This window comes from Paucihalobacter ruber, assembly GCF_006494535.1.
Lineage (GTDB): Bacteria > Bacteroidota > Bacteroidia > Flavobacteriales > Flavobacteriaceae > Paucihalobacter > Paucihalobacter ruber.
Genome location: NZ_VHIQ01000007.1, coordinates 115343 through 173013, shown reverse-complemented (window position 1 = coordinate 173013; position 57671 = coordinate 115343). Strand labels below are relative to the sequence as shown.

The following is a 57671-nucleotide window of genomic DNA, read 5'->3' as shown; positions in this document are numbered from 1 at the left end:
TGCGCTTTTCGGCCATATCGCGATAGGTATCGCCATTAATAAACTGAATGCTTAGTAACTTTAACAATACCGCGATGGCAAAGACAAAGAACATGCCCGAGACAAAATACAACCTGTTTAATATGTGCTTTTCTTTTACAGCCACTTAATTATCTTGCTTTTTAACTTTAATTTTTTGAGGTGGATTAACAGACGGATGAATATCTTTTTCGGCCATTACCTTCACCACATGCGATTCCATTTTTAACTGCATTAATTTTGATCTTTCTTCAACAAAAGCCGAGCGTAATTCTTTAATTTCATTGTTTATTTTGGCAATTTCATACACTTTTTGATCCACACTATGTGAGCTTGCAATCATGATAATGGCCAAAACCGAAATAAAAATGATGGCACGCCAGTTTTTAAAAGCGTCATCACTCACCAAAAATGTTCCTCTTAAGATGCTGTAGATGTTCTTTTTCATAAGCGTTCAGCAATTCTAAGTTTTGCACTTCTGGCTCTGTTGTTCGATTCAATTTCTTCGGCCGAAGGGATGATGAAATTGCCAACCTTTTTAAATGGCACTTCAAAATTCCCAAACATATCCTTTTCCGGTTCGCCCTCGAACATACCACTTCTTATAAATCGTTTAACCAGCCTGTCTTCGAGAGAATGGTACGATATCATGCTTAGTCTGCCGCCTTTGTTAATCAAATCGGGGGTTTGCAGAAGCAATTCCTTTAAAGCTTCAATTTCTTGATTCACTTCTATTCGGATGGCCTGATAGATTTGCGCCAATATTTTGTTTTCCTTTTTAGGAATTAAAAAGCGTTTTAATACCTGTTTTAACTCGCTGCCGGTATTAATTGGACTATTACTTCGGGCTGATACAATGTCTCTTGCCATGGCCGGAGCCTGACGCAGCTCGCCATATTGCCAAAGTACTTGTCTTATTTGTTGCTCCTCGTACTGGTTAATAACCTGATAGGCGCTTAGTTGATCATTTTGATTCATGCGCATATCTAATTTGGCATCGAAGCGTGTTGAAAAACCGCGCTCAGCTATATCAAATTGATGCGACGACACGCCAAAATCGGCCAAAATGCCGTCTACTTTTTTAACGCCATAAAACCTTAAAAACCGCTTTATATGCCTAAAGTTTTGGTGAATAAGCTGAAATCTATCATCGTCGATGGCATTTTCAAGAGCATCCTGATCTTGATCGAAAGCATAAAGCCTGCCATCGGGACCCAATCTTGACAATATTTCGTGACTGTGGCTGCCACCACCGAAGGTAACATCTACATACACACCGTTTGGTTTAATGTTTAAACCATCTACAGTTTCTGTAAGTAGTACAGCTTTATGATAGTCCATCGTTGTCGTCATCTTGTCCCATTACTTCTTCGGCCAAATCAGCAAAATCTTGAGTGGCACTGGTTATAGCATCTTCATAACGGTCTTTATCCCAAATTTCCAAAATGTTCACTGCAGAAGCCATGACCACCTCTTTGGTGATACCTGCAAAGCCTTGCAAATCTTTTGGTATGAGAAGTCGACCATTGTTATCAACTTCAATAATTTTTACACCTGCAGTAAACAGCCTGATAAAATCATTGTTCTTTTTTTTGAAGCGATTGAGCTTGTTTACCTTATCCATCAATCTATTCCACTCGGTCATTGGGTAAAGCTCTAAACAGGGTTGAAACACAGCACGTTTAAGCACAAAACCTTCCTGCAATGAGGAAGTTAATTGCTTTTTAAGAGCAGCGGGTAACATAAGTCTGCCCTTGGTATCTGCTTTACATTCGTATGTACCTATTAAACTATTCAAGTTCGGCCGATTAGTATTTCAACGATGACAAGCCAAATATATTGAAAAAAAATCCACTTTTTACCACTTTTTACCACTTTTGTTCATAAGTTTTCAATTAAATGACATTTCATTAATCTTAAATATGGTTTTATGGCTATGAAAAGACTTCTAAAATTCAATTTAATAAGTTGATGATTTGGTAATGCAAGAATCGCTCTATAAAGGATTTTTAAGGTGTTAATAAGATAATCTATTCTGAAAGAAACAAGAAATGCGCATCTTGAGAATTGTTTTGTTTATTCTGAAAAACTAAACAAAAAAAATTATGTAGATTTGTCAATAATCGTATTGGTTAATATATGGCACACACGCTTAAGAAGGAGAAGCAATTTAGATATATTGAGGTTGGCGAAGGCACACCAATCATTGTACTTCACGGATTGATGGGTGGACTCAGTAATTTTAATTCAGTTACCAAATACTTCAGTTCAAACGGTTACAAGGTTGTTATTCCTGAATTGCCAATTTACACAATGACACTTCTTAAAACCAATGTTAAAAGTTTCGCTACTTACTTACGAGATTTTATAGAATTTAAGGGGTTTGATCAGGTAATATTACTTGGCAACTCTCTTGGTGGCCACATTGGTTTATATCACACAAAAATGTATCCCGACAAAGTGAAAGCTTTAGTGATTACAGGAAGTTCTGGTCTCTATGAAAGTGCCATGGGCGGTGGTTACACCAAGCGAAGCGATTATGAGGTAATTAAAAAGAAAGCCCAGGATGTATTTTACAATCCCGAAGTAGCCACCAAAGAAATAGTAGACGAAGTTTACGAAACCGTAAACGACCGCAATAAGCTGGTAAAAACACTGGCCATTGCCAAAAGCGCCATTAGACACAATATGTCTAAGGATTTACCCAAGATGACCACACCTACTTGTATTATTTGGGGTAAAAATGACACTGTTACACCACCAGATGTCGCTAAAGAATTTAACGATTTATTGCCAGACTCAGATTTGTTCTGGATAGATAAGTGCGGTCATGCAGCCATGATGGAACATCCAGATGAGTTTAACAACATTCTGCATGCATGGCTAAAGAGTCGTCAATTTTAAACAAAATCCATGCAAATTAAAACCGCTGAATTTGTAGTAAGTAATTCAGACGTCTCGAAATGTCCAAATAACACCATACCCGAATACGCGTTTATTGGTCGGAGTAATGTAGGGAAGTCGTCTTTAATCAACATGATTACCGGTAGAAAAAGTCTGGCCAAAACATCAGGCCGACCAGGGAAAACCCAACTTATAAACCACTTTATTATCAACAATAACTGGCATCTGGTTGATTTACCCGGTTACGGATATGCCAAGGTTTCAAAAACTGCTAAGAAAAAGTTTCAGCAATTTATAACCGACTACTTTTTAAGACGAGAACAGATGGTCTGGGCATTTGTGTTAATTGATATCAGGCATGAGCCACAAAAAATAGATTTAGAATTTATGCAATGGATGGGCGAAAACGCCATTCCGTTTTCAATAGTGTTTACCAAAGCCGATAAGCTAAAACCAAAAGCGATTGAGCGTAACGTAAATAGTTATATTACAACACTTTTAGAAACATGGGAAACTGCTCCGAAACATTTTGTAACCTCATCCAGCTCAGGCACAGGACGAGAAGAATTATTGGAATATATTGATAAGATGAATCAAAAAGTCTTTACTAACTAGCCTTTACATCAAACGCATCCCTAAGCGCATTACCTACCAACATAAAACTCATTACTAGCAACATAATACAAAAAGCCGGAATGAGCGCCAGATAAGGTTTTCCTAAAATAATATAATTGTAATGATCTTTAATCATAGCACCCCAACTGGCCATTGGCGGTTGTGCTCCCAACCCTAAGAAGCTTAAGCCGCTTTCTATTAAAATGGCAGCAGCAAAATTAGCAGCAGCAATAACAATAACCGGTGCCATGATGTTGGGCAAAATATGTTTGGTAATGATTCTAAAATCATTATAACCTAAAGCTCTTGCCGCGGTAACATATTGCATTTCCTTTAAGCTCATGATTTGTCCGCGCACCACTCTTGCCACTTCAACCCACATGGTAAGTCCAACGGCTATAAACACTTGCCAAAAACCCTTACCCAAAGCTAAAGTAATGGCTATGACTAAAAGTAAAGTTGGTATGGACCAGGTTACATTAATAATCCACATCACCAATGCATCTACTTTCCCACCATAAAATCCGGCAATACTACCCAAAAAAATACCAATCACCAAAGAAATAAATACGGCGATAAAACCAATAAAAAAAGAAATTCTGGCACCTATCATTATGCGACTTAACAAATCTCTTCCATATTTATCGGTGCCAAAAACAAATTTGGTTACTTTAATATGTTTAGAAATATCTTGCCCTTGAAAAACCCCAAGCGGAATTTCCTTCTCTACTTTAATTGAACTGTTCGGCGTAAATTCAGTATATATAATTTGGTCATTTTCTATACGATAATCTGAAATTGGTATTTGGGTATCGGGATTTTTGTTACCAAAAAACCATTTGGACAACTTTGATTGTTGTTGATTAGTATTGTTGTTTGGCACCGATAGTAAGGTGGTCTCAAAACCCGGTGGCATGGAATGCAAAGACAATTGCATTTGATTGGCATACTGAGAATTATCGGGAGCAAAAACATAGGCGAATATGGCCACAAAACCAATAACAAGAATAATAGCCAAACTAAAAACGCCCCAAAGATTTTTTTTAAATCTTTGAAGCGCCAAATATGAAAGTGAGCCACTTTTAATGCTCATATATTAATCCTTTCCGGCCGAAGCGAGTTTAGTTTTAACAGGATTGGCCATTTTTAAATCGAACAAAACATTAATAGCTTCTTCAACATAAACATCCTTGCTCAAACTTTGGTGCCAGCGTTCTCTTTTTTCTTTTAAGATAGAATCTTGGCTCATTAATTCAAATTCATATGGTAAAGATGTAAAAACCAAATCATTTTTATATTCTGTTATTTGCTCAAATCGCTTGGCTTCAAGTTCGTTTTGTTTCAATTCTTCTTTGTATTTCTGATAATTGAGTGAAAAATCGTTTTTATCTCGTATAGTCTTCACCCATTGCGCGTTGGCATCTATTAGCTTTAACTGTTCGTTTCTTGCCATCCGTGCGGCGCTTTTTTCTATGGTATTCTCAAAATCTAGATAACCATCCCAAATATCATAACTTACCGGGCTAATTTTATCCCATGGTAATGGATTATTTTGATCCTTTTCACCTATATCAATATAACTATATCTGTCAGGAACAATAACATCGCTTTTAACACCTTCGAGCTGCGTTGAACCTCCGTTAATGCGATAAAATTTTTGCGTAGTAAATTTGAGCGCGCCCATATCGTCTTCTCCGCTGCGTCTCACCATTCGGTTTAAATCCAAGACATTTTGAACGGTTCCTTTACCGTAGGTTTGTTTACTGCCAATAACAATGGCACGTTTGTAATCCTGCATAGCTGCTGCTAAAATTTCGGAAGCAGATGCCGAAAGCTCGTTTACTAAAATCACCAGTGGGCCGTCCCAAATGATAGAGCGGTCTTTATCGCGCAAAACTTCTTTTGGCTCACCTGCGGTCTTTACCTGAACCACCGGACCTTCTTTTATAAACAATCCGGCAATATCTACTACTGTTTGCAAAGATCCACCGCCATTATTGCGCAAATCTAAAACCAAACCACCAACACCTTGCTCTTTAAGACGAAGTATTTCTTGCTTAACATCAGATGCTGCATTTCGTTTTTTGTAGTCAGTGAAATCTACATAAAATTTAGGTAAATTAATTACGCCGAATTTTTTGTTATCTTTTTCTAAAAATGCCGACTTGGCGTAAGTTTCTTCCAATTCAACAATATCTCTTGTAATCGTGATATCTTTAACTGTACCATCAACCTTTTTGACGGTTAAAGTTACTCTTGTGCCTTTTGGTCCTTTAATAAATTTAATGGCATCCTCTAATCTCATACCGGCAATACTAACGGCTTCGTCTTCTTTTTCTTGACGAACACGAATAATATTGTCACCAACTTCCAGCTCATTTTGTCTCCAGGCCGGTCCACCACTAATAATTTCATTAACAATTACGGCATCTAATTTCTTTTGAAGTCTTGCTCCAATACCTTCAAAATTACCTGACATGGCCACATCAAAACGGTCTTTATCTTCAGGTGCAAAATAAAATGTATGTGGATCAAATTCTTCAACAATTGCATTGACATAAACAGAAAACCAATCTTTGCGCTGACGCTCATTAATAAATTCGTAAAGCTCATTAAGGTTTTCGAGTGTAGAATTTCTGCTTTCGACTTCAAGTTGGCTTGGCGATTTTACATCTTCGGTAATTTTATCATTTTCTTGCTGGCTGATCAAATCTTCATAATTGGCTATAGTTGAAAACTTGAGTTGCTGGCGCCATCTGTCGCGCATTTGTTTTTTATTCTTGACGTATTCAAGATTTTCATAATCTGTGTTAAAGACTTCATCTAAATCATAATTAAACGGCTCAGACAAAACTTCTTCGTAGATTACTTTTGATTCTGCAATACGTTGCAATAAACGATCGTGAGTAAGACTAAAGAAACTTAAATCATAGGTTTTGATTTGATCGTCAATTAAATATTGATATTTTTTAAATTCTTTAATATCAGATTCATAAAAATATCTTTTGAAAGGGTCTAATTGAATGAGATAAGATTCAAAAACATTGCTTGAAAAATCGTCGTTGATATCTTTCGGACTAAAATGACCTTGTTCTAACACATAAGTTATCAGCTGAATAAGAAGCTTGTCCTTATCGGGGTCATTAAAGTTTTTGGTTGTAAAACTACACGATGCAAATGCTAACAACAATGCTAAAAGCAACAGTATGTAATTTCTTTTCAGTAATCTAATCATAGTTTTTTTCTTTGGGTTTTCAATATTAACCAATTTGGTTCTATTTTGAAAATATCTACTAAAATACTAGAAAAAATCGTGCCACGACTAACGAGCCGATATAATATTTTGTTAAACCAAAAAGTTGTATGCTATCATGGCAGAATGATGTATTTTAGTGCAGAAAAATTATATAAAATGAAAAAGAGACCGCTTATTTTAGTCACCAACGACGACGGCATTACGGCACCGGGATTACGCACACTTATTAGTGTTATGAACACTATTGGCGACGTGGTTGTGGTAGCGCCCGACAGTCCTCAAAGTGCTATGGGCCACGCCATCACTATCAATTCTACTCTGTTTTTAGAAAAGGTGAAGATAGACGATGGCCCACAAACCGAATACAGTTGCAGCGGTACACCGGCCGATTGTGTAAAATTGGGAGTGAACGAAATATTGGGCAAAAAGCCTGACATTTGTGTTTCTGGAATTAACCACGGTTCTAATTCGTCTATTAATGTTATTTATTCGGGTACTATGAGTGCAGCACTTGAAGCAGGCATTGAAGGTGTGCCTGCCATAGGATTTTCGTTGCTTAATTACAGCTGGGGTGCTAAATTTGAAGCTTGTAAAAGTTTTGTGAAGACCATTACCGAAAATGCATTAAAAGAAGGCATTCCAAAAGGCCTTGTGCTCAATGTAAACATTCCTGACCTGCCCGAAAAGGACATTAAAGGCATTAAAGTTTGCCGACAAGCCAGAGCCAGTTGGAAAGAAGAATTTGACAAACGCACCAATCCAATGGGTAGAGAATATTACTGGCTTACAGGGGCCTTTGTTAATGAAGATCACGGTCAGGATACCGATGAATGGGCGCTTGCCAATAATTATATTTCGGTAGTCCCGGTACAATACGATTTAACGGCTCATCATTTTATTCAAGACTTAAACACCTGGAATTTGAATGACTAAGAAAAATAAGGATATATTTATCGGGATTTTTGTAGGACTTATTGCCAATATTTTCGGGTTGATTTTTGCCATTCAAATTTTTGGCGCTTCAGACGATTATGTAAAAGTGGTAAAAAACGCCATTGCCGAAAATATATTTGGCAAATTGGTTGCCATTGGTGCTTTGCTTAACCTTGGTGCCTTTTTTGTGTTCATCAAAAAACGGCAAGACCATCGGGCCATGGGTGTTTTAATTCTTACAATAATTGTTATGCTGATTACTTTCGGATTAAAATTTTTATCCTGACTTTTGTATCATACATATAGCATATTTAAGTGAAATACTACATCATAGCAGGCGAAGCCTCGGGCGATTTACACGGTTCTAATTTAATGAAGGCCCTAAAGGTTGAAGACCCTAAGGCTGAATTCAGATTTTGGGGAGGCGATTTAATGCAGGCCGTTAGCGATCATCTGGTTAAACACTACCGTGATCTCGCTTTTATGGGTTTTGCTGAAGTACTGCTAAATTTAAAAACCATCTTTAAAAATCTCAGTTTTTGTAAAGAAGATATCAAGGCTTACCAGCCCGACGTCATCATTTTTATTGACTATCCTGGTTTTAACCTTCGCATTGCTCAATGGGCAAAAGCCGAAGGTTTTAAAACACATTACTACATTTCACCGCAAATTTGGGCTTGGAAAGAAAATCGCATCAAATCTATTAAGCGCGATATAGACCAAATGTACGTGATATTGCCTTTTGAAAAAACATTTTACGAAGACAAACACCAGTTTCCTGTTCATTTTGTCGGGCATCCGCTAATTGATGCCATTCAAGACAGACCCAATGTTGATGAAATCAAATTTAGAAAAGACAACCATTTAACCAACCAACCAATCATTGCCTTGCTGCCCGGTAGCCGAAAACAGGAGATCAAGAAAATGCTCTCAGTTATGTTATCGATAACCGAAAGCTTTAAAGATTATCAGTTTGTGATTGCCGGAGCACCGGGACAAACCGATGAGTTTTACACGCCGTACCTTAAAAATAGTCAGGTTGGATTTGTGTCTAATAAAACCTACGACTTATTGAGTGTATCGTATGCGGCCTTGGTAACATCAGGCACTGCCACTTTAGAGACCGCTCTGTTTAAAGTACCCGAAGTAGTATGCTATAAAGGCAATTGGCTCTCTTATCAAATTGGTAAACGTTTGGTGAATTTAGAATATATATCGCTGGTAAATTTAATTATGAACAAGAAAGTTGTTACAGAACTCATTCAAAATGACTTTAACAAAAAACAACTCACAACCGAGCTACATTCTATTTTAAATACCGACAAGCGCCACCAAATGTTTTTAGAATATTTTGAATTGGAACAAATATTAGGAGGAAAAGGTGCCAGTACTAAAACGGCTCAATTAATTGTAAAAAGTTTACAATAAGTATGTTGACACTGCCTAAAAATCATTTTAAATTACTGCTATTCATACTGTTATCGGTTTCATTAACTGCATGTAAATCGGCTAAGAAAACAACATCAAAAACACCAAAAACCACTAAAACAGATGTCAAAGCTGTTAGTCCGGTTGCCTTATCGCTTATAAAAGAGGCCAAAACCTACGAAGGCGTTAAATACAAATATGGCGGTACTACCAGAAGAGGTATGGATTGCTCCGGTTTGTTACACACGGTGTTTCAAACTGAGGGAATAGCTTTACCAAGAACAACTTCGGCCATAGCCCAACAAGGTGAATGGATTGATATTAAAGATGTGAAACCTGGCGATTTGGTTTTTTTCGCCACCCGTAAAAACAGCCGTAACATTAATCATGTAGGTTTAGTTACCGGCATACGCCAAGGTTATATCGAATTTATTCATTCTTCTACTTCACAAGGCGTCATTACCTCATCGTTGGCAGAGCGCTATTGGTATTTTGCATACGTACAAGCCAGGCGTTTGTTATAATACTTATTTTTAGTAACTTAGACTTATGAAGTTACTAAAGTTTCCCATCGTGCTTTTTTCCTTATGCTTGATCGTGGGTATCGCCTTAAATCAGTGGCTCGATTTAGTTATCGATTGGGTTATTTATGCATTTCTGGGTTTACTGGTTGTGTTTTTTATACTTTATTACCTTGGCAAATATCAAATGAATAAAACCATTTGGTTCGGGTTAACAACAATGTTATTAATGATTAGTGGTGGTGTTTTAATACATCATTTCCATCAACCCATTCTTCATCATTCACATTATACCCATTATGTTAAAAACCAAACATCCGCAAAATTTCTTTTAGAAATAAGCGATGTGTTAAAACCAAATATTTACAACGATAGGTATTATGCCAAAGTTATTAGTTATGATGATGAACCTGTGCATGGAAAATTATTGCTCAACATTTCACAGGATAGTTTGGCAAAGGCACTACATGTTGGCGAAATAATAGCCGTTACTACCAAACCCGAAAACCTTCCTGGAGTTAAAAATCCGCATCAATTTGATTACAAGGCCTACCTCGAGCGACAATACGTGTACTCACAAATCAATACCAAATATTCCGAAATACTACAAACCAATCAACACGTAATATCTATTTCGTACTATGCGGCAAAATTCAGAAATCACACCGTTAAACAGTTAGAATTTTATGGCTTAGCGGGTGATGAACTGGCAGTTGTAAAAGCTATGTTATTAGGACAGCGCCAAGATCTTAGTGAGGATATTCAAAACAATTTTGTATCGGCGGGTGCCATCCATATTTTGGCAATTTCAGGACTACATATCGGTATTATTTTATACCTATTAAATTGGTTACTTAAACCTTTCGAATATCTTAAAAACGGTATTTACATAAAGACAATCATTTTGATTCTGTTGCTTTGGGGCTATGCCGTTGTAGCAGGTTTATCACCATCAGTGGTGCGCGCCGTTACCATGTTTACAGCGGTTGCCATAGCTATTAACCTAAAACGCGCCAATAATATATACAACACTTTGGCAGTCTCGGCATTTATATTATTACTTTTTAAACCTAATTTTTTGTTTGAAGTAGGATTTCAAATGAGTTACACAGCCGTGATCGGCATCGTAAGCATTCAGCCGGTATTGGTGAAACTTCTAACACCAAAATTCTGGTTACCAAGAAAAATATGGGAGATTTTTACGGTCACCATCGCTGCTCAGGCCAGTGTATTACCCATTAGCATTTACTATTTTCATCAATTCCCGTCGCTGTTCTTTTTGTCTAATCTGGTAATTATTCCTTTTCTTGGTGTGATTTTAGGTTTTGGTTTCTTTATTATGATTTTTGCCTCATTAGGTGTGATGTACAGCTGGATTGTGAACCTCTATTCCTATATTATTTCCGGGCTTAATCTATTTATTGAATGGATTGCAGGTTACGAAAGTTTTTTAATTAAAGACATCCCAGTAAGTATTTTAGAGCTCGTGGCTTTGTTTATTTTAATTTCAACGTTGGTTGGCTTGATTGAAAAACAAACCGCGCGAAGGTTGGTTTGGACACTGACTTCTATTGTGATTTTTCAGCTGGCTCATGTCATCACCCTAAAAAGTACAGAAAACACAGCAATGATTGTCTTTCATAAAACAGCCGAAAGTATGATAGGAATTAAAACAGGAAGGCATCTTCAACTCTATTCCAATACGGACAGTTTAGACACCAATCAAAACCTCCTCAGAAATTATAAAGTTGGCAACAGAATTAAAAGCATTGAAACCGCCCCGCTAGGTAATGTTTTGCAATACGAAAACAAATTAATTCTTGTGGTCGACAGTCTTGGTATTTACAATGTAAACTTTAAACCTGATGTAGTAATTTTAAGGGATTCACCTAAAATAAACCTAACAAGATTGATTAACGAGCTAGGCCCACCACAAATAGTAGCCGATGGGAGCAATTATGCGAGTTATGTAGAGCGTTGGCAGGCCACCTGCGACCAAAAAGAAATCCCATTTCACAGCACACGTCAAATGGGATTTTATATCATTGATAAATAACTTTTACTTTCCCGAGAATGAAGGCTTAAAATTGGTATAATAGGTATTAAAATCTTCCTGAGACGTCATTTCTTTGTGTTTGTTACTTTGAAATAACTTAAGATATAACTCTAATTGTTGCGGACTTTGATAACCTCTCACCGGGGTAATATAGTCTCCTTTTTCATCAAAAAAGACGATGGTTGGAAAAGCATTAACCTTTAAAAACATCGTTAGCTGATGTGTACCATTTCTTGTTTTTGCCTTAGCCGCATCGTAATTGGGGTTGGTAAAAGTTTTACCCATGTACTTCTCGGTTGAGTTACCCTCAGCATTAAATTTTACCGCGTAATAATGTTTGTTTATAAAATCGGCCACATCTTTATTTGCAAAGGTGTTCTTATCAAGCATTTTACAAGGTCCACACCAAACGGTGTACACATCCATCATGATTTTTTTAGGACTCTTTTTTTGAAGTTCTAAAGCCTCTTCGAAACTCACCCAGTTGATTTGCTGGGCTAACCCAACTGTTGTGGTTATTAGCAGCAGTAGGATGAAATGAATTATTGTTTTCATCTGTTTATTTTTATTGTTTTTTAATGGTCAGATGGAACTCCCTAGGGCAATCATACTCCTGTGTGTCAATGATTTTATATGGGCGTTTCATAACTAGATTTGTTGCATTCAATAGGGTAAACTTACATAAATCGTGCCCAAAAGCCATAAAACTAAGCTAAATTTAACAATTTTATCGTTATCTCACACCGTGCATCAATTTTTTGAGAACGGGATTTAATAAGATCGCAATGAGTCCTAAACCTGCGGGAATCAAAGTAAATATTAAGAAAAACGTGCTCATATCGTACTGTTCGGTAATGGCGTCAATTTTTCCACCCATAGAACCGGCTATTTTATTACCAATGGCAATGGCTATATACCAAATACCAAACATCATGGCAATCATTCTTCCCGGCACTAATTTACTTATATAAGACAGCGCTACAGGAGATAAACACAATTCTCCCAAAGTGTGGAATAAATATGCCAGAACCAGCCAAATAATACTTACCGAAGCCACTTTGGCGCCTTGTTCAATACCTAAAGAACCAAAAGCGAGTGCCGCAAAACCGAGTCCGAGTAGAATAAGACCCAACCCGTATTTGGTAGCCCCACTTGGGTTGTATTTACTTTCCCACCATTTTGAGAAAAGTGGTGCAAAAATAATAATAAACAAAGAGTTTAAGATCAAAAACCAAGTCGCAGGAATTTCTATTTCGTTATCTTTAATACGATTAACTGAGGCCTTTACCACGGTACTCGCCTCACCGGGCTTTAAGGCACTTCTTATTTTTTCGGCTTTTTCTTCATCTATTAAAATGAAATTACCACGTTTATCTACATCAACAATTAACACTTCATCATTAATATTAAGTGCCATGGGCTCAATAATGGTTACTTCATTATTCACCAATTTATCAACAGCTTCAACTTTAGTAGATTCGGTTACAACTTCAAAAGTGGTGAGCGGCAGACCGGTTTCTTCGTTTATTTTTTGTAGCCCTGTGGCGGCATCTACCACTGGTTTTTCAACGGTTTGATAATTAATGATAAAAGCACTTGAATTCATATCTCTGTTTATCATCCAGATAACAATGGCCCAAATAATTACAAAACTGGTTCCCAAAATCACGTTAGAAAGCAAGTACTTTTTATAGGTTTGCCTGAAAAGCAAAAATAACACCCATGTAATAATAGCGATGGGCACAACAGTAATTAACACATTTACAATTAAGAAAATAGTAGCGTAATTTCCAGACATGATACGGCTTGTGTAATCTTTAGCAAAAATGGTCATAGAACCACCGGCTTGCTCAAAAGAAGCCCAAAAACAAACTGTAAAAATTGCAAAGAAGACAATGGCTATCATTCGGTCTCTGATGACAGCCGGATAACGCACAATTCTTGAAATAAGCAATAGCAAAAATAAACCAAGTGCAAATAAAATAACTTGGTTAGACCAATCTTCGCCATTAAATACCAACAAACTACTTCCTCCTATTTTTGCGGCAGGATCATTGATAATCCAAATCAAACCAATTAAGGTTACCACAATAATTAAAATTTTATCGAATAAGGAAAACGGATTAAGTTTATCGCCCGCAAATTCTAAGGAGGCTTGCTTGGATTCTTCAGTCTCAGCTAAGGGCTTTTTGCCCACATCGCCAAAAATTTTCTGAGCGAAATAAAACTGCAACATACCAAAAAACATAAAAATACCGGCCAATCCAAAGCCATAGCTCCAACCTACCTTTTCACCCAAATAGCCACAAAGTAAAATTCCGAGGAAAGCACCAGCGTTCACACCCATATAAAAGATGGTGTAAGCGCCATCCTTTTTTTCGGGGTAATTTTTATAAAGCTCTGAAATAATAGAAGTGATATTAGGTTTAAAAAACCCATTACCGGCAATTAAAAAGCCTAGACCAATGTATAAGAACGCAGAGTGAAACTCTAGTGCCATTGAAGCATGACCCAAAGTCATAAGTATGGCACCAATCACCACGGCTTTTGTGTAGCCCAAATATTTATCGGCAATAAAACCCCCTAAAATTGGGGTAAGATAGACCATTGCGGTATAGGTACCGTATAATGCTAAGGCATGTTCGCGTGGCCAATCCCAGCCACCTAAACCAACAGCACTTACTAAAAAGAGTACCAAAATAGCACGCATACCATAGTATGAAAATCGCTCCCACATTTCGGTAAAAAACAATACAAATAAGCCTGATGGGTGACCTAGGACTTTGGAGTTAAAGAAGTTTGCTGATTCGTTGGTTGTTGCATTCATAACTATTGATGATTAGTTAATTTCTTCGTTTGCAAGATTGAAACCTTCGGTCAATTCTACCTCGCCTTCCTTGTCTTCTACACCATGAGTTAAATACTCTAACTTACTTCTAATTAACAAAATTAATCCTCCAAAGACAACACAAAAAATAGCTATACCTGTAAAAACGGCAAACTCTCCAAAATTAGACGCCGATTCACCCAACAAACCGGCAACCTTATTTCCAAAGCCTGTCATAGCAAAGTATACACCCATCATCAGAGAACCGTATTTTAATGGTGCTAGCTTTGTAATGTAAGATAAGGCCACAGGCGAGATGCAAAGCTCTCCAACGGTATGAAACAAATAGGCCAATACCAACCAGTACATTGCAGAAGATCCGGTACTTTCAAACTCAGCCGATGCTGCCGACATGAAGAAAAATCCCGTACCCATAATAATAAGTCCGAGTATCATTTTAAATAAGGATGTTGAAAGTTTACCCTGTAGTTTGCGTTTAGCCCAGTAACCGGCAACTGCAGTACCAAGGAAAATAATAAACATGGCATTTAAAGACTGGAACCATGACGCTGGCACTTCCCATCCAAACAATATTCTATCAGTATTCTCTTTGGCGTAAATATTCATTAATCCGCCTGCTTGTTCAAATGCACCCCAAAATACAATTACCAGCAAAAATGATAAGAACAAAACAATAACTCTGTCCTTTTCAATTTTGGTTAACGGACGATTCATACTAGCCTTTTCTTCTTCATCTTCAGAAGTACCAAGAAAATTACCAACCGTTTTTAGGTATTTTAGCCCTGCTAAATATTGTATTAACCCTGCGGCCATACCAATACCTGCCAAACCAAAACCGTAGTGCCATCCATAAACTTCGCCTACATAACCTACAATTAAACTGGATAAAAATGCCCCAATATTAATACCTATATAGAATATGGTGAAACCCTTATCGCGTCTAATATCACCTTGCTTATACAAACCTCCAACCATGGTTGAAATATTGGGTTTTAAAAGTCCAACTCCGGCAATAATTAATCCTAAACCTGTGTAAAAAGCCCAGTACTCTTCAATTGCTAAAATACTATGACCTGCAACCAACAAAATTCCACCATACAACACTGACTTCTTTTGACCAAGAAACTTATCTGCAATCCAACCACCGGGAATTGAGGCCACATAAACAAACATGGTGTACCAACCATATAGAGCTAAAGCTTCAGCATTGGTCCAGCCTAAACCGGCATTACCATCGGTAGTGGCTGCTACCAGATATAATACCAAAATGGCTCTCATACCGTAGTATGAAAAACGTTCCCACATTTCGGTAAAAAACAATACATACAGACCAACCGGGTGGCCAAACAACTCTTTTTGGTGAGGTAATTTTACTGCTGATGACATAGTTTAAATTTAAGTTAGTTACTTTTAGTTATTAATTTCCTAGTGATTTTTGAATAAAATCAGTCATTTTGGTATATAAGTGCAATCTTGTATTTCCACCGTAGATACTGTGATTCTTATCTGGATATATCAGCCACTCAAATTGCTTATTGGCTTGTACCAAGGCTTCTACCATTCGCGTGGTATTTTGAACATGCACATTGTCATCGGCTGAGCCGTGTACTAATAAAAAATCGCCCTTAAGTTTGTTCACATGGTTAATGGGCGAATTATCATCGTATCCTGACGGGTTTTCCTGAGGCGTGGTCATATAGCGTTCGGTGTAAATAGTATCGTAGAAGCGCCAGCTGGTAACAGGTGCCACAGCTATGGCCATTTTAAACACATCGCTACCTTGAAACAGAGCGTTGCTACTCATGAAACCACCGTAGCTCCAACCCCAAATCCCCATGCGTTGGGCATCAATATAAGGCAATGCACCTAATTGTTTAGCGGCCTCAATTTGGTCTTTTACTTCGTATTTACCCAATTCTTTTTGAGTCACTTTTTTAAAGTTGGCTCCTTTTAATCCGGTACCTCTGCCATCTACACAAGCAATGATAACATCTTGCTGCGCCAAAAACTGGTGCCAATAATCGTTGGCACCGTTCCAGCGATTGGCCACTTGTTGAGAACCCGGACCGGAATACTGAAACATGAATAAAGGATAGGTTTTGGAGGCATCAAAATTTAAAGGTTTTATCATATACATATTGAGTTCGTTACCATTAACATTAATGGTGCTGAATTCCTTTGTTGATATTTGATAGTCTTTTAACTTGTTCATCAAAGAAGCATTATCTACAATGGTTTTTAAAAGCGCTCCCTTTTTACTGTCGTGTAAGGTATACACCGGTGGTATGGTTGCATTTGAAAAGGTGTTGATAAAATAGCTGAAATCTGCACTAAAATTGGCACTATTGGTACCGGTTTGGTTGGTTAACCGTTGTTTGTTTTTACCATTTAAACCTATGGCATACACATCGCGATTAATCGAGCCGTTTTCAACACTCTGATAAAAAATGCGTTTGGTTTTGGCATCGTAACCATAATAGCTCGTGACTTCCCAATTACCTTTGGTGACTTGATTAATGAGTTTCCCTGTTTTGTCGTAATAGTAGATGTGGTTAAATCCATCTCGCTCGCTCGTCCAAATAAAACTGTGATCGGCTAAAAAAGTGAGATCTGAGGTAACATCAACATAGGCCTGGTCACGTTCTTCCAAAACCAGTTTAGTCGAGATATCGGTAGCATTAATCATCCATAAATCTAATTCGTTTTGATGGCGATTGATGTATTGGGCACTTAAGATTTCGGCGTCATTAGTCCAGGAAATTCTGGGTATATAAAAATCGGTATAAGACTTATTGACTTCAACCTTTGTGGTGGTGTTTTTTTCAAGATCATAAATATGCAATGAGACTTCGGCATTTTTCTCACCTGCTTTTGGATATTTAAATACATCTTGTTTTGGATACAAATCACTTCCGTAAACATCCATTGAGAATTCAGGAACTTCGGTTTCGTCAAATTTAATAAAAGCTATTTTTGTTCCCTCGGCATTCCAGTCGAAAGCGCGCACAAAACCAAACTCTTCTTCGTACACCCAATCTGTAATACCATTGATGATTTTATTATTTTCGCCATCGAATGTTAGTTGTATGGTATTGCCTGTACTTAGGTCTTTCACATATAAATTGTTCTCAAAGCCATAAGCTACCTTATTTGCCTTAGGCGAAAAAGTTGGTTCTTGTATACTATTGTCTGATACCTTTACCAAAGACGCATTTGCCCTGCTGTACACGTAATAGGTTCCAACGGTACTGCGTCTAAAAATAGGCGTTTGAGCTGTTGTGAGCAGGATTTTTGACTCGTCGGCACTAAATTCATAGTCCATAAAAGAGGCTATACCATCAAGACTTTCGGAGTTTAAAACTGTTTCTACCTTTTCAAGTGACTTATAATCGTATAAATCTATGCTTGAGGTACCGACGCCTCTATTAAAATTTAAAACCGCATACTGCTGTCCGTTATTCATGGAATGGAGCGACTGCATACCTTGTGTTCTGAAGGTGCCATCCCAAATGGATTCTAATGTAATGGATTTATTTTGAGCATCAATTGTAGAAAAACAACACAAAAAAAGTGCTGTTAAAAAAAGACGGTATAACATTAATTTGAAATTATTGTTGATTTGATGTCAAGTTTACTAAAAATTTGGCAAAAAAGTCTAATTATTAACAGTAAAAACGCAATACGCCGTTCGTATTTATTTACATTATATTGAATAGTAGTATCTTTGCCAAGCATAAAAAACAAGATAATGTCACAACCCGTTACAGGTTTTTCTAAGTTAAGTAAAATAGAAAAAATTGATTGGTTACTCCAACATCACTTCGATAATAATTCCGAAATTAAAAAAGTAATTCTACAATATTGGAATACAGATGAAGCCCTGCAAAATTTGCATGACGAGTTTATTGAAAATACCGTTAGCAATTACTATTTACCTTTTGCTGTAGCACCCAATTTTTTAATTAATGGAAAGATGTACACCATCCCGATGACCATTGAAGAAAGCTCGGTAGTGGCGGCGGCCAGTAAGGCTGCCAAGTTTTGGTTGGACCGTGACGGATTTAAAGCTGAAGTGATCAACACCACCAAAGTTGGGCAGGTACACTTTACATTTTCGGGATCTGCGATGGTTTTGCGAAACTTTTTCAACAATGTTAAAAGCCAATTAATTTCAGATACCGCATCTTTAACCACCAATATGCAAAAGCGCGGTGGCGGTATTTTAGATATTGAATTACGGGATAAAACCGAACAGATTCCAAATTATTATCAGTTGCACGCTACGTTTGAAACTTTAGACGCCATGGGTGCCAATTTTATAAATTCCTGTTTAGAGCAATTTGCCAAGACTTTCAAAAGTGCTGCTGCCGAAGACATTGAAATTCAACCACACGATTTAACCATTGTGATGAGTATTTTATCTAATTATGTACCACAATGTTTGGTGAAGGCCGAAGTGAGTTGTAAGGTTGAAGATTTAAAGGAAAATGATAATGAAAACCCACATGAGTTTGCCGAGAAATTTATTCAAGCGGTCAAAATAGCCGAAGTTGAACCTTACAGGGCCGTTACTCATAACAAAGGTATTATGAATGGAATAGATGCTGTAGTTTTAGCCACCGGAAACGATTTTAGAGCCGTTGAAGCTGGCATTCACGCCTATGCAGCGCGGGATGGTCATTACAAAAGCCTTACACATTCCGAAGTAAAAGACGGCATATTTAAATTCTGGATAGAAATTCCATTGGCATTGGGCACTGTTGGCGGACTCACAAAATTACATCCATTGGTAAATGTAGCACTACAAATGTTAGGCAAACCATCGGCCAGAGAACTCATGCAAATTACGGCTGTGGCCGGCCTGGCTCAAAATTTCGCAGCACTGCGGTCATTAACTACCACTGGAATTCAACAAGGTCATATGAAAATGCACTTGATGAATATTTTAAATCAAATGGGAGCTACCAAGGAAGAAAAAGCCAAAATGGTAGATCATTTTAAAACACATACCGTTAGCCACAGCGAAGTGGTTAAAACCTTAGCATCGATAAGACAATCTTCAACAAACCAATAAATTTGAAGACCTACCACAGCAACGGAAAACTATTAATCACAGGTGAATACAGTGTATTAGACGGCGCGCTTGCCCTAGCTGTTCCTACACAATTTGGTCAGGAACTAAGGGTAGAACACAACAATATTAACGGTATTACCTGGCGAAGCATCTCAGAAACCGGCGCTGTATGGTTTGAAGCTCATTTTAAATTAAAAAACGGACAATGGAATGCATCTGTTAACAATGATGTTGCTGCTACCCTTGTTAAAATTCTGAACGCTATTAACCAATTGAATCCTGAATTCTTTCAAAAAGACATAGGATTTTCCATAGAAAGCCAACTCAATTTTAACCGCCATTGGGGATTAGGGTCATCCTCAACCTTAATAAATAATCTGGCCAACTGGGCTCAGGTTGATGCTTATGAATTACTCGAAAAAACTTTTGGAGGCAGTGGATACGACATCGCTTGTGCGGCTCACAACACTGCCATCACTTATAGGTTAACAGAAATAGATAGAGTGGTAACGCCAGTAGATCTCAACTGGTCATTTAAAGATGAATTGTACTTTGTGTATTTAAACAAAAAGCAAAATAGCCGAAATGCCATTGCTCACTATAAGCAACAATCTAACCAGAAAAGCAAGTACATTAAGGAAATCTCAGAATTGACGGAGCAATTGATTGAATGCTCAAACAGTAAAGATTTTGATATTTTAATTGAACACCACGAAGGCATTCTTTCAAAACTGCTCAATCTAAAACCTGTTAAGCAAGAACTGTTTAATGATTTTTCGGGTAGCATCAAAAGTTTAGGGGCTTGGGGCGGCGATTTTATTATGGCTAGGGTTTCCCAAAACCCAACAGCGTATTTTAAGTCAAAGGGATTTGATACTGTTATACCATTTTTAGAAATGGTGAAATAACCAAGCTATTTTGCTTTTGCACACAGTTTCTTAGAGAAAGACAGCGGTTCAGAGAGTCATTTTTACTTTAATAATTACTAAAATAATAAGCCAAAGGAAATAAAAAAGCCTCACTAAAAAGTGAAGCTTTTAATAAATATTCTAATGCTAACTTTTAATAAAACACAGCTCTGTTATCTTCAATTTGCGCAGCTTCTTTTAATGCTTCGAAAGCTTTTGCCGTTACAGTACCTGTTCTTGCATTGGTAAGTCTGTTAACAATAGACGTGTAATTATCTAATGTTGGGGCATCGTTGATTTTAGTTACCTCAATCATGTAAACACCTCTGTCGCCATCAATTAATTTTGAGGTTTCACCCTCTTTTAACCCGGCTGCAAATCCGATAACTTTTGGCTCGTTTCCGGCACCGGCTAAGGTGGTACTTCCCATATTAATAGCATTAGCGGTTCTAACCGTTTCCCCTTGTTCTTTGGCAAAATCTTCAACATTTGTGGCGTTAATGGATTTTCTGATCAGTTCAGCTTTTTTCTCATTTCTCACCTTAGGTAAGGCTGCTGCCGTGGCGTCTTCTACACTTAAAATTCCTTTTGGCGTCTTCTTTACCAATTGCACAACTGCAAAGCCTTTTCCGGCTATTGGGAAACTCTTCACGGCACCTTCTTTAGTATCTTTTTCAAAAGCCCAACGCACTATTGGTCTTTGGTTATCTAATCCGGGGATTCTTTCATCTAATTCTTTTAAACCGTTAACAGGCTTAACCATATAGCTATTCTCGGTTGCAACTTCACTGAAATCTTTTCCTTGTACCGCTAATTCAAATCTACCTTTTTGGTTGAAGACTTCGTTAATGGTTTCTTCGGAAGGCTCAATTCTACGGGCTAAATTGGCAATTTTAATACCGCGCTCGTAGTTTTTAGCTTCATCGATTCTTATAATGTGATAACCAAATTGGGTTTCTACGATATCGACAGTTCCTACCGGATTAAAAAATATGTAATTGGCGTAATCTGGATCAAAGGCGTTTGGATTAAATGTGGTTAATCTTGTCCAACCTACTTCGCCATTAGTGGTTTTTGTACCGTCGGTATTGATCTCGGAAGCTACTTCGTTAAATTTATCCTTGTTGTTTTTTACCAATGGCAGCAAACTATCTACTATAGATTTGGCTTCTTCACGGCTAATCGTAATACCATCGGCACGATTGGCGCCTTGATAAGGGACAATAATATGAGAGTGTTTTACAGAATCTGCCACCTGCATTTCTTCTAAAACTTTGGTTAGCTGATACAAGTTGTTGTTTTTGTAAACCGGCGATATAGCACCAACAGGCATTTTTACAAGTGAGTCAGCATACGCTTGTGGCAACTGACTTTTAATTAAAAATCTGTCTAAAAATTTGATATCGGAATTGGCATTTACAAAAGTCTCAATATCATCGGTATTTAAAAAGCCTTTGATGGTTTCTTCGTTTTGAGAACTTTCGTTAAACTCTACGCGATCTTGCAACAATGCTGTAATACTATTTTTAATATCTTCTTCGTCTTTTTCTGAAGCTTTTTCTATAAACTCAACAAAGACAATATCTCTGGTCGCCTCTGTTTCGTAGTTTTGCTTGTTTCTTTCAACGTAATTTTTAATATCGCTTTGCTTAATTTCGATAAGGCTATCGGCTATTTTTGTATATGGTACATATGCAAACTTAAGGTCGAAGGTTCTGGTATCCTTTTCGTATTCGGTTTGCGCTTCTGCAATAGTAGCACCAATGCCGGCTTTAATTAAGTTGTAGTATGACTGCTCTAGGGTACCTTTAGCTAAATTTTGTTCGTTGTTCACCCATTCGTCATAATTAATCATAAAGTTACCTATGGGTGCACGCTCCGGATTGATGTCTTTTAAATTAGAAATAAAGGCGTCTAATTTATTTTCGTCGAACAAACCAACTTCGTTTTGAAATTCAGGAAAGCTAGAAAAACTTTGAATAACAATGTCTCTCATTTGATCTTTTTCTACGCTCAAACCCAGTTTCTCAAATTCGGTTTCAAGTACCAATCTTCTAAGTTCTTGGTCCCAGACACTTTTCATGGTTTGCATAGCAGAACTTTGTGGTCCCATTTGGTTTTGTCTGTTTTCAACACGCTGCATAAACTCTACACGGTTAATGTCTTTGCCATTAACAACTGCTAAAATATCAGGATTTCCGCCAAAAAGTGTTCCACTTCTAAATAGATCGGATAATACAAAGGCAAACAAAGCCATTGCTATAACTACTATAAGTACAATTGATTTTTGTCTAATTTTATTTAAAACCGCCATTTTCTTGTTTTATATTGATAAAAATAAGTGTGCGAAAATAGTACTTTCTGCCTAATAATAAAAGAAGAACAATTGTTTTTATAGGTATTTGAACGTTTTATTCGATATTGTGAACTTCTAGTTGAACTGTATTGATTTTTGTTGATGACGCTTCTAAGATTTTGAATACAAAACGATCTATTCTAACCTCATCGTCTAACTGCGGAATACCTTCGGTTTTGTTAACAATTAATCCGCCCAGGGTTTCGTAAGAATCATCTTCGGGAAGGCCGAGCTTGTAGGTTTCGTTAAGATAATCTACTTCTAAGCGCGCCGAAAATTTAAAGGTTTGCTGATTGATTTGTTCTTCAATCATTTCGTCTTTATCGTGTTCATCTTCAATTTCACCAAACAATTCTTCTACAATATCTTCTAAGGTGAGTAGGCCTGAGGTGCCACCGTATTCATCAATCACCACGGCCATACTTTTGCGCTTTTTAGTTAGGGTGTTCATGATGTCTTTAACCAGCATGGTTTCAGGCACAAATTCTACCGGACGCAAAACCGCTTTGATAGACTTTGGTCTTTTAAACAATTCAAAGGCGTGCACATAGCCAAGAACATCATCTATATTCTCTTTATATATAAGAACTTTAGAGCAGCCCGTTTCGATGAATAAATGCCTTAATTCATCCAGACTGTCTTCAGTATCTTGAGCAATAATTTCGGTTCGCGGTACCATCACGTCTCTGGCTTTTACAGTTGAAAAATCTAAGGCGTTTTGGAAAAACTGAACTTCAGAATCTACCGGTGCATCTTCTTCAATAGCTTCCATTTGCTCACTGATATAATTACCGAGTTCTACCCTGCTTAATTCTAAGGTTGGATCATCGTCGGTTGTTTTAAATACAATTTTTAGAATAACATTAGATATCCACATTGAAAATTCTGAAAAGACAGAAAACAGCAGATAAAAAACATAAGCCGGTAGCGCAAAAAACTTGAGTAAGGTATTGGCATAAATTTGAAAAAAGACCTTTGGAAGAAATTCGGCTGTGATTAAAATGATAACTGTAGAAATAACCGTTTGCGACAATAATTTTAAATCTACAAATAAATAAGTATAAAATCCGTTGCTTGAGTTTTCAAATGTTGAGAACCAATTCACCAAAATTTCACCCATTAAAAAACCATAAATTACCAGGGCAATGTTATTACCAATAAGCATACTGGTAATAAATTTTGAAGGCTTGGCAGTTAGCTTGGATAGGATAACCGAGATAAATCCGCCTTGTTTTTTTTCAATTTCAATATAAATTTTATTAGAAGAGATGTAGGCAATTTCCATCCCGGAAAAAAAGGCAGACAGTAATAACGACAGTAAAATTATGATGACCGTGACGTCCATTTATTGTTGTTTGCTTCTGTCTTCAAAGCGCTTTCTGAACTTTCTTCTAAAGAAGAATAAGAATAGTGCCAATACCACAAAAAATATGGACATGTATGCACGGTTACGGTCTGTGTTCCATGCCACAACAGCTTCATATAGAAATAACACGGCAATCACCAGATAAGCGTATTGAAAGAATTTTAGAAAGGTCATAACTTATTAATTACAATACAAAGATATTAATTATCGCCTTCTAATTCGAATTCGCTGTCATACATTTCCAGAATGTTGATTCGTTTAAAGTCAACATCAGAGTCTAAACCGTTGCCATAGGTATCACCGCTGGGAGATTTTAATCTAAAGGGTTGGTTGGTAAAGACCCATTCATCTTTTTCGTAATAAAATAATTGCTCTGTAAACAAGGTGTCGTTTTGGGTTGTAGCTATTTTCACATTACCGCGAAGGTCTATCACATCTGTTTCGGTGTAGTAAATGGCATAATTAGATGTAATGGTGCTTTTGTTTTGTTCTTTATCGTATAAAATTAGATGGATACCATCGGGGAATTCAGAAAAACCAAATTCGCGATTGGAATAATCTAACATGGTTTTACTAATTAAGTTTGCTGTTAACATGCCCGAATCTGTGTATTTAAGATTGATATCCTTAGCAACACCAACCGGTTCGTTTTGTAACACACCTACTTGTTGTATTTTCTTAAAATTATCGGTGCACCTTAAACACAAAGTCACAGCTAAAACTGTGACTAAGTGTATGGTAATATGTTTATATTTCAAGGCCATTAAAGACTCGGCACAGTGATACTTCTATTTATCCAGCAACTAATGTTAATAGTTTTTCCGGCCATATCTTCCTGAAATATTTCACCTTTGCTTGGAGCTTTGGCCTTGAAGTTAGCCTCAGTTTGAGAAGCCAAAGTTCCTAAAGTAGGGTCTACCCTACCTGCCTTGGCGGCTTCTTGTGCGGCCAACCAGAACACGGCACGCTTTTTAAAGTTGGTATCGCCACAACTATTGGCACTGTTGGCGTACATCGTGGCTATAGCAAGGTGTGGTCTTCCGTTAGACGGGTTTAACTTTAATGAATTCTCAAAATAAGTTCTTGCCTGAGATAAGCGTCCTTTATTTTTTAATGTAATGGCAATTTTATTAGCACGGTTACCTTTTTTAACCGGATCGGTTTCTAAATCGTAGGCTTCTTGCAGGTATTTAAAAGCTTCGGATTCTTTACCGTCTTTCATTAATAAATCTGCTACGAATACTTTGGTATCGGCTGAAGGTGCAGCAGCATCATAAGCTTTTACCAGTTTAATATATAAAGCATCATCGGTACATTCTTTGGCATACATACGGTTTACTGAGCGCTTTAACCAAACAGCATCGTTTTTATATTGTTCAAAGTCTCTCTCGTATAGAGGAATCAACACAGAGCAATTAGCGCGCTCTCCTAACTTTTGATCCATACCTGCCGAAATTATATCGTAATTGGTTAAGTAGCTTTCATAGCTTCTTTTGTAACTTGGCTCTTTCCCTGTTAAGGCCTGACCGGCTTCTTCTTTTTCAATTAACTTATTTAACAAAGCAGAATAGTTACTAACTTCGCTTTCAATTTTCTCATTTAAGTCATCATACTTATCAAACATTTCCTGAGCTGTTTTTTTCTTTTCATCGAACAAGTCAACCATGGCAGAAAAATAAGTGTAGAGACTTTTGGGATTAGTAAAGTTGTCTTTGTCTTCTGTATATGCCTTATTGAAGGCATTGTAAAGCGACAGTTTATCTTTCTTTAAGACCTCCTGATAGTCGAACATAATTTGTGCCTGTTTACTCAACACATCGCCTTTTGTATAATACTGTGGATAGTATTCCATGGCTTGATCGTACATGGCGATAAGATCGTTTACAAAGGCCGCTTGTTCGTCACCGGTAGTTTTACTGATTTTATCATCCAGAATCTTTTCGCCGTACTGATAAATAGCGCGGTTAAACTTTGGACATTTGGTACGCACAACCATCCATGGCTTGTAAGCTTCGTCGTAATTTTTCTTTTTTGCAAATTCTGAGAAAATTTGCAGATTGTTCATACACTCTTCATCTTGCTGTGCAAAACTTACATTTAGACTTACCAAAATGGCGGTAAAGATTAAAGTAATTCTCGTTTTCATTTTTTGTTTTTATTTAGTTATACTTTCGTCTCTCAAACCAACGATCGTTCAAAGTTAAACTTATATGGGTATTAAAGAAACCTTCTTTTATTAAATTTTGGCTGGTGGTACCTCTTTGTCCGTATTCAAATCCTATGTTTAAATTAGTACCATATCTGCCAATTGGTAATCCAACTCCAAAAGTAATGCCAAACTCATCAATGCTTTGATTATTGATGTTTAAGCCTGTGGTTTCGTATCTAAATCCGGACCTGTAAACCACTCGTTTTAAGTAACCTTTAAAGGCATTGTAGTCTGGAATATAAAAACCGCCAACTGCAATACCGTAAGAATCTTCAAAAGTAGTATTATCAATATTTACAATAGGGTTCGCGAATTTACTTGTTTGCAGTAAACTGTATTCTGCACCTAAAAACCATTTGTGCGTTTCACCAATTCCTGCACCAAATGCAAATCTGGATGGTAAAGTTAACTTTGTTTCGGCCAAACCACTGCCCTCAAGATCTGCGTCAATTCTGTCGACTTCAGAATCGGCACCGGTAGATGGGTTTACAATTATGGTAGAAAAAACACGCTCGTTTAAGGAAGTGAGATTCGATTGAGGTTTAAAGGTTGCCGAGGTAATTAAATCATATTTTTCTTTGAACTTTGTTGAATACGTTGCGCCAAGAGTATAATTTAAACCGCTTAAATTTGAGGCATTGGATTGTTTGGTTTGAAACTGGAGCAAATTGCCTTCGTTATCTCTTACAAAAGCAATAGAGCTGTTTTCTATATTACCAAAATTGTAGTCAAGGTTAATACCTACGCGAAAATTTCGAGAGACACTATAGCCAACCCCTAAAAACACTTTATTCAATCCACCTTCACCTTCATATCTGTTGGTAAGTAAACCATCGTCGTTTAAATCCTGTAAATTGTACCCAACTGAACTGAATGGTATGAGTCCAAGTGTAAAACCAAACTTTCCAGCAGGTAAGTTAAGTGCCAGATATTCAAAGGTGGTTGAAGCAACGCTGCTTGAAGCGTTTTGCGTTTTTAAACTGGTATTATTAAAATTGCCACCAACGCCAAATCTTACAGGGCGCGATTCATCATTAAACGACTTTAAATTATTACCCGTATGAAATGCCGGGTTTCTTAAGTTTAACTGAATACTATCGTTATAAATGCTGAGACCACCCATACTACGGTTTTCAACAGTGCCCCTGAAATTAAGGGTACCAATCCCATAAAAGGAATACGGTGAAACGGTTCCTTGTTGGGCAAAAGTGTTTACAGCAATAAATGCCACAAAAACCACAATGAGATTTTTTATCATTTGGTGATGTTAAATTCTAAAATACTGTTTAAACCTTCTAACAGAAAATTTGAGTTGGCAAATATGCTATTTTTTAATTGGTTTCCCAAAATTTTGGCATCTCCACCTGTTAAAATAACTGTTAAATTGGGGTAAATATTTTTATATGCTGAAATAAATCCGTCTATCTCGTTTAATATTCCTACAAATGCGCCGGTGTGCATGGACTCTAAAGTGGTGCCCCCGGTAAGTTGATTTGTTGCATTAGGTTTTAATAACGGCAACTTTTCGGTAAAAGTATGCATGGCCTTGTAGCGCATAGTTAGTCCCGGCGAAATGGCGCCACCGAGATATTGTTTTTGGTTATTTATAAAATCGTAGGTTACACAGGTACCGGCATCAATTACCAGTACATTGGTATTTGGGTATTGAAGCACTGCTGCCGCTGCCAAGGCTATTCGGTCTGCGCCTAAAGTTTCGGGAGTTTTGTAGCAGTTTTTAAAAGGTACGGGCGTATCTTTAGTTAAAATGATGAGATTGGTATATTCAGATATTTTATGAATGGTATGGTGGGATAAACTGCCAACTTTTGAAATAATGGCATGGTTAACTTTAAATTTTTTAATTAAAGATTTTACAGCCGACAGCACTCTGGTTTTAGACTCGGTTGTTTGGGTTTTCAATTTAAAACCATCAAAAACAGCTAACTTAACGGCGGTATTTCCCACATCTATAATGAGATTCATACTACAAAAATTAGGTGTAAAAATACGCAATCAATTTTTTAATGTTTATTTTTGTGAATAATAAAAATGAGCCTATATTTGCAACCGCATTTTAAGCGACTGGTGCCTTAGCTCAGTTGGTAGAGCAAAGGACTGAAAATCCTTGTGTCCCTGGTTCGATTCCTGGAGGCACCACATCAGATGCAAAACCCACTTTTTTTGAAGTGGGTTTTTTTATTTTATTAAAGTTGGTTTTAAAATCTCGGCAAAAACCTACCCGTGTTAGTTCGGTAAGATTCGTACTCTACAAAGCGTTCTTTTAGTTTTTGCTCTTCGTAACGCGATTTAACGTGAAACAACGCTAACAATAATATTGAGACTATCAATCGGTATATCGACTCCGAATAAACAGTGTATCCAAAAAACAAAAACAATAAGCCTGTGTAAATAGGATGCCTGATGTATTTATAGAGTCCGTTTTTTATAAGCGCCGAGTTAGATTTTGGCGTTGGAAACGGCGATAAATTTTTGTTGAGTTGTAACAAGGCTACCATTGTAATCAATAAACCTAAACCAAAAAAAACTATTGCAACATTTTTTATCCATTCAGGGATTGTTACATCCAGCCAATTAAAATCAAACAGGAACATTACAAAAAGTACCGCTTGGAGTAAAACTAAGATGTAATCTTTTATAGATAGCTTCATGATTTAAACATACTAAAAAAGCTGCTTTAAATAAAGTTTTTCTTTACAAAGCAGCTCTAAAATATTAAACCGGATTTTATTTACTCCAACGTCTTCCTGCAAAAACTTCATCCACTTCCGGATGGGTATTGTGATTTGAATAGTTACTCAAAGTTTTTACCGCAATACCGGTAATGATACCCAGCACATGGGTTTCGGTGTAACCGGCATCAAAAAATGCAGCTAAATCATCTTCAGAAGGCAACCCGCGTGTTTCTACCATTATTTTGGTGAAATTAGATAAGGCATTTAATTTGTTATCTGAAATGGCTTCTCCTGCTCTAATAGCATCGGTAACTTCTGTAGGTACATTGGTCATATTATCGCCTACAAAGCTGTGTGCTGCCATGCAATAGGTACAATTGTTGACATATGAAACCGATAAAAACACCACCTCCTGCTCTACAGGTGTAAACCCGGAATGTTTTCTAAAACTGTCGTAAGCATAAGTATAACTGTCTAAAAGCGAAGTGTTACCTGCCATAGTTTTGTACATATTGGGTACAAAGCCCAAGGCTTTTTCTGTTTTGTCGAATATCGCTTTGGAATGATCGGATAATTTAATGTTCTCTAGATTTAATTTTACTGAAGTCATATCATTTATTTTAAAAGTTAATTATAATTCAGGCGCGACATACGCCTTACTGATATTTGGTCGTCTTAACTTTTAAAACTTACAGCCGTTCTCGCATTACAACTATTTGATTATATCAAAGGCACCATTGGTTAAGTACTGTTGCGCTTCCTGCAATTCTGAAATAATTTCCATATAACCCTCATTAGAGGTACCAATTGTCACCGGTTGTTTTTCGAAAACGTACGCTTGATCAGTTTCACTTATTAGTTTCAAAACAAAAAACTCATCCTCAATTTCTACCACTGCACTTTCAGGTAAGGCGCTGGCTGTTTTTGTATCAGATTCAATGTAGGCTTCTACAAACATCCCCGGTAAAAAATTGTGCCCTTCTTCGTTTTTTAAATGGCCATGTACTTTAATAGTTCGGTTGGCTTCAATACTGGCCCCAACTAAATACACTTCAGCTTCAAATAATTCATCAGATGCTTCGGGTATCTTAAACTGAATGGTTTGTCCTTTTTTGACCTTTAAAATATCCTTTTCAAAAACATTTAATTCCAGATGAATGTGCTCAGTATCTACAATTTCAAGAATTGACGTAGCATCGGCAACAAAACTTCCCATGGCCACATTCATTTTTGATATCATGCCTGATATGGGTGCATAAATATTGGTAACAGCACTCATTTGACCTTTTTCAATTTGTGATACCGAAAAATTGAGCATTTCAAGTTGTTTTCTCAAACCTGTCAAAGTAGCTTTTGCCGTATTGAAGTCGCTTTCGGCTTTTAAATAGTTTTTTTGCGAGGTAATATTTTCTTCGAACAATTGCTTTTGGCGTTGATACTCCATATCAAGAAATCCGAGTTGAGATTTGATTTCGAGATAATTTTGTTGAATTTTTAAAAATTCAGGATTTTCGATGCTTATCAAAAAATCGCCTTTTTTTACTTTGTTTCCAACCAGCAACGGTGTTTTTTTTACATAACCACCCATAATAGCATTTACAATAGCTTTATTTTGCGGTGGCACATCAATCATACCGGTAACTTGCACCTCGAAAGGAAATTTTTTTTCAACAGCGATGCCAATACTCATATTATTGCGTATAAATTGCTCTTTGGTTACGGTAATTAGATTGGAATCTTCAGGCTCGCTCTGAGTTTCAACATACTTTTGTTCTTCACAAGCTATTAAACCCGATATTAGAATTGATATCACAAGGTAAACCGATTTTATTTTGATTGTCTTCATGAGTTTATCTATTGTATTTTAAATGCTTAAATAGTTTAATTTGATAACGGTTTGGTTGTAATTATTCAATTGGTCTAAATAATCTAACTCAATTTGAAAGGCGTTTTCAATGCTCAATATATATTGAAAAAAGTCAATTTCGCCATTCTTATAACTGCTCTCGGCGGTTTTTAAGATGGCTTGAGCAAGTGTTTGCCCTTCATTTTTATAATAGTTGATGTGCTCGCTAAATTTTTCAAGTTCTTTCTCTAAGGTGTTTCGTCTTGAATTCATTTGAAATTGCACATCTTTCAAACCTGCTTCTACTGCCGACATACCAATTTTAGAGGCTTTAATTTTAGACGATTGTGCTCCAAAAAGAATTGGTATTTTTAATCCAACCTGATAACCGTATAAATAACCACTAAGCAAATCGTTGGTGCCTTGAAAATATTCTAAAGTAATGTCGGGCAATAATTTGTTCTTTTCCAGTTTATTTTCGGCAGTCATTACTTCTAAACTGCTTTTAAACATGGCCACTTCGGGCTCTTGCTCAATATCTAATACCGCCAAATCTAATTGAGTTTGCAGTGGTAATGCTACGAGTAAACTGTCTTCGGTTTGTACCAGTTTATGCAATTCTTCATACCAAATACCAATGTCCATTCGAGACTGTTCGTAGGCAATTTGTATTTGTCGTTGTTTTGAATTGGCAGTTATTGATTCTAAATAATTAGTGTCGCCAAGCTCAAATCGGCGCTTGGCATTTTTGGCAAAATTGGTGTACAAACTGTCTAGCCCCTTATAAATTGCGGCTTTATTGTAAGCAGTCACATAATTGTAATAGGCCGAAGTAACAGCTCTTTTAATCGATTTGGAGGCCACCGCATATTGACTGCTACTCAATTCGTACTGCTTGTTCAATAATTTTTTTGAAGCACTGTAAACCGTTGGAAATAAAAAGTTTTGCTGAAAACCAAACACCTTAATGGCTTGACCGTTCTCGGCAATATTATTTTCATCGAAGCCATAATAAATATTTGTTTTTTCAAAATCGAACGCTGTCCCTTTTAAGGCGTTTGATTGTTCCAACTTAAAGGCTTCAGATTTTAAGGCGCTATTGTTTTCAGAAGCCAGGACAATTAATACTTCTAAATTTTTAGGTGAATTTTTAGGTGAATTTTGAGCTGTTACAAAAGAAAAACTACTGAAACCAATCAATAGCAGTATTGTTTTTACTGAATTTGACCTTGAAAAACTAAATTTCCATTTTTCAAAATAAATATAAAGTATGGGTAACACTACAAGCGTAAGCAGTGTTGAAGTGATCAACCCACCAATTACCACCGTGGCCAAAGGTCGTTGCACCTCGGCACCCACATTTACCGATACTGCCATTGGCAAAAAGCCGAGAGCAGTTGACGATGCCGTTAGCATAATTGCTCTAAAACGGTCCTTAGTACCTTGTTTTACTAATGCATCCATTGTTTTAAAATTTTGTTCTTCTTTTAATGTTTTAAAATGTTCAATAAGCATAATACCATTTAGCACTGCTACACCAAACAAGGCTATAAAACCAATACCTGCCGAAATACTAAAAGGCAAATCGCGTATCCATAACAACATAACGCCACCAATGGCCGCTAATGGTATAGCCGAATAAATCATAAGTGCATCTTTAACAGACCCGAAAGCGAAATACAACATAACAAAGATTAAAAACAATGCCACCGGAACTGCTATTTTCAATCTGGCAATTGCACTTTGTAAATTCTCAAACTGCCCGCCATAAGTAATGGTATAACCAACAGGTAGTTTTAGTTGACTATTTAAAATTTCCTGAATATCGTCTACAACACTTTGTAAATCTCTGTTTCGTACCATCACACCCACCACCATTCTGCGCTTGGTATCATCTCTCGATATTTTTGCCGGACCCTTTTGATAGCTAATATCTGCCAGTTCGCTTAACGGAATTTTATTTCCTGAAGGCGTGTCTAAGTATAGATTTTTAATGTCCCTGATATCTGTACGATGGTGCTCGTCTAATCTCACTACCATATCAAATTGTTTTTCGCCTTCAAAAACAGTTCCTAAGGTTTTACCTGCTATAGCCATAGCCAGGACATCGTTAACCTGTGAAATATTTAAACCGTATCGCGCAATTTTCTGACGGTTATAAATAACACTAATTTGAGGTAATCCTTCAATTTTTTCAACTGTGATGTCGGCGGCGCCTTCAACATTTTCAATAAGTTTTTTAATTTCTTCACCCTTGTCAACCAAAATGTCAAGGTCTTCACCAAACACTTTGATGGCCACATCGGCTCTTACACCGGTAATCAACTCGTTAAATCTCATTTCTATAGGTTGAGTAAATTCCAGTTCGGGAATCGACAACACTTCAAGCGCTTCTTTAAACTTATCGGCCAGCTCGTCTTTACTGACGGCTTTGGTCCATTGCCCTCGCGGATGCAATGTAATGATCACATCGCTCTCTTCCATACTCATGGGGTCGGTTGGCACTTCTGCAGCACCTATTCTGGAAACAATCTGGTTGACCTCATCAGGAAATTCTTCTTTTAAGATGCGTTCAATTTGTGTGGTTATTTCAACCGTTTTACTAAGCGAAGTACCTGTTTTTAAAACCGGCTGAATTACAAAATCGCCTTCATCTAAGGTAGGAACAAATTCTCCACCCATACTATTAAATAATAAAGCGGTCAACACTAACAGTGAAAAGGCTGCTATTAACACCGTTTTTTTGTACATCAATGCTTTATAAATAATAGGCTGGTACAAACTATAAAGCCCATTGTTTAATCTGGTTGCAAAAGACGACATTTTTGTTGGCCTCGAAGGATTTACAAACAAACTGGTCATTACAGGCACATAAGTAAAACACAAAATCATGGCACCCAAGAGTGCAAAACTAAAGGTGAGTGCCATGGGTTTAAACATCTTACCTTCTACGCCGCTTAAGGCCAAAATGGGGATAAAAACAATAATAATGATGAGCTGCCCAAACACCGCCGAATTCATCATTTTTGAAGCACCGGCAATGGTAATTTTATCACGAAAATCTTGTCGTTCACTATTTGGTAGAATGTTGAATGCATTTGCTTTTTGAGTGATTTGAAAACTTACAAATTCTACAATTATTACTGCGCCGTCTATGATAATACCAAAATCAATGGCACCCAAACTCATTAAATTAGCATCGACTTTAAATAGATACATTAAGCTCAACGTAAACAGCATACTCAGCGGAATAATGGAAGCAATCACCAGTCCTGACCGCCAATTACCCAAGAGCAATACCAGCACAAATATGACGATAAGGCAACCAATGGTTAGGTTTTCGACTATGGTAAAGGTTGTTTTTCCTATCAATTCGCTTCTATCTAAAAATCCATTAATAAAAACGCCTTCAGGTAGGCTACCTGAGATTTGCTCAATTCTTTCCTTGACGGCGTCAATCACTTGTTTGGAGTTGGCGCCCTTAAGCATCATTACCTGACCCAACACTTTTTCGCCTTCTCCATTGCCGGTAATGGCGCCAAACCTAACAGCACTACCAAATTGCACCTTAGCAACATCTTTAATATAAACAGGTGTATTATCGATGTTTTTTACAACAATAGTTTCAATATCGTTTAAACTTTCAACCAAACCCTCTCCTCGAATAAAATAGGCCTGATTTACTTTTTCTATGTAGCCACTACCTGCAACGCTGTTATTATTTTCTAAGGCTGAAAAGACCTCATCAAAAGAAATATTCATCGCATTTAATTGGTTTGAGTTGAGTGCGATTTCATATTGTTTTAAAAATCCGCCCCAGGTATTCACCTCAACCACCCCGGGAATACCCGAAAGTTGTCGTCTCACTATCCAATCTTGTATGGTTCTTAAGTCGGTAGCTGTATATCGATCTTTATAAGCAGGTTCAACATCTAAAATGTATTGGTAAATTTCGCCCAAACCTGTTGAAATTGGTCCCATTTCGGGCACGCCAAAACCTTCCGGAATTTTCTCGGCTGCTTGTTTTATTTTTTCAGCAATGAGTTGTCTGGGTAAATAAGTTCCCATATCGTCTTCAAAGACAACAGTAACAACCGACAAACCAAATTTGGAGACCGAACGAATCTCTACAACGCCCGGTAGGTTAGCCATTTCTAACTCTATTTGATAAGTGATAAATTTTTCAACATCTGAGGTTGAAAGATTACGCGTAGTGGTGAGAATTTGAACCTGATTATTAGTGATATCGGGTACGGCACCAATAGATATTTTTGTAGCCGAAAATAATCCGAAGACAATAAGCAACAGGGTAAATAGCCCGATAATGAATTTATTATTAATGCTAAAATTAATAATTCTAGTTAGCATAATTTAATTGATTAATTGATTTAAAAAATGGCCTTGGCTTGTGTACCAAAACAATAAAATTGACTTAACCAGCATTTAGAATGCGTGATAGCAAAAGGACTTTTAAAACTAATTATGCTAAGCGAGGTGGTTGGAAAATACCTGAAACAAACAAATTACTGCCTGGCGACTTGTAATAAAAAATAGCCGATTGATTGGCAGTATTGAACTCTTTCAAATCTGAAAAATAGTGCGTATTTAAATCGAGTACAAAGACCAGTGATAATTGAAAATTGTTCTGAAAAGGCAAGTTTTCATGACTGGTTTTATGATCGTCATGACCGGCATGTTGTGCTTTTTCAGAACCGTAATGTTTGGCTAAAAACTCAACAAAATTATCGCCAAATTCTTCTTTGTGTTCCTGAGCATGTTCAATTAATTCATTAATATTGAATACATCAACGACACTAAGATTCATGCTTTGGAGCATGATTATCCAGGAAAGCAATATGGCAATTAATTTACTCATTTGCACAAATGTAGGTAATTTTGATGGAAATTAAACCAACATCTATCATACTTGTATTTGGTTTAATTAAAAATAAAACTGAATTGGGTAAGCGCAATTTATTCACTTTTGGCTTTACGCATCACCTTTGGACCGTACCAAAGCCAAAAACCTGAAACGGTAAAAAGTAACAATGCCAAACTCATGATTGACGTATAAATCAATTTAAAAACGCCATTGCTGGTTTTAAACAGCACATCTAAAATAGAGCCGTCGTGAAGGTTTTCAACAAAGTCTGATCGTCTGGTGGCGGTTTGCAAAATGTCACCTGTACCTAAATCTATTTGTACTTCAAAGTAAGTATTCTCAAAAAGTACCTTAGCTACAGCTTTATCAGGACGAATATCTATCCTGTCAATACCGGGATTGGCATTCTCAAAGACATTATTAAAATGTTTAACTGCAATTTCCTGAACTGAATCAATCGAAATATACTTTTCAGCACTCACAACAGTGCCTTGCTGGGTTTGCGGTAACAAATAACCATTGCTGTTTTTCTTCCATCCCAACAATAAGGCCGTAATGGAAACTACAAAAAACAACGAAAACAAGGTGGCACCGGTAATTCTGTGTGCTTTTCTTGTATTTCTAAGTAAATAAGCGTGGTTTCTTCTGTTCATGCCATTTGGGACTCAAAGCGTACAAAAATAACCATTAAAAATTAGCTCTCAAGGCCATGATAAAATTTCTCCCGGCACCCGAAATTCCAGAGCTGAAGGGTCTGTATCGCTGGTCTGTGATATTTTCTAATCCCGTAGTGAGTGTTAAATTTTCTGTTAGAGGATACAACGCTTTGATATTTAAAGTGTACCAGGCCGGCGAAAAATTATTACCATTACGGTCTTTGGCATAAATTTCATCTTTGCTGCGTTCTTCAATGGCTAAATTTTCAAAACTTTGTTCACCTTGAAATTGTGTGTAAAGCTGAAGATTTAATTTATCGCCTTGATAAGTGAGCCGGGAAAATCCAAAAAACGGTGGTGCGTGTCTGGATGGACCTTTGATACCACCGTCGGTTTCTTCTTCACCCTTTTGAAAGTTTAAATCGGTTGAAAAAGTAAACCCTTCCGGTAATTTAAACTCAGCACCAAATTGAAGTCCGTATACATAAGCATTAGCAGCATTTTGAATGGCTTGTACCCTACTGGGCTCGTCTTGAAAAATAATGGTATCTTCGCCATTAAACAAAAAATCACGACGTACCATAGCATTATTTAAAAGCGTATAATAACCGGTAACATCTAATTTTATAAAATTACCAACTACCACAGCAACGCCTAAATCAAAGTTATAAGCATATTCGGGCTTTAAATCGGGATTAGGCACCGTAACCGCACCGGGTTCTGAATCGAATATTTTACCAATATCATCCACATTAGGTGCTCTGAATGCAGTACCCAGGTTAGCCTTAAAAATCCATCGCTTGGTTGGCCTGTAAACCGCCCCAAAACTTCCCGTGACCGCACTGTTAGATACATTGGCTTCAGTAAAAGGAAAATTTAAAAATTGGGGATCGAAGTCGGCATTCAGCTTAAAATAATTGTATCGCAATCCGCCTTGAAGCGTGGTTTTCGGATTTAATTTTATTTCATTGGAGAGGTACACCGCCGCCGACTGCCAAAGTGATTCGGGATATCTGGAAAGCGCAGCAGTGGCATTGCTGGTAATGATGTCGAGTTCTTTTCCGGTAGAATTAACATCGTTAAAAATATACTCAGCGCCATAAAACAAAGTACTGCCGGCACTGATGGCCTTTTTAAAATCCAGGTTAACAGATGTGGCGTTCACCTGTTCATACTGATTGTTTTGAATATCGTTGTTTAATCGGCGGTTAATACGACTTTCTTCAAAATGCTGATGCGCCAGTCTTATGGTAAAGTCGTCAAAAAATTGTCGCTTTCTAGTATGCGTAATATTAATATGATTCATCATCCATAGTTGCGGACCGTAATCCCATTGAGCAAATTGAGGTAAGCCGTCCCTTTGCCTGTTATGTCTGTCGTATCTGCCATAAGGCGATGTTTCAGAATAGTGAAAACCATACTGAAAATCCCATGCCTCATTGGGTTGAAACCGCACCTTATGCATCACATTAATTTGTGAAAATGCCGAAGGTTTTTGCAACAGTTTATCATCTTGACCAACCACTTGATCTTCGCTATTAATGCGCTGTACAAAAAAGGGTTTTAAATAGTCGTCAGGACCGTGGCGCCCTTGACGAAGGTGGTCGTAATTCTGTGAAGTAACACTGGTCAAAAATGCCCAACGTTTCCAACCAACATTGGCGTGGAAATGTCCGGTTGATTCATTATTGGCCGAAGCATAGCGATACACAGCATTACCTTTTACCAAGGTTTTTTCGTCTAACGAAAATTGAGGTGTTAAGGTTTGAAAACTCATCACACCACCAATGGCATCGCTACCATATATCACCGACGACGGTCCGAAAAGCACTTCGGTGCTCTCGGTAGCAAAGGCGTCTAAAGAAATGACATTTTGCAAATTGCCGCTTCTAAAAATGGCGTTGTTCATTCTAACACCATCAACGGTGTAAAGCAATCTGTTGGTTGAAAATCCTCTAATCATGGGGCTACCGCCGCCTTGCTGACTTTTTTGAATGAAAACTTTACCGGAAATTTCAAGTAAATCGGCTGCGGTTTGCGGATTTTGCAATACCACATCGCGTTTTGATATGGTTTCTATTTTATAAGGAAGATATCGATTGGTTTGTCGCCATCGGGTGCCAGAAAGTACCACTTCGGTTAAATTGAGGTTTGAAACGTTCATTAAGAGCACAAAGTTCTTCTGCTGTAATTCATCGTAATTAGTGTTCACCGTTTTAAAACCAAGAGAACTGATTTCTATTTTATTGATATTTTTAAAAGATGATACATCGGCTTGGCCCTTCGAATTGGTGATTGCGTACAGATTATTGGCTTCATTCCAAATAGCAACCATTTCAAGTGGTTCACCGGTTGCGGCATTTGTTACCGTGAGGGTTTGAGCATTCAGTTGAACAGTAACAAACAAGAATAGCCCGATAAAACAAAAAATATTTGTTTTACTAGGGTTTAAAAACATACGATGAAAACATTTCGCAATTACAACGAATTGCGACGTTCTATGGGTCATAAAGGTGTTTTTAGTTGGTTTGAAGGTATATCAAAAATCGCACCAAATAGGTCATCATAAATTTGAAAATGATATTATCATCATTAAACAAAAATAAATTATTGATTATCTTTGAATTTTAATTCTTTTTAAAAAAATAAACGCGTCACTTGTAATGATGCGTTTTTTAAATCGACAAAACTCAAACCAGCTTTAAAATTTTAGAAATGCAAAAAACCTATTACGATCCGGCCGACCTAAAAAAATTTGGTAAAATCTCTGAATGGAATGAAGAATTGGGTGCCAAGTTCTTTGAATACTATGGAAAAGTGTTTGAAGAAGGCGCGCTTTCAGCAAGAGAAAAATCATTAATTGCGTTGGCAGTGGCTCATACTATTCAATGCCCTTATTGTATTGATGCCTACACCGGCGACGGTTTGCAACGCGGCATTACCAAAGAAGAAATGATGGAAGCTTTACATGTAGCCGCGGCTATAAGAGGCGGCGCTTCTCTTGTTCACGGTGTGCAAATGATGAATAAAGTGAATAAACTGGATATGTAAGCAGTGAACCAATTAAGCAGTGAACCAATTTTTTCAGAGAAAAAATTGTGTGAATCGCTTATCCTGAGCGTAAGCGAAGGATCTATTACAACATGAATAATCATTTAAAAAAATAAAAATTGCTAAAACATCTATGATTAAATCCCTACACAAGCGCGAAAGCGAACTTGCCAACAGTAAACGACAGTTAGAAATCTTATCAAATGGCATATTTCAAAGCGGCGACTTACCCAAATTTGCAGAAAAAATTTCAGAAACCGGTCAATTCCCGCTGAAAGCCAAAAAACTTGAAATTCTTCAGGTAAATGTTGGCTATATGTGTAATCAGGTTTGCTCCCATTGCCATGTAGATGCAGGTCCCGACCGAAAGGAAATTATGACCCGCGAAACCATGCAGCAAATTTTAAAGGTCATTGAAAAAACCGGCGCGCACACCTTAGATTTAACCGGTGGCGCACCCGAGATGAATCCCAACTTCAGATGGTTTGTAGAAGAAGCATCAAAAGTTGGTGTTAAAGATTTTATTGTACGTTCTAACCTTACCATCATTCGCGCTAATAAAAAACACCACGATTTACCCGAGTTTTTCAAGCAACATAACATTCATGTAGTAAGCTCAATGCCACACTGGACCAAAGGTAAAACAGATAAGCAGCGTGGTGATGGTGTGTTTGACAAATCAATTCAAGCCTTACAGCAATTAAACGCTGTGGGTTACGGCATGCCGGGAAGTTCATTAAAACTGGATTTGGTTTACAATCCGTCAGGGGCTTTTTTACCCGGTGATCAAGCCTCTATGGAAAAAGATTTTAAAAAGGCTTTATTGGAAGATTTTGGGATTCAATTTCACAATTTATTCGCCATTACCAATCTGCCCATCAGTAGATTTTTAGATTACCTTATCGCTTCAGAAAATTACGAAGATTACATGTATGCCTTGGTAGAAGCCTACAATCCGGCCGCCGTTGCCAATGTGATGTGCACCAACACGCTTTCAGTAAGTTGGGATGGCTATTTATACGATTGCGATTTTAATCAAATGCTGCAACTGCCTGTAAACAGTAAAGCGAAGCATATTTCTGATTACCAAACCGAACTATTAGAAGGCAGAACGATTGCTATTTCGCAGCATTGCTATGGTTGTACCGCCGGTGCCGGCAGTAGTTGTCAAGGTAGTGTTACTTAATAATGAAGCACTTAAATTTACATATCATCTTAATATTGTGTTCGCTAGGGTTTAACACAAGCTTGGCGCAAACAAGTATTGATGCTATATTAAAACAATACAATAAAGGCAATATTCCGTATATTTCTGTTCAAGAATTAAATGAAAATTTTGAGGAAGCTATCATTTTAGATGCCAGAGAAATGAATGAATTTAAAGTGAGCCATATCAAAAATGCCCTTTATGTGGGTCATAAATACTTCAATAGCACTAAAATTTTAGAACAAGTCCCTGATTTATCTCAGCCTATTGTGGTGTATTGTTCTATAGGTGTGCGTTCGGAAACCATTGGCAATGCACTGAAAAAAGCAGGTTACACCAATGTTAAAAATTTATACGGTGGTATTTTTGAGTGGAAAAACCAAGGTTTTCCTGTTGTTGATTCCATCGGAAATGAAACCGATAAAGTACACGCTTTTTCAAAACAATGGGGAAAATGGCTTAAAAAAGGCACAAAAATATATGAGTAAAAATATAATCATAGTATTTATCCGAAACCCCGAGCTTGGCAAAGTTAAAACACGTCTGGCAGCTACCATTGGTGATGAAGCAACTTTGGCAGTTTACCAAAACTTATTGCAACACACCGAAACTGTTTTAAGTACGCTCAACAACCATGTAGCCGTTTATTACACCAATCAAATAAGCCATAACGATATATGGAATAAACCGCATTATCATAAATATTTACAGCATGGTGACGATTTAGGTCAGCGCATGTACAATGCCTTTAAAGAACAATTCAACTTACATTACAACAAGGTGGTGATTGTAGGCAGCGATTTATTCGATTTAAAACCACATCACATCACCGATGCATTTAAGGCATTAGAGCAAAACGACGTAGTAATTGGTCCGGCACAAGATGGCGGCTATTACTTATTGGGAATGAAAACTTTGCTCCCTCAAGTTTTTAATAATAAAGCTTGGAGCAGTGAATCAGTTTTTGAAAATACCTTAAAAGATTTACAAAATCATAAGGTTGAGATATTAGAGATGTTAAACGACATTGATACCTTTGAAGACTTAAAAGCGCATGCCGAATTATTAAAATTAACAAAATCAAGTTATGAAAAATTATATTGAAGAAACCGCTAATTACCTCAAGGAAAAAGGTTTTGACCTACCCGAAGTAGGCATCATACTTGGTACGGGATTAGGACAACTTATCAATCATTTAGAAATTATAAAAGAAGTGAGTTATAATCACATTCCTTACTTCCCTACGGCAACAGTAGAGTTTCATAAAGGTAAACTCATCTTCGGGAAACTGGAAGGCAAAAAAGTAATCGTGATGCAAGGCCGCTTTCATATTTACGAAGGTTACACGCTTCAGGATGTCACCTATCCGGTGCGCATTATGAATCAACTGGGTATTAAAGCGCTCCTGGTTTCAAATGCTGCCGGCGCCATCAACCTCAATTTTAAAAAAGGCGAATTAATGCTTATTGAAGACCATATCAATCTGCAAGGGAGCTCGCCATTGGCTTTTAAAGGCGTAGGTTCACTCGGCGTTCGTTTTGCAGATATGAGTCAACCTTACGATGCGCAAATTAACGCCACTATAGAAACTATTGCCAAAAACCACAACATCACTTTACACAAAGGTGTGTATGCCAGTGTGGTTGGTCCGCAATTAGAAACCCGTGCCGAGTACCGCATGCTCAAAATCATTGGTGCCGATGCCGTTGGTATGAGCACGGTTCCTGAAATTATTGTAGCCAATCACCTCGGGTTAAAAGCTGCAGCCGTTTCAGTTTTAACTGATGAATGCGACCCGGAACATCTGGAACCTGTTAACATCGATGAAATTATTGCCATGGCCCAAAAAGCCGAACCGGATATGATCACCATTTTTAAAGAATTAATAAAGCAACTATAGTGTTTTTTTGTAGCCATTCCTGCTTTCCGCTATATCTCTCACCAAGTTAGCTTGGTGAGAGGATGCCGCTGCAATCAGGGCTAGAAATTAGTAACAATAATTTAAACTACACCATCATGGGATACTTAGATACAACTTACAATGTTTACAAAGAAGCAGCTTTAACCCCAGATGTGGGCTTGTGTTGCACCACCAACCCAATTTGGGAATTACCGGGTTTAAAAATCCCAAAAATTATGCAAGAAATGAACTATGGCTGTGGGAGTACTGTTCATGCCCGCGATTTGTCTAATAACCCCAAAATGCTTTATGTAGGTGTTGGCGGCGGTATGGAATTACTGCAATTCTCCTATTTCAATAGACAGAAAAGCGGCGTTATTGGTGTTGATATGGTTGATGAAATGCTGGAAGCCTCCCGAAAAAACTTTGAAGAAGCTGAAGTACTTAATCCTTGGTTTAAAAGCAACTTTGTAGAATTAAAAAAAGGTGATGCGCTTCATCTGCCCTTAGAAGACAATAGTATTGACGTAGCTGCCCAAAATTGTTTGTTCAATATTTTTAAAGCCGACGATTTAAAAAAAGCCATCGCCGAAATGTACCGCGTGTTAAAACCTCATGGTAAATTGGTAATGAGCGACCCTACTTGCGAACAACCCATGAATGAAACGCTTCGTAATGATGAGCGATTACGTGCACTTTGCTTAAGCGGTAGTTTACCAATAAAAGATTACGTAAAAGCGCTTACCGATGCCGGATTTGGAACTATTGAAATTAGAGCCAGAAAACCCTATAGAATCTTGTCGCCAAACAATTATCCCACCAATGAACTTATTTACATCGAGTCTATCGAGGTAGCAGCGATTAAAGACCCAATGCCTGCCGATGGGCCTTGTATTTTCACCGGTAAAGCAGCCATTTATTATGGAGAAGATCCTTATTTTGATGACAAAAAAGGTCATATCTTACTTCAAAATCAGCCATTGGCCATTTGCGATAAAACTGCTGCTGCACTGGTATCTTTAAAAAGAAACGATATTTTTATAAGTGAATCAACCTTCCATTACGATGGCGGTGGTTGTTGCTAAAAACATACCAAAAATTGATTGTACTCTTAATAATAGCGGTGTTTTTTTTAGCCTACTCAAATGGTGCTAACGACAACTTTAAAGGTGTAGCCACCTTATTTGGAAGCCGAACCTGTAGTTATAAAACAGCACTTTCGTGGGCTACTTCCACTACATTTTTAGGTGGTGTCGCAGCCATTTTTTTTGCTCAAGAACTTATCACAAATTTCTCGGGGAAAGGTATTTTAGACGATGCCCTTATTAAGTTGCCCTTTTTCGGAATTTCAATTGCACTTGGTGCCGCCACTACTGTTTACCTTGCCACGAAATTCGGCATGCCAATTTCTACAACGCATGCACTGGTAGGTGCATTAACTGGTTTAGGATTAATAGCAAACACTAATTATACATTTTTATACAGTATAAGCGCATTGTTCTTGGCACCATTGCTTATCGGACCCTTTTTAGCTTCCATAATGAGCTTTGCTACCTATAAAATTTTTAATTACATACGTTTACGATCTAATATCTCCAAAGACTATTGTATATGTGTGAACGAAACAACACAAGAATTTTTATACAAGCAAGAAAATGAAATGTGGGTTGCTATCGCGAACAACCCTGTTATTAGTACCTGCAATATTTCGGAAGAATACTCCGGTAAGATATTTGGCATTACAGCACAAAGTATCATAAAATATCTTCATTTTTTTAGTGCCGGACTCGTTAGTTTTGCGCGCGGTTTAAACGATACACCTAAAATAGCGGCCATTTTATTAATTACAACAAATTCAAATATCAGTTTTAGCTTGGTTGCAATTGCAGTTTCTATGGCCTTAGGAGGACTGATTAATGCCAAAAAAGTAGGTGTTAATATGAGTAAAAATATAACTAGCCTAAACGAGGGTCAAGGATTTACAGCCAATTTGATTACCGGATTTTTAACGACTACTGCCAGTGTTTTTGGATTGCCGGTTTCAACAACACATGCTTCGGTTGGTGCTATTTTTGGGATTGGCATCGCCAATAAAAAGGCAAATATCAAGACCACTTATAAAATTTTATCGTCATGGTTGGTAACTCTGCCAATGGCAGCTATCTTTGCTAGCTTAGTCTATTTTGCTTTAAATTTGTTCTCATAATCGAAAATGGAAAAATACTTCGAAATACTTCTAAAATCTTATAAAGGTTACTGGAATTACCTCAAACACGAGTTAATCAACATTAACCATTGGGATAATTACTTCTATGGTCTTATTATCATCTCATTACTGGTTTGGGCATTAGAACTGCTTTTTCCATGGCGCAAAAATCAAAAAGCATTTAGAAAAGATTTTTGGTTGGATACATTCTATATGTTCTTCAATTTTTTCTTGTTGAATTTAATTGTATTAATTGCCCTTTCAAATACCGTTGCAGAATTATTTAATGATTTTATTGGTTTATTCGGATTAAGTGTGGGCAGTTTGCAATTATTAGATATGAATGTCTTACCGAAGTTTTGGGGTTTACTCCTATTCTTTATTGTCAGCGATTTTGTACAATGGAATACCCACCGGTTATTACACCGCGTGCCAATGCTGTGGGATTTTCATAAGGTACATCACTCGGTGAAAGAAATGGGCTTTGCTGCACACCTCCGCTACCATTGGATGGAACCTGTTGTTTACAAGTCTTTGTTATACATACCAATTGCTGTTATTGGCGGCTTCAACGCACAAGATGTAGCCATTGTTCACTTTTTTAATATTACCATTGGCCATTTAAACCATGCCAATTTAGGCTGGGATTACGGCATTTTAAAATACATTTTCAACAACCCAAAAATGCATATCTGGCACCACGCCAAAAAATTACCCGAACATGTAAGGTATGGTGTTAACTTCGGACTAACATTAAGTATTTGGGATTATCTTTTTAAAACCAGTCATGTGCCGGAAAATGGCAGAGATATTGAACTGGGATTTGAAGGCGATGAACATTTCCCTCAAGATTTTCTTGGGCAAGAATTATACCCATTAAATCGAAAAGATTAATAAACGCTTAATCATCTAAATTTCAGAATGAGGAAATTACAACTGGTAGTCTTTGCACTTCTTTTTAACGGCTTTGTTAATCATAACAATTTAGTGGCGCAAAATAACCAAACTGCAGAAGCCTTAGAAAGCTTCAATCACAACTTGTGGGATAACTTACTTAAAACTCATGTATCATACGATGGCAATGTAAATTATCAAGCCATCAAAAAAGACAAAACAAATTTAGATCAATACATAAGTTTGCTTTCTAAAAACCCACCCAATGATAATTGGTCAAAAAACGAAACATTATCTTACTGGATCAACGCCTATAATGCTTTAACCATTGATTTAATCATTAGAAATTACCCTGTAAAAAGCATCAAAGACATTAAAGATCCTTGGGGTCAAAAGCTCTGGAAATTAGGCAATAAATGGTACGACCTCAACGAAATAGAACACCAGATCCTTAGAAAAATGGACGAGCCACGCATTCATTTTGCCATTGTTTGTGCTTCCTTTTCTTGTCCGAAACTTCAAAACTACGCCTTTACTGCTGCTAATTTAGAAAATCAACTTACAGAAAGCACCAGAACATTCTTAACCGATTCTAATAGAAATATCATTACCAAAAACGAGCTTAAAATATCCAAAATTTTCCAGTGGTTTACCAAAGATTTCAAACAAAACGGCTCAGTTGTAGATTTTATTAACATTTATACCGATATTGATATCAACCCAAAAGCAAAAACAAGTTATTTAGACTACAATTGGGATTTAAATGAGTAAAATTTCTATTATCATTCCGGTTTACAATGAATCCTCGCGAATTCTAAACACCCTAAAATATGTGTTGGCGCATTCATCGGTTTATAATATTATAGAAATGATAGTGGTTGATGGCGGCAGCACAGATGACACGTCTAAAAAAGTTCAAGACTGGATTGCCCGCAACAAAGCCGAAAACGATTTAGATGTTATTACTGCAAAGTTGCTTCATTCAGAAAAAGGCCGTGCCATACAAATGAATACTGGTGCTAAAAATGCTTTAGGCACCATACTTTACTTTCTGCATGCCGACTCGTTTCCTCCTAAATATTTTGACCAGTTGATTGTAGACGAAGTTAAAAACGGTTATAACTGCGGTTGTTTTAAAATGACATTCGACAGTAAGCATTGGTGGCTACAATTAGCCGGATGGTTTACACAGTTTAATTGGCGCGTATGTCGCGGTGGCGACCAAAGTTTATTTGTAACGAAAACCCTATTTAACCAAGTTGGGGGCTATGACGAGAATTACAATATTTACGAAGACAATGTGTTTATTTCTAAACTATATAAAGTTGGTAAGTTGAAAGTAATTCAACAACCACTAATAACTTCGGCCCGACATTATCAAACACACGGGGTTTGGAAATTACAATACCATTATTGGATGGTACACCTTAAAAAACGTTTGGGAGCTTCACCGCAATCACTTTACCAATATTACAAGAAGCATATTTCCTCTTAATAATAGCTACTGCTTAATCTTTACAATAGTTCATTATTAAAAATATTGACCTATGCCAAAAACAATCCCGCTATTGGATTTATCGCCAACACTAAATCCATAATCTATTCTAAAAACAGCATTAAAAATACGTTTGTGTATAAATCTCAGTCCTAAACCGGAAAACAGCGAGGCATTCTCTGCTTTTAATAAATTGCTGATGTCTCCTCCGGGGTTTTGCCACGTTCCGGCATCAATAAAAGCGTTGCCCTGCATGGCAAACCATCCTTTTTCATAAAGTGTATATCGGTATTCGGTATTCACAACAACCGATGCTGAACCTCTGTCAACAACGTTTCCAACACCTCTTATATTTAATTGATTGTCTAATGCAAACGGTGCAAATGGCGTTGAACTGTTGCTGGCAAAACCCAATCGCAATCTATTTGCCCAATTGCCCTTAGCACCAACCCTTTTAAAATACTCAAAATCATTTCGGCCTACAAAAAAATTACGCAATAAGTCGTTATCACCTTTTGAGTCTAAGGTGAATTCATACGAAAAAAGACTTCTAAAACCACTAACATATTGATATTCTAAAGCAAGATTATTGTATTGATATTCTCCAACAACCAAAATTCTATTCAACTCTAAAGTTTCAGGAAAATTATCAGGCACATCACCATTTAATAAATTGTAGTTGATCGCTGCAAAATTCAATCCTATTTCAAATCTGTTTTTAAAGTTGTGTTCGTAAAAAAATCGAAACTCGAAAGATGAGCTGTCAAATTTATAATCAACATCTCTACCGTCATCAAAAAATATAGGTTCCTGAAGTACATTATTTTGAAAATTTAATCCAAAACCTAACTTTCGGGTAAACAGGTTAGGCGCTTCCCAAAATGCACCATAAGAACCAAAAACATTCCTGCTATAAAAGCCTCCAATTATTTGATTTTGACCTAAAAAATTAAAATCGAACAAAGAGGTTCTAAAAGCGATATCATCATTCACATCTTGCGACACATTTAAACCGGGAATAATCGCAAAATTCTCCACAATATTGTAAACTACTTTATAATTCTCAGGACCAATTTCATACAATTGAAAGGACGCACTTGCAACTGATGGTAATAAGGTAAATCGCCTTACATCATCTGCTATTTTAAGAGAATCCAATGTGCTACCGTTCTTAACAAAAGCCAGTCGTTTTAAAAAATTTGTTGTTGTTCGTTTATTTCCTTCAATTTCAACTTCAGAAATAATACTGTTTTGAGATAAACCGCAAAGGGCAAGACTAAAAAAAATAACTACTAATAAGGATTTTAAACGCATCTATTCTAAATAAACCCACGAACGCTTACAAATAAAGTTTTCCTGGCATGTTACAGTTAAAAACTTTGTCGGCCTTAGATTTAAAACATTACAATAGAAAATTGTAACCTATACTTTGATATTAAAATCAATACCAATGCTAACGAAATTGCTTGAATTGTTCTTTAATAACTGCTTCTGCAGGTTTATTTTGAGGCGTAAATCTGCTATCATTATTTCCACCGGTAGTTGTATGATTTGGGAACCATTTCCAGATAAAACCACCGGCAACCCAGTCTTCAATCCAGAATGTTTCAAAAAACGCAACAGTTGCATTGGTTTGCGCTTCCAGGTTAACAGCCGTCATGTCGCGGTCTGAACGCCATGGTTGCTTCGCCCCAAAATCTACACTTCGGTAACCAAACTCGGTAAATAAAACAGGTTTATTATTTGAGAAAGAAAACTCCTGTAGCTCGGTTTTCCATTGCTCCAAAGCTATTATACAGGCTTCAACACTTGGAGTTTGTTCTTCAGTTAAAGGAAAGTAGCCGTTTACGCCTATATAATCTAAATCATTCCAAAAAGGTGTTTTCGGGTATTCGTCCCAATTAGCAGCATAGGTTAATTTGCCTGTGTAAGCTTGCTTAATTTTTACAATTAAATCGTTCCAATAATCCGGTCTTTTACTTATGAAGCGTTCCAATTCAGTTCCGATACAAAGTAATTTGATATTTAAGTCTTCGGCCAATTGGGCGTATTCAAGAATAAATTTTTCGTAAGAGATTTCTAATTGTTGCCATTCCCCTTCGGTTTGCATTTCTAAATGACCGGTAAATTCACCTCTGCTTATCCAAATTTGCGGTTTTAGCATGATTTGAATATTCTCATTCTGCAACATTTCAACATATTGCTTGACACCTACTACCTTTTCTCCAAACCATTGCCTTTCGGTATTAAAAATAATTTCAGGGTTATTTTTATCTCTGATAAAACCAAAAGGCATAATGGCCGTATAGTTAACGTGAATGTTTTTTAAAGGCGTTATATAGTCTGATTGCAGCGTATCTCTGGTGCCAACAAAACTCACCCCATTCATTTTTTTTGAGGTGGAAGGTGACATGGCACAAGAAAAAAGTACCAAACAAATACCGGCAGAAGTTAAAAACTTTGTCATATATGTGTTAAATTTAATTGATTTTAATAATCCAAGGTAAGGCTTTAACAAATCCTTCGACTTAAGTTACAATTAACCACCATTCATGAATCATATTGTTATTATTGGAAACGGCATTGCGGGTGTTACCGCAGCGCGGCATATTCGTAAAAACTCAAATCATCAAATCACCATAATTTCAGCAGAAACCGATTATTTTTTCTCGCGTACAGCCTTGATGTATGTGTATATGGGTCATATGAAATTTGAACACACACAACCCTACGAAAACTGGTTTTGGCAAAAAAGCCGAATCGAGCTTAAAAAAGCCTTTGTTGAAAGTGTTGATACCGATAACAAATGCCTAAAACTATCGGGAAATGAAACCTTCAACTACGACAAACTCATTATCGCTACCGGAAGTAAACCCAATAAATTTGGCTGGCCCGGACAAGAGTTAAAAGGGGTGCAAGGCTTGTATCACAAACAAGACTTAGATAATTTAGAAGTATATGCGCCCAACAAAGACCTTTGTAAACGCGCGGTGATTGTTGGTGGCGGCTTGATAGGCATTGAATTGGCCGAAATGCTGCGCACCCGCGATATTCCGGTAACCTTCTTGGTTAGAGAAAACAGTTTCTGGAATGGCGTATTGCCCAAAGGTGAAAGCGAAATGATCAATCAGCATATTATTGACCATCATATAGACTTGCGATTATCAAGCAATCTAAAAGCCATTATTTCTGATGAAAATGGTCATGCAAAATCGGTGATCATCGACGAAACCGGCGAAGAATTAGCATGTGATTTTGTTGGATTAACGGCCGGTGTTTCGCCAAATATCGATTTTTTAAGGTCAGGTAAAATTGATTTAAATCGCGGTGTTTTGGTAAATCGGTTTCTTGAAACCTCGGTGCCCGATGTGTACGCCATAGGTGATTGCGCCGAACAACGCGAAGCCATTGGCAATCGTAGACCCATTGAAGCGGTTTGGTACACCGGCCGTATGATGGGCGAAGCGCTTGCGCAAACTATTTGCGGTAATAAAACAGCTTACAATCCCGGACATTGGTTTAACTCGGCCAAATTTCTAGACATCGAATACCAAACCTATGGTTGGGTGTTTGCCGAACCAAAAGACGGAAATACTCATTTTCATTGGAAACATCCTTCAGAAAATCTCTGTATTACTATTGAATACAATCTATCATCTAATAAGTTTGAAGGTATTAACACCTTCGGAATTAGAATGCGCCATGAGGTATTTGACCGATGGTTAACCGAAGAACATACAGTCGATTTTGTAATCGAACATTTATCTGAAGCCAATTTTGATCCTGAGTTTTACAAACGATATGAAAATGACATACGAAGTTATTATCAAAAATTAAAGGAAGAAGCCTAAGAAATAAATGTGATCTCACAGGTTTGAATATCAAATTATTTACATAATTTAATTTCAAATTAAATAAAACATAAATAAAAATATAACTGATAACAAACGCTAATCAAAGACCTCACAGGTTTTAAAAACCTGTGAGGTCTAAAAAGGAAATTTAACTCGATGTATTCATGAAATACGAACCAATAACTCCAGATGCCTATTTTCATATTTATAATTGTGGAAACAACAAGGAAAATTTATTTATAGAGGAAGATAACTACATCTATTTCTTGTCTCTGATAAAAAAACATCTTTTAAATTCGATGGATTTAATAAAAAATCACTTTCATTTAATTGTAAAAACAAAACCAGATACGTCTGATAACAATTTATCCAGGTCCTTTTCAAATCTTTTCAATGCCTATGCAAAAGCAATTAATAAAAGATACCATAGAAGTGGCAGCTTATTTAAAGACCAGTTTTCAAGAATAAAAATTGAAGATGAAACATACTTACAATCTATTATTATTTATGTGCACACTAACCCGACTCATCATGGGTTTACAACCGATTTTAGAACATACAAATACAGTTCATACCATAGTATGACATCGAAAAAACCAACAGAATTAGATCGGGAATTTGTTCTAAGCTTGTTTGATGATCGGAAAAATTTTGAATTTGTTCATCAAAGTAAAAACACAAGTATATTAGAAAAATATATATTGGAATAGCAAAAATTAAAGACCTCACAGGTTTTTAAAACCTGTGAGGTCTAGAGACAATAAATAAATCAAAAACATGAGCCTAAAAATAAATCACAGTTTATCACTTTCAAATCCCGATACCAACGCCATCAACACCAAACAAAAAATAGCGTTGGCTATTGGTCTTGTGGGATTATTTATTTTGGTTTTGGCATTATTAAACATGAACATGCCCAATAAACCATTGGTCTTAACCACTTCTCTTATATTATTAACCCTAGGCATTGTGTGGTTTTCTAACCAAGCCTACCTCAATAAATTAGAAGGTATTAAAAACGATGGTGTTTGGTTTAAATCCATTTCAAATCGTGGTGTTTTAGGCTATTTAACCGGAGTTGCTCTAACCGCTTTTTATATTGTGCTGTATTTTTATCCGCAATACCTTGGTTTAGGTAAAAATGGTGCTGAAAACACTGGTTTGGTAGCCTTTTTTGATCCGTTAAGTAAATTATTAAGTGGTAATCCGGCCAGCCAATGGTTTGTTTACGGTACTTTGTATACCTTGGCTATTCTGGGTTTTGGTTATAAATTTATATTGAAATACCGTCATAGTAAATACCAGCAATTGCGAACCATTTCGGTGATGTTTTTTCAATTGGGCTTTGCCTTTTTAATCCCGGAGTTGATGGCAAGATTAAATTCAGATTCCTTTAAACTGCCTTATTACGATTTAAAAAACATCTGGCCTTTAAATTATTACAACTTCGAGAAATACAGAGTAGACGAATTTATCAGCGCTGGAAATATAGGCATAGCTTTGTTAATTTTCGGCGTGGCTTCTATTTTTGTAATAACGCCTTATCTAACCTATAAATACGGAAAACGCTGGTATTGTTCATGGGTTTGCGGATGTGGCGGCTTGGCTGAAACCGCCGGCGATGCTTTTCGTCATTTAAGTGATAAACGCCAGTTTGCCTGGAAGGTTGAGCGTTGGGTAATTCACAGTGTTCTGGTATTTGTGGTGTTAATGACTACAGCTGTTATTTACTCTTATTTGGGTGTTGATAATACAAAATATTGGCTTACCAAACCAGTGTTTCTAACCTTAGTGGCAGTTTTACTCACCCTTGTTTTTGCAGGAACCATGATTTTTAAACGTCACGAATTGGGCAAAGATGCCAAACTGGGTGCCATTGGCTATTTTGTAATAATTATGGCTTTAATTGGTTTACACGTATTTAGTGACGGCAGCAAACTTTTTCTTTTTGAAAAAGAAACACTCCGCACCACTTACGGCTTTTTGATTGGTTCGATATTTTCGGGAGTAATTGGCACCGGATTTTATCCCATATTTGGGAATCGCGTTTGGTGCCGCATGGGTTGCCCATTGGCTGCCATTTTGGGATTTCAGCAACGCATGTTTTCAAAATTTAGAATTACAACCAATGGCGGTCAATGTATTTCGTGCGGAAATTGTTCTACCTACTGTGAAATGGGCATTGATGTGCGTGCTTATGCGCAAAAAGGTGAAAACATTGTACGCAGTAGCTGCGTAGGTTGCGGTATTTGCAGCGCCGTTTGTCCGCGTGGTGTTTTAAAACTGGAAAATGATTCGCTTAAAAACCGTATCAATCCGAAAGAAATTTTACTTGGTAACGATGTGAATTTGATGAATTTCTTGAATAAAAACAAATGAAATCATTTGAATGTACATTGAAAAATACTTTAGAAAATTACTTTTGCAAACAAAAAGTAATTCATGACCGGAATTAAAGTTATTATTCCCGCCTATAACGAAGGCGAATCCATTGCAAAGGTTATCAACGATATTCCGTCAATAGTAGACGAAGTCATTGTGGTGAGTAATAATTCAACCGACGACACCGAAAAAAACGCCAAAAATTCCGGTGCAACCGTGTTAATCGAAACCCGTAAAGGCTATGGATATGCTTGCCTAAAAGGCATGGATTACATATCTAAACAAACAGATAAACCCGAAATTATTGTTTTTTTAGATGGAGATTATAGCGATTATCCCGAAGAACTCACCAAAATTGTAGCCCCTATTATTGAAGAAAATTTCGATTTTGTTGTAGGTGCACGCGTTAAAGAACTACGCGAAAAAGGCGCGATGACCTTTCCTCAAATATTCGGGAACTGGCTTGCAACCAATTTAATGTCTGTTATTTACAATTCAACTTTCACAGATCTTGGTCCGTTTAGAGCCATCAAATATTCTAAATTACTGGACCTCAACATGGAAGATAAAACTTATGGGTGGACTGTAGAGATGCAGTTAAAGGTTTTGAAAAAAAATATGACCTACAAAGAAATACCTGTAAACTACCGAAACAGAATAGGTGTCTCAAAAGTTTCAGGAACCATAAAAGGTGCTATCTTTGCAGGCGTAAAAATCCTTGGATGGATATTTAAATACAGCTTTAAAAAATGATTTTTGAAACAGCAATCATCGTAATTTACACATTTGCCATTGTTATGATTTTCTTCTACGCCTTGGCACAACTTAATTTGTTGTTCAATTATTTAACAGCTCAGAAGGAAAAAAACAAAGCACCAAAATTTGATTTGGATAATCCGGATGAAGTTCCGTTTGTAACCATACAGTTACCGGTTTACAACGAAATGTATGTTATGGAACGGCTTTTAGATAATATTGCTGAAATCAAATACCCGGAAGGAAAACTTGAAATACAAGTACTCGACGATTCAACCGATTATTCATTAAAACTTACTGCCGAAAAAATTAAAGAATTACGCGCCAGAGGCTTAGATATAAAACACATTACCAGAACCGACAGAGGCGGTTTCAAGGCAGGTGCGCTAAAGGAAGGTTTAAAGACTGCCAAAGGTGAGTTAATTGCCATTTTTGATGCCGATTTTTTACCCGAAGACGATTGGCTTTTGCGTACCATTCCATATTTTAAAGATCTAGAAATTGGGGTAGTTCAAACCCGTTGGGGCCATTTAAACCGAAACTATTCATTGCTTACCAAAATTCAGGCTTTCGCTCTTGATGCTCATTTTACACTAGAACAAGTTGGCAGAAATAGCAAAGGTCATTTTATCAATTTTAATGGTACAGCCGGAGTGTGGCGTAAAACCTGTATCATTGACGCAGGTAACTGGGAAGGCGATACACTTACCGAAGACTTAGACTTAAGCTATCGCGCACAATTGAAAAATTGGAAATTTAAATACTTAGAAGACGTAGAAACACCTGCCGAATTGCCGGTAGTGATTAGCGCAGCCCGTTCGCAACAATTTAGATGGAATAAAGGCGGCGCCGAAAACTTCAGAAAAATGATGTGGCGTGTGCTAAAATCTAAAAACATTTCAGCAAAGACAAAAGTGCATGGTGTGTTGCATTTGCTGAACAGCACGATGTTTCTTAATATTTTTATTGTAGCTGTATTGAGTATTCCAATGCTTTACATTAAAAACGAATATGCCCATTTAAGATACTACTTTTACATCATGAGTTTTTTTGTGGTTAGTACTGTCATCTTTTTTGTTTGTTACTGGTTTATGTTCAAACAAATTTACGGTAGTGGGTTCAAAAAGTTTTTTGAGTACATCGTTATGTTCTTTACCTTTTTCTCGATTGCTATGGGATTTTCGCTTCATAATTCAATAGCCGTCATTGAAGGACATATTGGTAAAAGAAGTGAATTTGTAAGAACCCCTAAATTCAACATAAAAACGCTAAAGGACTCCTGGAAAGGCAATAAATATTTAAAAGGAAAGCTATCACCAAACGTTATTTTTGAAGGTTTGTTGATGCTGTATTTTGGCTTTGGTCTGTATAGCGCTTTTGTAGTTGGTGACCAAGGTGGCGATTTTGGATTGTTTCCGTTTCACTTAATGTTGTTTATTGGTTTTGGATATGTATTTTTTAAATCCATTACCTCTAAAGTGTGAGTTTTGTAGGTAAATACAAAGTCATACCCTTTTTACTTGCGTTACTTTCATTTCTGCTGTATTTCTGGTTTTTTTACTTTCAACAGCGCTCTGAGTTTTTGTCTCTTTTATTGGTGTATGCTATGTTGTTTGCAATGTTCCTTAGAATTATTGAACATTTTAAAAACAACATTAAGATCTTGGCATTGATTGCCTTAATTTTTAGATTGCTATGCTTGCTTTCTTTGCCAAATTTATCTCAGGATTTTTATCGGTTTATTTGGGATGGCAGACTCATTGCAAATGGATTTAATCCATACCTGTTTACACCTGAAAGCTTTATTGGATTAAATCCTGATGTCATAGCACAATCAAATACTTTAATTGCAGGTATGGGACAATTAAGTGCTACTAACTTTTCTAATTACCCACCTTTAAATCAACTAACGTTTTTAGTTGCCGGTTGGCTATCCCCCAATAGTATTTTAGGTGCAGTCGTTGTAATGCGACTCATTATTATTTTCGCTGACGTTGGTGTTTTTTACTATGGAACAAAAATATTAGGACGCGTCAATTTACCACTTCACAATATATTTTTTTACATCTTAAATCCTTTCGTGATTATAGAACTTACCGGGAATTTACATTTCGAGGGCGTGATGATATTCTTTTTAGTATTTGGACTTTACCAGCTAAGTAAACAAAAATGGATTGGCGCGGCTATGGCGATTAGTGCATCAATTTTGGTTAAGTTAATTCCGTTATTATTACTACCTGTTTTTTTTAAATGGTTTGTAAAAGACAAAGCTCATCCAATTAATATTTCTAAACTTTTTGGTTTTTATGGTGTTATAATTTTATTAGTGATTTTAAGTTTTGTTCCTTTTATAGATACTGATTTAGCCGGCAACTATTCAAAAACGGTTGGTCTTTGGTTTCAAAATTTTGAATTTAATGCCAGTATTTACTATTTGGCCCGGGCTTTGGGTTATTATATTTCAGGCTATAATCAAATTGCCTTGATTGGGAAAATAATCGTGATTTTTATAGTTATTTTAATTTTCACTTTATCATTTTTCAGAAAAAATTACGACTACAAAACACTACTTACAACACTGTTATTGGCAATATCGATTTACTTTTTTACCGCAACCACGGTTCATCCGTGGTACATTGCCACAGTATTAATTTTGGGAATACTCACAGGTTATAAATTTCCATTGTTATGGACATTTACCATTATATTAAGCTATTTGGCTTATTCAACCCCGGAAGTTAAAGAATCTCCCGTAATTCTCATTCTGCAATATTTACCTGTTTACGCTATATTTATTTGGGAAGTTTTTAAAAAAATTCCTGTCAAATCTAAAATTACGCTCAACTAAAAAAGCCACGCAGTTTAGCGTGGCTTTCTTTAAGTTTTAACCTACAATGTAGGTCTTGTAATGTTTTATTCATACTTATTACAAATCGTCGTCTTCTACTTCTTCATCGGCGATACCTTCAGGATCCTGCACTGCTTCGGGATCATCACTATCGAAGTTTTCGTAGTCATCTTCATCGTAGTTCTCCATGGTAACAGCAAGCTTTGTACTTACTTTTACCAAATACTTGGTGTCTTCAGTACTCACTTCAACTGCTTCAATTAATTCGTTTTTAGCATTTCTAAAAGAAATAATTTGATCGTCGTCATACCCATCGGGGTATTTTTCTACCAACAATGCGAGAATCTCGGGTGTGAGTTTTTTAAAATCAACGATGACGCGTTTTAGGTTGTCTTGTTTTGCCATAGTTACATGTCTAATAGGTATGCAAATATAAGAGGAGCAACAATAGTTGCATCACTTTCTATAATAAATTTTGGGGTATGAATATCTAATTTTCCCCAGGTAAT

The 57671-nt window shown here is 36.8% G+C and carries 53 protein-coding genes and 1 tRNA gene (2 of these 54 running past the window's edge); 26 read left to right on the top strand and 28 right to left on the bottom strand.

What is annotated here, in order from left to right; all coding sequences use genetic code 11:
* The 4 genes in view from FJ651_RS13995 to mraZ are tightly spaced (each overlapping or abutting the next) and all read right to left on the bottom strand, a layout consistent with a single transcriptional unit that may run on beyond the window.
* Window positions 1-145, bottom strand: partial view of a penicillin-binding protein gene (locus FJ651_RS13995; protein WP_246085378.1) — the 5' end (the start) only. It extends 1868 nt beyond the left edge of the window; only the first 145 of its 2013 coding nucleotides appear in the window; the start codon lies at window positions 143-145; the stop codon falls past the left edge of the window.
* The gene (locus FJ651_RS13990) at window positions 146-466 is read right to left on the bottom strand and encodes an FtsL-like putative cell division protein (protein WP_140991179.1); all 321 of its coding nucleotides are present in this window, start codon (window positions 464-466) and stop codon (window positions 146-148) included.
* Window positions 463-1359: a 16S rRNA (cytosine(1402)-N(4))-methyltransferase RsmH gene (gene rsmH / locus FJ651_RS13985; protein ID WP_140991177.1), complete on the bottom strand. Its 897-nt coding sequence runs from the start codon at window positions 1357-1359 to the stop codon at window positions 463-465. Before rsmH ends, FJ651_RS13990 begins: the two co-directional genes overlap by 4 nt.
* Complete coding sequence (gene mraZ, locus FJ651_RS13980) at window positions 1346-1816, bottom strand: division/cell wall cluster transcriptional repressor MraZ (protein ID WP_140991176.1); 471 nt, start codon at window positions 1814-1816, stop codon at window positions 1346-1348. The genes rsmH and mraZ overlap by 14 nt, the downstream gene beginning before the upstream one ends.
* 341 nt (window positions 1817-2157) lie before the next feature.
* On the opposite strand from mraZ, the gene FJ651_RS13975 reads away from it, so the two are divergent.
* Together FJ651_RS13975 and yihA are read left to right on the top strand one after the other, a co-directional pair.
* Window positions 2158-2922 (top strand): alpha/beta fold hydrolase, encoded by a 765-nt coding sequence (locus FJ651_RS13975; protein ID WP_140991174.1) that lies wholly within the window; start codon window positions 2158-2160, stop codon window positions 2920-2922.
* Between the two features lie 9 nt (window positions 2923-2931).
* Window positions 2932-3537 (top strand): ribosome biogenesis GTP-binding protein YihA/YsxC, encoded by a 606-nt coding sequence (gene yihA / locus FJ651_RS13970; protein WP_140991173.1) that lies wholly within the window; start codon window positions 2932-2934, stop codon window positions 3535-3537.
* Here the strand turns inward: yihA and FJ651_RS13965 are convergent.
* Both FJ651_RS13965 and FJ651_RS13960 read right to left on the bottom strand, forming a co-directional pair.
* Complete coding sequence (locus FJ651_RS13965; protein WP_140991171.1) at window positions 3530-4630, bottom strand: ABC transporter permease; 1101 nt, start codon at window positions 4628-4630, stop codon at window positions 3530-3532. The genes yihA and FJ651_RS13965 overlap by 8 nt on opposite strands.
* 3 nt (window positions 4631-4633) lie before the next feature.
* A complete protein-coding gene (locus FJ651_RS13960; RefSeq protein ID WP_140991359.1) occupies window positions 4634-6760 on the bottom strand; it encodes a carboxy terminal-processing peptidase in 2127 nt (708 codons plus the stop codon).
* 189 nt (window positions 6761-6949) lie between these two features.
* Between FJ651_RS13960 and surE the strand changes: the two genes are divergently transcribed.
* The 5 genes from surE to FJ651_RS13935 are packed head-to-tail and all read left to right on the top strand — an operon-like array spanning window position 6950 to window position 11731.
* A complete protein-coding gene (surE, locus tag FJ651_RS13955; RefSeq protein ID WP_140991169.1) occupies window positions 6950-7726 on the top strand; it encodes a 5'/3'-nucleotidase SurE in 777 nt (258 codons plus the stop codon).
* Window positions 7719-8012, top strand: coding sequence for a hypothetical protein (locus FJ651_RS13950; protein ID WP_140991167.1), 294 nt, complete (start codon window positions 7719-7721; stop codon window positions 8010-8012). Before surE ends, FJ651_RS13950 begins: the two co-directional genes overlap by 8 nt.
* A 29-nt stretch (window positions 8013-8041) precedes the next feature.
* Window positions 8042-9154, top strand: coding sequence for a lipid-A-disaccharide synthase (gene lpxB / locus FJ651_RS13945; RefSeq protein ID WP_140991166.1), 1113 nt, complete (start codon window positions 8042-8044; stop codon window positions 9152-9154).
* A 2-nt stretch (window positions 9155-9156) separates the two neighbouring features.
* Window positions 9157-9678, top strand: a complete 522-nt coding sequence (locus FJ651_RS13940; RefSeq protein ID WP_140991165.1) for a C40 family peptidase — start codon at window positions 9157-9159, stop codon at window positions 9676-9678.
* Between the two features lie 25 nt (window positions 9679-9703).
* Window positions 9704-11731: a ComEC/Rec2 family competence protein gene (locus tag FJ651_RS13935; RefSeq protein ID WP_140991163.1), complete on the top strand. Its 2028-nt coding sequence runs from the start codon at window positions 9704-9706 to the stop codon at window positions 11729-11731.
* A gap of 3 nt (window positions 11732-11734) precedes the next feature.
* On the opposite strand, the gene FJ651_RS13930 is transcribed toward FJ651_RS13935, so the two are convergent.
* From FJ651_RS13930 to FJ651_RS13915, 4 genes are all read right to left on the bottom strand, one after another.
* Window positions 11735-12286: a thioredoxin family protein gene (locus tag FJ651_RS13930; RefSeq protein ID WP_140991162.1), complete on the bottom strand. Its 552-nt coding sequence runs from the start codon at window positions 12284-12286 to the stop codon at window positions 11735-11737.
* 178 nt (window positions 12287-12464) lie between these two features.
* Window positions 12465-14558 carry a peptide MFS transporter gene (locus FJ651_RS13925; protein WP_140991160.1) on the bottom strand — a complete coding sequence of 698 codons (2094 nt, stop codon included), beginning with the start codon at window positions 14556-14558 and terminating at the stop codon, window positions 12465-12467.
* A 12-nt stretch (window positions 14559-14570) separates the two neighbouring features.
* On the bottom strand, window positions 14571-15965 hold the full coding sequence (locus FJ651_RS13920) for a peptide MFS transporter (RefSeq protein WP_140991158.1): 1395 nt from the start codon (window positions 15963-15965) through the stop codon (window positions 14571-14573).
* A 31-nt stretch (window positions 15966-15996) separates the two neighbouring features.
* Window positions 15997-18177 (bottom strand): S9 family peptidase, encoded by a 2181-nt coding sequence (locus FJ651_RS13915; RefSeq protein WP_140991156.1) that lies wholly within the window; start codon window positions 18175-18177, stop codon window positions 15997-15999.
* A 150-nt stretch (window positions 18178-18327) separates the two neighbouring features.
* Between FJ651_RS13915 and FJ651_RS13910 the strand changes: the two genes are divergently transcribed.
* Window positions 18328-19653 carry a hydroxymethylglutaryl-CoA reductase, degradative gene (locus FJ651_RS13910; RefSeq protein ID WP_140991154.1) on the top strand — a complete coding sequence of 442 codons (1326 nt, stop codon included), beginning with the start codon at window positions 18328-18330 and terminating at the stop codon, window positions 19651-19653.
* Window positions 19654-19655: 2 nt separating this feature from the next.
* Window positions 19656-20561: a GYDIA family GHMP kinase gene (locus FJ651_RS13905; RefSeq protein ID WP_140991152.1), complete on the top strand. Its 906-nt coding sequence runs from the start codon at window positions 19656-19658 to the stop codon at window positions 20559-20561.
* A 154-nt stretch (window positions 20562-20715) separates the two neighbouring features.
* Here FJ651_RS13905 and FJ651_RS13900 read toward each other — a convergent pair whose 3' ends face one another.
* The 7 genes from FJ651_RS13900 to FJ651_RS13870 form a co-directional block, all read right to left on the bottom strand.
* Window positions 20716-22875: a peptidylprolyl isomerase gene (locus tag FJ651_RS13900; RefSeq protein ID WP_140991151.1), complete on the bottom strand. Its 2160-nt coding sequence runs from the start codon at window positions 22873-22875 to the stop codon at window positions 20716-20718.
* A gap of 97 nt (window positions 22876-22972) precedes the next feature.
* On the bottom strand, window positions 22973-24262 hold the full coding sequence (locus FJ651_RS13895) for a hemolysin family protein (RefSeq protein ID WP_140991149.1): 1290 nt from the start codon (window positions 24260-24262) through the stop codon (window positions 22973-22975).
* Entirely contained in the window at window positions 24263-24457 is a 195-nt protein-coding gene (locus tag FJ651_RS13890) for a hypothetical protein (RefSeq protein ID WP_140991147.1), read from the bottom strand.
* A 26-nt stretch (window positions 24458-24483) separates the two neighbouring features.
* Window positions 24484-25047 (bottom strand): LPS export ABC transporter periplasmic protein LptC, encoded by a 564-nt coding sequence (gene lptC, locus FJ651_RS13885; RefSeq protein WP_140991146.1) that lies wholly within the window; start codon window positions 25045-25047, stop codon window positions 24484-24486.
* Entirely contained in the window at window positions 25047-26429 is a 1383-nt protein-coding gene (locus FJ651_RS13880; protein ID WP_140991144.1) for a tetratricopeptide repeat protein, read from the bottom strand. The genes lptC and FJ651_RS13880 overlap by 1 nt, the downstream gene beginning before the upstream one ends.
* Window positions 26430-26442: 13 nt before the next feature.
* A complete protein-coding gene (locus tag FJ651_RS13875) occupies window positions 26443-27750 on the bottom strand; it encodes a hypothetical protein (protein ID WP_140991142.1) in 1308 nt (435 codons plus the stop codon).
* Entirely contained in the window at window positions 27747-28475 is a 729-nt protein-coding gene (locus tag FJ651_RS13870) for a type III pantothenate kinase (RefSeq protein WP_140991141.1), read from the bottom strand. The genes FJ651_RS13875 and FJ651_RS13870 overlap by 4 nt, the downstream gene beginning before the upstream one ends.
* Before the next feature lie 101 nt (window positions 28476-28576).
* Here FJ651_RS13870 and FJ651_RS13865 point away from each other — a divergent pair.
* Window positions 28577-28649, top strand: a tRNA-Phe gene (locus tag FJ651_RS13865).
* Between the two features lie 59 nt (window positions 28650-28708).
* Here the strand turns inward: FJ651_RS13865 and FJ651_RS13860 are convergent.
* The 7 genes from FJ651_RS13860 to FJ651_RS13830 all read right to left on the bottom strand — a co-directional run bounded on the left by FJ651_RS13860 (window position 28709) and on the right by FJ651_RS13830 (window position 39078).
* Window positions 28709-29161, bottom strand: a complete 453-nt coding sequence (locus FJ651_RS13860; protein ID WP_140991139.1) for a methyltransferase family protein — start codon at window positions 29159-29161, stop codon at window positions 28709-28711.
* A 76-nt stretch (window positions 29162-29237) separates the two neighbouring features.
* Entirely contained in the window at window positions 29238-29795 is a 558-nt protein-coding gene (locus FJ651_RS13855) for a carboxymuconolactone decarboxylase family protein (protein WP_140991137.1), read from the bottom strand.
* Window positions 29796-29897: 102 nt separating this feature from the next.
* Window positions 29898-31031: an efflux RND transporter periplasmic adaptor subunit gene (locus FJ651_RS13850; RefSeq protein ID WP_140991135.1), complete on the bottom strand. Its 1134-nt coding sequence runs from the start codon at window positions 31029-31031 to the stop codon at window positions 29898-29900.
* Between the two features lie 18 nt (window positions 31032-31049).
* A complete protein-coding gene (locus tag FJ651_RS13845; RefSeq protein WP_140991134.1) occupies window positions 31050-35399 on the bottom strand; it encodes a CusA/CzcA family heavy metal efflux RND transporter in 4350 nt (1449 codons plus the stop codon).
* Window positions 35400-35511: 112 nt separating this feature from the next.
* Window positions 35512-35907, bottom strand: a complete 396-nt coding sequence (locus FJ651_RS13840) for a hypothetical protein (protein ID WP_140991133.1) — start codon at window positions 35905-35907, stop codon at window positions 35512-35514.
* Between the two features lie 98 nt (window positions 35908-36005).
* Window positions 36006-36566, bottom strand: a complete 561-nt coding sequence (locus tag FJ651_RS13835) for a PepSY-associated TM helix domain-containing protein (protein WP_140991132.1) — start codon at window positions 36564-36566, stop codon at window positions 36006-36008.
* 34 nt (window positions 36567-36600) lie between these two features.
* A complete protein-coding gene (locus tag FJ651_RS13830; protein ID WP_246085376.1) occupies window positions 36601-39078 on the bottom strand; it encodes a TonB-dependent receptor in 2478 nt (825 codons plus the stop codon).
* Between the two features lie 206 nt (window positions 39079-39284).
* On the opposite strand from FJ651_RS13830, the gene FJ651_RS13825 reads away from it, so the two are divergent.
* The 10 genes from FJ651_RS13825 (at window position 39285) to FJ651_RS13780 (ending at window position 47322) form a co-directional block, all read left to right on the top strand.
* On the top strand, window positions 39285-39620 hold the full coding sequence (locus FJ651_RS13825) for an arsenosugar biosynthesis-associated peroxidase-like protein (protein WP_140991131.1): 336 nt from the start codon (window positions 39285-39287) through the stop codon (window positions 39618-39620).
* Window positions 39621-39753: 133 nt separating this feature from the next.
* Window positions 39754-40806 (top strand): arsenosugar biosynthesis radical SAM (seleno)protein ArsS, encoded by a 1053-nt coding sequence (gene arsS, locus FJ651_RS13820; RefSeq protein WP_140991130.1) that lies wholly within the window; start codon window positions 39754-39756, stop codon window positions 40804-40806.
* A gap of 2 nt (window positions 40807-40808) precedes the next feature.
* Complete coding sequence (locus FJ651_RS13815; protein ID WP_140991129.1) at window positions 40809-41315, top strand: rhodanese-like domain-containing protein; 507 nt, start codon at window positions 40809-40811, stop codon at window positions 41313-41315.
* Complete coding sequence (locus FJ651_RS13810; protein ID WP_140991128.1) at window positions 41308-41931, top strand: TIGR04282 family arsenosugar biosynthesis glycosyltransferase; 624 nt, start codon at window positions 41308-41310, stop codon at window positions 41929-41931. Before FJ651_RS13815 ends, FJ651_RS13810 begins: the two co-directional genes overlap by 8 nt.
* Complete coding sequence (locus FJ651_RS13805) at window positions 41915-42727, top strand: purine-nucleoside phosphorylase (protein ID WP_140991127.1); 813 nt, start codon at window positions 41915-41917, stop codon at window positions 42725-42727. Before FJ651_RS13810 ends, FJ651_RS13805 begins: the two co-directional genes overlap by 17 nt.
* 116 nt (window positions 42728-42843) lie before the next feature.
* The gene (arsM, locus tag FJ651_RS13800) at window positions 42844-43812 is read left to right on the top strand and encodes an arsenosugar biosynthesis arsenite methyltransferase ArsM (RefSeq protein ID WP_140991126.1); all 969 of its coding nucleotides are present in this window, start codon (window positions 42844-42846) and stop codon (window positions 43810-43812) included.
* A gap of 14 nt (window positions 43813-43826) precedes the next feature.
* Entirely contained in the window at window positions 43827-44933 is a 1107-nt protein-coding gene (locus FJ651_RS13795; RefSeq protein ID WP_140991125.1) for an inorganic phosphate transporter, read from the top strand.
* 6 nt (window positions 44934-44939) lie between these two features.
* Window positions 44940-45827, top strand: coding sequence for a sterol desaturase family protein (locus FJ651_RS13790; protein WP_140991124.1), 888 nt, complete (start codon window positions 44940-44942; stop codon window positions 45825-45827).
* Between the two features lie 27 nt (window positions 45828-45854).
* Window positions 45855-46598, top strand: a complete 744-nt coding sequence (locus tag FJ651_RS13785; RefSeq protein ID WP_140991123.1) for a DUF547 domain-containing protein — start codon at window positions 45855-45857, stop codon at window positions 46596-46598.
* The gene (locus FJ651_RS13780) at window positions 46591-47322 is read left to right on the top strand and encodes a TIGR04283 family arsenosugar biosynthesis glycosyltransferase (protein ID WP_140991122.1); all 732 of its coding nucleotides are present in this window, start codon (window positions 46591-46593) and stop codon (window positions 47320-47322) included. The genes FJ651_RS13785 and FJ651_RS13780 overlap by 8 nt, the downstream gene beginning before the upstream one ends.
* A 36-nt stretch (window positions 47323-47358) precedes the next feature.
* Here FJ651_RS13780 and FJ651_RS13775 read toward each other — a convergent pair whose 3' ends face one another.
* Together FJ651_RS13775 and FJ651_RS13770 are read right to left on the bottom strand one after the other, a co-directional pair.
* Window positions 47359-48636 (bottom strand): BamA/TamA family outer membrane protein, encoded by a 1278-nt coding sequence (locus FJ651_RS13775; RefSeq protein WP_140991121.1) that lies wholly within the window; start codon window positions 48634-48636, stop codon window positions 47359-47361.
* A 139-nt stretch (window positions 48637-48775) separates the two neighbouring features.
* Window positions 48776-49789, bottom strand: coding sequence for a glycoside hydrolase family 113 (locus FJ651_RS13770; RefSeq protein ID WP_246085375.1), 1014 nt, complete (start codon window positions 49787-49789; stop codon window positions 48776-48778).
* An 85-nt stretch (window positions 49790-49874) separates the two neighbouring features.
* On the opposite strand from FJ651_RS13770, the gene FJ651_RS13765 reads away from it, so the two are divergent.
* The 6 genes from FJ651_RS13765 (at window position 49875) to mptB (ending at window position 57162) form a co-directional block, all read left to right on the top strand.
* Window positions 49875-51173, top strand: coding sequence for an NAD(P)/FAD-dependent oxidoreductase (locus FJ651_RS13765; protein WP_140991120.1), 1299 nt, complete (start codon window positions 49875-49877; stop codon window positions 51171-51173).
* Between the two features lie 167 nt (window positions 51174-51340).
* Window positions 51341-51886 carry a transposase gene (locus tag FJ651_RS13760; RefSeq protein WP_140991119.1) on the top strand — a complete coding sequence of 182 codons (546 nt, stop codon included), beginning with the start codon at window positions 51341-51343 and terminating at the stop codon, window positions 51884-51886.
* Window positions 51887-51953: 67 nt separating this feature from the next.
* Window positions 51954-53555 (top strand): 4Fe-4S binding protein, encoded by a 1602-nt coding sequence (locus tag FJ651_RS13755; protein WP_140991118.1) that lies wholly within the window; start codon window positions 51954-51956, stop codon window positions 53553-53555.
* 63 nt (window positions 53556-53618) lie between these two features.
* Window positions 53619-54311 carry a glycosyltransferase family 2 protein gene (locus FJ651_RS13750; protein ID WP_140991117.1) on the top strand — a complete coding sequence of 231 codons (693 nt, stop codon included), beginning with the start codon at window positions 53619-53621 and terminating at the stop codon, window positions 54309-54311.
* Entirely contained in the window at window positions 54308-55798 is a 1491-nt protein-coding gene (locus FJ651_RS13745; RefSeq protein ID WP_140991116.1) for a cellulose synthase family protein, read from the top strand. The genes FJ651_RS13750 and FJ651_RS13745 overlap by 4 nt, the downstream gene beginning before the upstream one ends.
* A gap of 185 nt (window positions 55799-55983) precedes the next feature.
* Window positions 55984-57162: a polyprenol phosphomannose-dependent alpha 1,6 mannosyltransferase MptB gene (gene mptB, locus FJ651_RS13740; RefSeq protein ID WP_246085374.1), complete on the top strand. Its 1179-nt coding sequence runs from the start codon at window positions 55984-55986 to the stop codon at window positions 57160-57162.
* Between the two features lie 78 nt (window positions 57163-57240).
* Here mptB and FJ651_RS13735 read toward each other — a convergent pair whose 3' ends face one another.
* Both FJ651_RS13735 and FJ651_RS13730 read right to left on the bottom strand, forming a co-directional pair.
* Complete coding sequence (locus FJ651_RS13735; protein ID WP_140991114.1) at window positions 57241-57567, bottom strand: hypothetical protein; 327 nt, start codon at window positions 57565-57567, stop codon at window positions 57241-57243.
* 2 nt (window positions 57568-57569) lie between these two features.
* Window positions 57570-57671, bottom strand: the end of a protein-coding gene (locus FJ651_RS13730; protein WP_140991354.1) for a deoxyhypusine synthase family protein. The gene runs 876 nt beyond the window's last position; 102 of the gene's 978 nt are visible here — the last part of the coding sequence; its start codon lies off the right edge, out of view; it ends in the stop codon at window positions 57570-57572.

Bases quoted from the DNA above. Each gene is read 5' to 3' on its own strand.
- FJ651_RS13860 (WP_140991139.1), bottom strand. From the start codon at position 29,161: ATGAAGCTATCTATAAAAGATTACATCTTAGTTTTACTCCAAGCGGTA.
- yihA (WP_140991173.1), top strand. From the start codon at position 2,932: ATGCAAATTAAAACCGCTGAATTTGTAGTAAGTAATTCAGACGTCTCG.
- FJ651_RS13765 (WP_140991120.1), top strand. From the start codon at position 49,875: ATGAATCATATTGTTATTATTGGAAACGGCATTGCGGGTGTTACCGCA.
- FJ651_RS13735 (WP_140991114.1), bottom strand. From the start codon at position 57,567: ATGGCAAAACAAGACAACCTAAAACGCGTCATCGTTGATTTTAAAAAA.
- FJ651_RS13990 (WP_140991179.1), bottom strand. From the start codon at position 466: ATGAAAAAGAACATCTACAGCATCTTAAGAGGAACATTTTTGGTGAGT.
- FJ651_RS13755 (WP_140991118.1), top strand. From the start codon at position 51,954: ATGAGCCTAAAAATAAATCACAGTTTATCACTTTCAAATCCCGATACC.
- FJ651_RS13940 (WP_140991165.1), top strand. From the start codon at position 9,157: ATGTTGACACTGCCTAAAAATCATTTTAAATTACTGCTATTCATACTG.
- FJ651_RS13745 (WP_140991116.1), top strand. From the start codon at position 54,308: ATGATTTTTGAAACAGCAATCATCGTAATTTACACATTTGCCATTGTT.
- FJ651_RS13805 (WP_140991127.1), top strand. From the start codon at position 41,915: ATGAAAAATTATATTGAAGAAACCGCTAATTACCTCAAGGAAAAAGGT.
- FJ651_RS13890 (WP_140991147.1), bottom strand. From the start codon at position 24,457: ATGACCTTTCTAAAATTCTTTCAATACGCTTATCTGGTGATTGCCGTG.
- FJ651_RS13785 (WP_140991123.1), top strand. From the start codon at position 45,855: ATGAGGAAATTACAACTGGTAGTCTTTGCACTTCTTTTTAACGGCTTT.
- FJ651_RS13925 (WP_140991160.1), bottom strand. From the start codon at position 14,558: ATGAATGCAACAACCAACGAATCAGCAAACTTCTTTAACTCCAAAGTC.
- lptC (WP_140991146.1), bottom strand. From the start codon at position 25,047: ATGGCCTTGAAATATAAACATATTACCATACACTTAGTCACAGTTTTA.
- FJ651_RS13830 (WP_246085376.1), bottom strand. From the start codon at position 39,078: ATGACCCATAGAACGTCGCAATTCGTTGTAATTGCGAAATGTTTTCAT.
- FJ651_RS13895 (WP_140991149.1), bottom strand. From the start codon at position 24,262: ATGGACGTCACGGTCATCATAATTTTACTGTCGTTATTACTGTCTGCC.
- FJ651_RS13975 (WP_140991174.1), top strand. From the start codon at position 2,158: ATGGCACACACGCTTAAGAAGGAGAAGCAATTTAGATATATTGAGGTT.
- FJ651_RS13845 (WP_140991134.1), bottom strand. From the start codon at position 35,399: ATGCTAACTAGAATTATTAATTTTAGCATTAATAATAAATTCATTATC.
- FJ651_RS13910 (WP_140991154.1), top strand. From the start codon at position 18,328: ATGTCACAACCCGTTACAGGTTTTTCTAAGTTAAGTAAAATAGAAAAA.
- FJ651_RS13790 (WP_140991124.1), top strand. From the start codon at position 44,940: ATGGAAAAATACTTCGAAATACTTCTAAAATCTTATAAAGGTTACTGG.
- arsM (WP_140991126.1), top strand. From the start codon at position 42,844: ATGGGATACTTAGATACAACTTACAATGTTTACAAAGAAGCAGCTTTA.
- FJ651_RS13770 (WP_246085375.1), bottom strand. From the start codon at position 49,789: ATGACAAAGTTTTTAACTTCTGCCGGTATTTGTTTGGTACTTTTTTCT.
- FJ651_RS13780 (WP_140991122.1), top strand. From the start codon at position 46,591: ATGAGTAAAATTTCTATTATCATTCCGGTTTACAATGAATCCTCGCGA.
- FJ651_RS13840 (WP_140991133.1), bottom strand. From the start codon at position 35,907: ATGAGTAAATTAATTGCCATATTGCTTTCCTGGATAATCATGCTCCAA.
- FJ651_RS13835 (WP_140991132.1), bottom strand. From the start codon at position 36,566: ATGAACAGAAGAAACCACGCTTATTTACTTAGAAATACAAGAAAAGCA.
- FJ651_RS13750 (WP_140991117.1), top strand. From the start codon at position 53,619: ATGACCGGAATTAAAGTTATTATTCCCGCCTATAACGAAGGCGAATCC.
- FJ651_RS13900 (WP_140991151.1), bottom strand. From the start codon at position 22,875: ATGGCGGTTTTAAATAAAATTAGACAAAAATCAATTGTACTTATAGTA.
- FJ651_RS13880 (WP_140991144.1), bottom strand. From the start codon at position 26,429: ATGAAAACGAGAATTACTTTAATCTTTACCGCCATTTTGGTAAGTCTA.
- rsmH (WP_140991177.1), bottom strand. From the start codon at position 1,359: ATGGACTATCATAAAGCTGTACTACTTACAGAAACTGTAGATGGTTTA.
- FJ651_RS13930 (WP_140991162.1), bottom strand. From the start codon at position 12,286: ATGAAAACAATAATTCATTTCATCCTACTGCTGCTAATAACCACAACA.
- FJ651_RS13920 (WP_140991158.1), bottom strand. From the start codon at position 15,965: ATGTCATCAGCAGTAAAATTACCTCACCAAAAAGAGTTGTTTGGCCAC.
- FJ651_RS13950 (WP_140991167.1), top strand. From the start codon at position 7,719: ATGACTAAGAAAAATAAGGATATATTTATCGGGATTTTTGTAGGACTT.
- FJ651_RS13870 (WP_140991141.1), bottom strand. From the start codon at position 28,475: ATGAATCTCATTATAGATGTGGGAAATACCGCCGTTAAGTTAGCTGTT.
- FJ651_RS13850 (WP_140991135.1), bottom strand. From the start codon at position 31,031: ATGAAGACAATCAAAATAAAATCGGTTTACCTTGTGATATCAATTCTA.
- FJ651_RS13875 (WP_140991142.1), bottom strand. From the start codon at position 27,750: ATGATAAAAAATCTCATTGTGGTTTTTGTGGCATTTATTGCTGTAAAC.
- FJ651_RS13760 (WP_140991119.1), top strand. From the start codon at position 51,341: ATGAAATACGAACCAATAACTCCAGATGCCTATTTTCATATTTATAAT.
- FJ651_RS13915 (WP_140991156.1), bottom strand. From the start codon at position 18,177: ATGTTATACCGTCTTTTTTTAACAGCACTTTTTTTGTGTTGTTTTTCT.
- FJ651_RS13775 (WP_140991121.1), bottom strand. From the start codon at position 48,636: ATGCGTTTAAAATCCTTATTAGTAGTTATTTTTTTTAGTCTTGCCCTT.
- FJ651_RS13810 (WP_140991128.1), top strand. From the start codon at position 41,308: ATGAGTAAAAATATAATCATAGTATTTATCCGAAACCCCGAGCTTGGC.
- surE (WP_140991169.1), top strand. From the start codon at position 6,950: ATGAAAAAGAGACCGCTTATTTTAGTCACCAACGACGACGGCATTACG.
- FJ651_RS13965 (WP_140991171.1), bottom strand. From the start codon at position 4,630: ATGAGCATTAAAAGTGGCTCACTTTCATATTTGGCGCTTCAAAGATTT.
- FJ651_RS13815 (WP_140991129.1), top strand. From the start codon at position 40,809: ATGAAGCACTTAAATTTACATATCATCTTAATATTGTGTTCGCTAGGG.
- FJ651_RS13855 (WP_140991137.1), bottom strand. From the start codon at position 29,795: ATGACTTCAGTAAAATTAAATCTAGAGAACATTAAATTATCCGATCAT.
- arsS (WP_140991130.1), top strand. From the start codon at position 39,754: ATGATTAAATCCCTACACAAGCGCGAAAGCGAACTTGCCAACAGTAAA.
- FJ651_RS13935 (WP_140991163.1), top strand. From the start codon at position 9,704: ATGAAGTTACTAAAGTTTCCCATCGTGCTTTTTTCCTTATGCTTGATC.
- FJ651_RS13825 (WP_140991131.1), top strand. From the start codon at position 39,285: ATGCAAAAAACCTATTACGATCCGGCCGACCTAAAAAAATTTGGTAAA.